General features: G+C 56.8%; 62 protein-coding genes and 3 tRNA genes (1 of these 65 cut by a window edge). 53 read left to right on the top strand and 12 right to left on the bottom strand.

Annotated features, from left to right (window positions below; translation table 11 throughout):
• The 46 genes from HV782_RS26295 to bfr all read left to right on the top strand — a co-directional run.
• Nucleotides 1-31 (top strand) — tRNA-Gly (locus HV782_RS26295); it begins 43 nt to the left of the window's first position.
• Nucleotides 32-57: 26 nt separating this feature from the next.
• A tRNA-Thr gene (locus HV782_RS26290) sits at nt 58-133 on the top strand.
• Nucleotides 134-218: 85 nt separating this feature from the next.
• The gene (gene tuf / locus HV782_RS26285) at nt 219-1412 is read left to right on the top strand and encodes an elongation factor Tu (protein ID WP_186746080.1); all 1194 of its coding nucleotides are present in this window, start codon (nt 219-221) and stop codon (nt 1410-1412) included.
• A 53-nt stretch (nt 1413-1465) separates the two neighbouring features.
• Nucleotides 1466-1541 (top strand) — tRNA-Trp (locus tag HV782_RS26280).
• Nucleotides 1542-1586: 45 nt separating this feature from the next.
• Complete coding sequence (gene secE / locus HV782_RS26275) at nt 1587-1955, top strand: preprotein translocase subunit SecE (protein ID WP_064589465.1); 369 nt, start codon at nt 1587-1589, stop codon at nt 1953-1955.
• Nucleotides 1956-1964: 9 nt separating this feature from the next.
• On the top strand, nt 1965-2498 hold the full coding sequence (gene nusG, locus HV782_RS26270) for a transcription termination/antitermination protein NusG (RefSeq protein ID WP_007957598.1): 534 nt from the start codon (nt 1965-1967) through the stop codon (nt 2496-2498).
• A 117-nt stretch (nt 2499-2615) separates the two neighbouring features.
• The gene (gene rplK / locus HV782_RS26265) at nt 2616-3047 is read left to right on the top strand and encodes a 50S ribosomal protein L11 (protein WP_003228756.1); all 432 of its coding nucleotides are present in this window, start codon (nt 2616-2618) and stop codon (nt 3045-3047) included.
• Nucleotides 3047-3742: a 50S ribosomal protein L1 gene (rplA, locus tag HV782_RS26260; protein WP_024014523.1), complete on the top strand. Its 696-nt coding sequence runs from the start codon at nt 3047-3049 to the stop codon at nt 3740-3742. The genes rplK and rplA overlap by 1 nt, the downstream gene beginning before the upstream one ends.
• 199 nt (nt 3743-3941) lie before the next feature.
• Nucleotides 3942-4442 (top strand): 50S ribosomal protein L10, encoded by a 501-nt coding sequence (gene rplJ, locus HV782_RS26255; RefSeq protein WP_003228752.1) that lies wholly within the window; start codon nt 3942-3944, stop codon nt 4440-4442.
• 74 nt (nt 4443-4516) lie between these two features.
• A complete protein-coding gene (rplL, locus tag HV782_RS26250; RefSeq protein ID WP_007962228.1) occupies nt 4517-4882 on the top strand; it encodes a 50S ribosomal protein L7/L12 in 366 nt (121 codons plus the stop codon).
• Nucleotides 4883-5103: 221 nt separating this feature from the next.
• Nucleotides 5104-9177, top strand: a complete 4074-nt coding sequence (rpoB, locus tag HV782_RS26245; protein WP_123467463.1) for a DNA-directed RNA polymerase subunit beta — start codon at nt 5104-5106, stop codon at nt 9175-9177.
• Between the two features lie 64 nt (nt 9178-9241).
• The gene (rpoC, locus tag HV782_RS26240) at nt 9242-13441 is read left to right on the top strand and encodes a DNA-directed RNA polymerase subunit beta' (RefSeq protein WP_007962225.1); all 4200 of its coding nucleotides are present in this window, start codon (nt 9242-9244) and stop codon (nt 13439-13441) included.
• A gap of 215 nt (nt 13442-13656) precedes the next feature.
• A complete protein-coding gene (gene rpsL / locus HV782_RS26235) occupies nt 13657-14028 on the top strand; it encodes a 30S ribosomal protein S12 (protein WP_003186084.1) in 372 nt (123 codons plus the stop codon).
• A 107-nt stretch (nt 14029-14135) separates the two neighbouring features.
• Nucleotides 14136-14609 (top strand): 30S ribosomal protein S7, encoded by a 474-nt coding sequence (gene rpsG / locus HV782_RS26230; RefSeq protein ID WP_016772941.1) that lies wholly within the window; start codon nt 14136-14138, stop codon nt 14607-14609.
• A 30-nt stretch (nt 14610-14639) separates the two neighbouring features.
• Complete coding sequence (gene fusA / locus HV782_RS26225; RefSeq protein WP_064589462.1) at nt 14640-16745, top strand: elongation factor G; 2106 nt, start codon at nt 14640-14642, stop codon at nt 16743-16745.
• Between the two features lie 31 nt (nt 16746-16776).
• A complete protein-coding gene (tuf, locus tag HV782_RS26220; protein ID WP_024164425.1) occupies nt 16777-17970 on the top strand; it encodes an elongation factor Tu in 1194 nt (397 codons plus the stop codon).
• Nucleotides 17971-18127: 157 nt separating this feature from the next.
• On the top strand, nt 18128-18439 hold the full coding sequence (rpsJ, locus tag HV782_RS26215) for a 30S ribosomal protein S10 (RefSeq protein WP_003186070.1): 312 nt from the start codon (nt 18128-18130) through the stop codon (nt 18437-18439).
• Nucleotides 18440-18519: 80 nt separating this feature from the next.
• Entirely contained in the window at nt 18520-19155 is a 636-nt protein-coding gene (rplC, locus tag HV782_RS26210) for a 50S ribosomal protein L3 (RefSeq protein ID WP_003228738.1), read from the top strand.
• Between the two features lie 12 nt (nt 19156-19167).
• Nucleotides 19168-19770, top strand: a complete 603-nt coding sequence (rplD, locus tag HV782_RS26205) for a 50S ribosomal protein L4 (protein ID WP_003228735.1) — start codon at nt 19168-19170, stop codon at nt 19768-19770.
• The gene (rplW, locus tag HV782_RS26200; RefSeq protein ID WP_002555488.1) at nt 19767-20066 is read left to right on the top strand and encodes a 50S ribosomal protein L23; all 300 of its coding nucleotides are present in this window, start codon (nt 19767-19769) and stop codon (nt 20064-20066) included. The genes rplD and rplW overlap by 4 nt, the downstream gene beginning before the upstream one ends.
• A gap of 14 nt (nt 20067-20080) precedes the next feature.
• Entirely contained in the window at nt 20081-20905 is an 825-nt protein-coding gene (rplB, locus tag HV782_RS26195; protein WP_003228734.1) for a 50S ribosomal protein L2, read from the top strand.
• A 16-nt stretch (nt 20906-20921) separates the two neighbouring features.
• Complete coding sequence (rpsS, locus tag HV782_RS26190) at nt 20922-21197, top strand: 30S ribosomal protein S19 (RefSeq protein ID WP_011336172.1); 276 nt, start codon at nt 20922-20924, stop codon at nt 21195-21197.
• An 11-nt stretch (nt 21198-21208) separates the two neighbouring features.
• On the top strand, nt 21209-21541 hold the full coding sequence (rplV, locus tag HV782_RS26185; protein ID WP_003103908.1) for a 50S ribosomal protein L22: 333 nt from the start codon (nt 21209-21211) through the stop codon (nt 21539-21541).
• 13 nt (nt 21542-21554) lie between these two features.
• Nucleotides 21555-22241 carry a 30S ribosomal protein S3 gene (rpsC, locus tag HV782_RS26180; RefSeq protein WP_003176422.1) on the top strand — a complete coding sequence of 229 codons (687 nt, stop codon included), beginning with the start codon at nt 21555-21557 and terminating at the stop codon, nt 22239-22241.
• Nucleotides 22242-22253: 12 nt separating this feature from the next.
• Nucleotides 22254-22667: a 50S ribosomal protein L16 gene (gene rplP, locus HV782_RS26175; RefSeq protein ID WP_003228729.1), complete on the top strand. Its 414-nt coding sequence runs from the start codon at nt 22254-22256 to the stop codon at nt 22665-22667.
• Nucleotides 22667-22858 carry a 50S ribosomal protein L29 gene (rpmC, locus tag HV782_RS26170; protein WP_002555481.1) on the top strand — a complete coding sequence of 64 codons (192 nt, stop codon included), beginning with the start codon at nt 22667-22669 and terminating at the stop codon, nt 22856-22858. The genes rplP and rpmC overlap by 1 nt, the downstream gene beginning before the upstream one ends.
• Before the next feature lie 2 nt (nt 22859-22860).
• On the top strand, nt 22861-23127 hold the full coding sequence (rpsQ, locus tag HV782_RS26165; protein WP_003194644.1) for a 30S ribosomal protein S17: 267 nt from the start codon (nt 22861-22863) through the stop codon (nt 23125-23127).
• A 23-nt stretch (nt 23128-23150) separates the two neighbouring features.
• Nucleotides 23151-23519 carry a 50S ribosomal protein L14 gene (gene rplN / locus HV782_RS26160; protein ID WP_002555479.1) on the top strand — a complete coding sequence of 123 codons (369 nt, stop codon included), beginning with the start codon at nt 23151-23153 and terminating at the stop codon, nt 23517-23519.
• 11 nt (nt 23520-23530) lie between these two features.
• Entirely contained in the window at nt 23531-23845 is a 315-nt protein-coding gene (gene rplX, locus HV782_RS26155) for a 50S ribosomal protein L24 (protein ID WP_003186046.1), read from the top strand.
• A 20-nt stretch (nt 23846-23865) separates the two neighbouring features.
• On the top strand, nt 23866-24405 hold the full coding sequence (gene rplE / locus HV782_RS26150) for a 50S ribosomal protein L5 (RefSeq protein ID WP_003210069.1): 540 nt from the start codon (nt 23866-23868) through the stop codon (nt 24403-24405).
• Between the two features lie 13 nt (nt 24406-24418).
• On the top strand, nt 24419-24724 hold the full coding sequence (gene rpsN / locus HV782_RS26145; RefSeq protein ID WP_003228726.1) for a 30S ribosomal protein S14: 306 nt from the start codon (nt 24419-24421) through the stop codon (nt 24722-24724).
• 209 nt (nt 24725-24933) lie between these two features.
• Complete coding sequence (rpsH, locus tag HV782_RS26140; protein ID WP_007918458.1) at nt 24934-25326, top strand: 30S ribosomal protein S8; 393 nt, start codon at nt 24934-24936, stop codon at nt 25324-25326.
• A gap of 12 nt (nt 25327-25338) precedes the next feature.
• Entirely contained in the window at nt 25339-25872 is a 534-nt protein-coding gene (gene rplF, locus HV782_RS26135) for a 50S ribosomal protein L6 (protein ID WP_003176412.1), read from the top strand.
• Between the two features lie 10 nt (nt 25873-25882).
• Nucleotides 25883-26233 carry a 50S ribosomal protein L18 gene (rplR, locus tag HV782_RS26130; protein WP_003186037.1) on the top strand — a complete coding sequence of 117 codons (351 nt, stop codon included), beginning with the start codon at nt 25883-25885 and terminating at the stop codon, nt 26231-26233.
• A 3-nt stretch (nt 26234-26236) separates the two neighbouring features.
• Nucleotides 26237-26737 (top strand): 30S ribosomal protein S5, encoded by a 501-nt coding sequence (gene rpsE / locus HV782_RS26125; RefSeq protein ID WP_003186035.1) that lies wholly within the window; start codon nt 26237-26239, stop codon nt 26735-26737.
• Between the two features lie 2 nt (nt 26738-26739).
• Complete coding sequence (rpmD, locus tag HV782_RS26120; RefSeq protein WP_003176408.1) at nt 26740-26916, top strand: 50S ribosomal protein L30; 177 nt, start codon at nt 26740-26742, stop codon at nt 26914-26916.
• Nucleotides 26917-26919: 3 nt separating this feature from the next.
• Nucleotides 26920-27357 carry a 50S ribosomal protein L15 gene (gene rplO, locus HV782_RS26115; protein ID WP_003228720.1) on the top strand — a complete coding sequence of 146 codons (438 nt, stop codon included), beginning with the start codon at nt 26920-26922 and terminating at the stop codon, nt 27355-27357.
• On the top strand, nt 27358-28686 hold the full coding sequence (secY, locus tag HV782_RS26110) for a preprotein translocase subunit SecY (protein ID WP_003228718.1): 1329 nt from the start codon (nt 27358-27360) through the stop codon (nt 28684-28686).
• A 27-nt stretch (nt 28687-28713) separates the two neighbouring features.
• Entirely contained in the window at nt 28714-28830 is a 117-nt protein-coding gene (gene rpmJ / locus HV782_RS26105) for a 50S ribosomal protein L36 (protein ID WP_002555468.1), read from the top strand.
• Nucleotides 28831-28960: 130 nt separating this feature from the next.
• A complete protein-coding gene (rpsM, locus tag HV782_RS26100) occupies nt 28961-29317 on the top strand; it encodes a 30S ribosomal protein S13 (protein ID WP_003186020.1) in 357 nt (118 codons plus the stop codon).
• Between the two features lie 30 nt (nt 29318-29347).
• Nucleotides 29348-29737, top strand: coding sequence for a 30S ribosomal protein S11 (gene rpsK / locus HV782_RS26095; protein ID WP_002555466.1), 390 nt, complete (start codon nt 29348-29350; stop codon nt 29735-29737).
• A gap of 18 nt (nt 29738-29755) precedes the next feature.
• Nucleotides 29756-30376 (top strand): 30S ribosomal protein S4, encoded by a 621-nt coding sequence (gene rpsD / locus HV782_RS26090; protein WP_003176404.1) that lies wholly within the window; start codon nt 29756-29758, stop codon nt 30374-30376.
• Between the two features lie 22 nt (nt 30377-30398).
• Nucleotides 30399-31400, top strand: coding sequence for a DNA-directed RNA polymerase subunit alpha (locus tag HV782_RS26085; RefSeq protein ID WP_003186012.1), 1002 nt, complete (start codon nt 30399-30401; stop codon nt 31398-31400).
• Nucleotides 31401-31442: 42 nt separating this feature from the next.
• Nucleotides 31443-31829, top strand: a complete 387-nt coding sequence (rplQ, locus tag HV782_RS26080; protein ID WP_003176402.1) for a 50S ribosomal protein L17 — start codon at nt 31443-31445, stop codon at nt 31827-31829.
• A gap of 240 nt (nt 31830-32069) precedes the next feature.
• Nucleotides 32070-33524: a catalase gene (locus tag HV782_RS26075; RefSeq protein WP_123463695.1), complete on the top strand. Its 1455-nt coding sequence runs from the start codon at nt 32070-32072 to the stop codon at nt 33522-33524.
• 151 nt (nt 33525-33675) lie between these two features.
• Entirely contained in the window at nt 33676-34140 is a 465-nt protein-coding gene (bfr, locus tag HV782_RS26070; protein WP_123463697.1) for a bacterioferritin, read from the top strand.
• Between the two features lie 64 nt (nt 34141-34204).
• Here the strand turns inward: bfr and uvrA are convergent, their stop codons facing one another.
• Nucleotides 34205-37039, bottom strand: coding sequence for an excinuclease ABC subunit UvrA (gene uvrA, locus HV782_RS26065; protein WP_123463699.1), 2835 nt, complete (start codon nt 37037-37039; stop codon nt 34205-34207).
• 191 nt (nt 37040-37230) lie between these two features.
• Between uvrA and HV782_RS26060 the strand changes: the two genes are divergently transcribed.
• Both HV782_RS26060 and HV782_RS26055 read left to right on the top strand, forming a co-directional pair.
• Entirely contained in the window at nt 37231-38628 is a 1398-nt protein-coding gene (locus HV782_RS26060; RefSeq protein ID WP_123463701.1) for an MFS transporter, read from the top strand.
• Nucleotides 38629-38637: 9 nt separating this feature from the next.
• On the top strand, nt 38638-39156 hold the full coding sequence (locus tag HV782_RS26055; protein WP_007966163.1) for a single-stranded DNA-binding protein: 519 nt from the start codon (nt 38638-38640) through the stop codon (nt 39154-39156).
• 157 nt (nt 39157-39313) lie between these two features.
• Here HV782_RS26055 and HV782_RS26050 read toward each other — a convergent pair whose 3' ends face one another.
• The 6 genes from HV782_RS26050 to HV782_RS26025 form a co-directional block, all read right to left on the bottom strand.
• Nucleotides 39314-40471: a glutathionylspermidine synthase family protein gene (locus HV782_RS26050; RefSeq protein WP_186746082.1), complete on the bottom strand. Its 1158-nt coding sequence runs from the start codon at nt 40469-40471 to the stop codon at nt 39314-39316.
• Nucleotides 40472-40473: 2 nt separating this feature from the next.
• Nucleotides 40474-41160, bottom strand: a complete 687-nt coding sequence (locus HV782_RS26045; protein WP_128614740.1) for a DUF1190 domain-containing protein — start codon at nt 41158-41160, stop codon at nt 40474-40476.
• 17 nt (nt 41161-41177) lie between these two features.
• Nucleotides 41178-41603, bottom strand: a complete 426-nt coding sequence (locus tag HV782_RS26040) for a DUF350 domain-containing protein (protein ID WP_123463706.1) — start codon at nt 41601-41603, stop codon at nt 41178-41180.
• Between the two features lie 15 nt (nt 41604-41618).
• Complete coding sequence (locus HV782_RS26035; RefSeq protein ID WP_123463708.1) at nt 41619-42269, bottom strand: DUF2491 family protein; 651 nt, start codon at nt 42267-42269, stop codon at nt 41619-41621.
• 209 nt (nt 42270-42478) lie between these two features.
• Nucleotides 42479-43177 carry a PspA/IM30 family protein gene (locus HV782_RS26030; RefSeq protein ID WP_123463710.1) on the bottom strand — a complete coding sequence of 233 codons (699 nt, stop codon included), beginning with the start codon at nt 43175-43177 and terminating at the stop codon, nt 42479-42481.
• 17 nt (nt 43178-43194) lie between these two features.
• The gene (locus HV782_RS26025) at nt 43195-43863 is read right to left on the bottom strand and encodes a YjfI family protein (RefSeq protein WP_123463712.1); all 669 of its coding nucleotides are present in this window, start codon (nt 43861-43863) and stop codon (nt 43195-43197) included.
• Between the two features lie 568 nt (nt 43864-44431).
• Here HV782_RS26025 and HV782_RS26020 point away from each other — a divergent pair.
• The 5 genes from HV782_RS26020 (at nt 44432) to HV782_RS26000 (ending at nt 49629) form a co-directional block, all read left to right on the top strand.
• Entirely contained in the window at nt 44432-45565 is a 1134-nt protein-coding gene (locus HV782_RS26020) for a HesA/MoeB/ThiF family protein (protein ID WP_186746084.1), read from the top strand.
• Nucleotides 45566-46759, top strand: coding sequence for an MFS transporter (locus HV782_RS26015; protein WP_128614742.1), 1194 nt, complete (start codon nt 45566-45568; stop codon nt 46757-46759).
• A gap of 97 nt (nt 46760-46856) precedes the next feature.
• Entirely contained in the window at nt 46857-47594 is a 738-nt protein-coding gene (locus HV782_RS26010; protein ID WP_186746086.1) for an iron-containing redox enzyme family protein, read from the top strand.
• Between the two features lie 177 nt (nt 47595-47771).
• Complete coding sequence (locus HV782_RS26005; protein WP_186746089.1) at nt 47772-48881, top strand: DUF3182 family protein; 1110 nt, start codon at nt 47772-47774, stop codon at nt 48879-48881.
• Complete coding sequence (locus HV782_RS26000; RefSeq protein ID WP_128614745.1) at nt 48871-49629, top strand: alpha/beta hydrolase family protein; 759 nt, start codon at nt 48871-48873, stop codon at nt 49627-49629. The genes HV782_RS26005 and HV782_RS26000 overlap by 11 nt, the downstream gene beginning before the upstream one ends.
• 25 nt (nt 49630-49654) lie before the next feature.
• On the opposite strand, the gene HV782_RS25995 is transcribed toward HV782_RS26000, so the two are convergent.
• From HV782_RS25995 to HV782_RS25975, 5 genes are all read right to left on the bottom strand, one after another.
• Nucleotides 49655-50641, bottom strand: a complete 987-nt coding sequence (locus HV782_RS25995) for a lysylphosphatidylglycerol synthase domain-containing protein (RefSeq protein ID WP_186746092.1) — start codon at nt 50639-50641, stop codon at nt 49655-49657.
• Nucleotides 50638-51912 carry a cardiolipin synthase ClsB gene (clsB, locus tag HV782_RS25990; protein ID WP_186746094.1) on the bottom strand — a complete coding sequence of 425 codons (1275 nt, stop codon included), beginning with the start codon at nt 51910-51912 and terminating at the stop codon, nt 50638-50640. The genes HV782_RS25995 and clsB overlap by 4 nt, the downstream gene beginning before the upstream one ends.
• A complete protein-coding gene (locus HV782_RS25985; protein WP_123463726.1) occupies nt 51909-52706 on the bottom strand; it encodes an endonuclease/exonuclease/phosphatase family protein in 798 nt (265 codons plus the stop codon). Before HV782_RS25985 ends, clsB begins: the two co-directional genes overlap by 4 nt.
• The gene (locus HV782_RS25980; RefSeq protein ID WP_186746096.1) at nt 52703-53629 is read right to left on the bottom strand and encodes a DUF72 domain-containing protein; all 927 of its coding nucleotides are present in this window, start codon (nt 53627-53629) and stop codon (nt 52703-52705) included. The genes HV782_RS25985 and HV782_RS25980 overlap by 4 nt, the downstream gene beginning before the upstream one ends.
• A gap of 239 nt (nt 53630-53868) precedes the next feature.
• Nucleotides 53869-55071 (bottom strand): MFS transporter, encoded by a 1203-nt coding sequence (locus HV782_RS25975; protein ID WP_128615432.1) that lies wholly within the window; start codon nt 55069-55071, stop codon nt 53869-53871.
• Nucleotides 55072-55204: the final 133 nt, after the last annotated feature.

Raw genomic sequence — 55204 nt, 5'->3', positions numbered from 1 at the left:
GATGCGGGTTCGATTCCCGCTACCCGCTCCAAGTTTGCAGGTTGTGCAAAGTGTTTCGCTCTTGTAGCTCAGTTGGTAGAGCACACCCTTGGTAAGGGTGAGGTCAGCGGTTCAAATCCGCTCAAGAGCTCCATATAACAAGGCAGATATGAAAATATCTGCCTTTGTTTTAATGGTAGATATTGTTTGTCTAATTCTTCTGTTTGAGGGTGTTATCGATGGCTAAGGAAAAATTTGATCGTTCCCTGCCCCACGTCAACGTAGGGACCATTGGTCACGTTGACCACGGTAAAACCACTCTGACCGCTGCTCTGACTCGCGTCTGCTCCGAAGTTTTCGGTTCGGCCGTAGTTGAATTCGACAAGATCGACAGCGCTCCAGAAGAAAAAGCTCGCGGTATCACCATCAACACCGCGCACGTTGAGTACAACTCGCTGATCCGTCACTACGCTCACGTTGACTGCCCAGGTCACGCTGACTATGTGAAGAACATGATCACCGGTGCTGCTCAAATGGACGGCGCTATCCTGGTTTGCTCGGCCGCTGATGGTCCGATGCCACAAACCCGTGAGCACATCCTGCTGTCCCGTCAGGTAGGCGTTCCGTACATCGTGGTTTTCCTGAACAAGGCTGACCTGGTAGACGACGCTGAGCTGCTGGAGCTGGTTGAGATGGAAGTTCGCGACCTGCTGTCCACCTACGACTTCCCGGGCGATGACACTCCAATCATCATCGGTTCGGCTCGTATGGCGCTGGAAGGCAAAGACGACAACGAAATGGGCACCACTGCCGTCAAGAGGCTGGTTGAAACTCTGGACAGCTACATCCCAGAACCAGTTCGTATGATCGACAAGCCATTCCTGATGCCAATCGAAGACGTATTCTCGATCTCGGGTCGCGGTACTGTTGTGACTGGTCGTATCGAGCGCGGTATCGTTCGCGTTCAAGATGCACTGGAAATCGTTGGTCTGCGTGACACCACCACCACCACCTGCACCGGTGTTGAGATGTTCCGCAAGCTGCTCGACGAAGGTCGTGCTGGCGAGAACTGCGGCGTTCTGCTGCGTGGTACCAAGCGTGATGACGTTGAGCGTGGTCAGGTTCTGGTTAAGCCAGGTTCGGTTAAGCCGCACACCAAGTTCACCGCAGAAGTTTACGTTCTGAGCAAGGAAGAAGGCGGTCGTCACACTCCGTTCTTCAAAGGCTACCGTCCACAGTTCTACTTCCGTACTACTGACGTGACTGGTAACTGCGAGCTGCCAGAAGGCGTTGAAATGGTAATGCCAGGTGACAACATTCAGATGACTGTTACCCTGATCAAAACCATCGCGATGGAAGACGGTCTGCGTTTCGCTATCCGTGAAGGCGGTCGTACCGTCGGCGCTGGCGTCGTAGCCAAAATCATCGAATAAACGGTTGTAATGTATTTTTCGGGCCGGCATAATGGTCGGCCTGATTTTGTTTTAGGTCAGTAGCTCAATTGGCAGAGCGACGGTCTCCAAAACCGTAGGTTGGGGGTTCGATTCCCTCCTGACCTGCCAGATTCACTCGGTGTGTCTGGCTTTCTTTTCACAGGATCTTCATAGATGACTCCTAAGGCTGAAGCTCAAGGCTCTCGCTTCGATCTGCTCAAGTGGCTTGTAGTAGTCGCTTTGGTGGTTGTTGGCGTTGTTGGCAATCAGTATTACGCTGCTTCGCCGATCCTGTACCGTGTACTTGCTTTGCTTGTCATTGCTGCTGTAGCTGCCTTTGTAGGCCTGCAGACTGCTAAGGGCAAGTCTTTCTTTGTACTGGTTAAGGAAGCTCGCACCGAGATTCGTAAAGTCGTGTGGCCAACTCGCCAAGAAACCACGCAGACCACGCTGATTGTCGTGGCTGTTGTTCTGGTTATGGCGTTGCTGTTGTGGGGGCTTGATTCCCTGCTCGGTTGGCTTGTTTCCTTGATTGTCGGCTAAGGGTGTCCCGTGGCTAAGCGTTGGTATGTTGTGCATGCTTACTCGGGTTACGAGAAGCATGTGATGCGCTCGCTGATCGAGCGCGTAAAGCTGGCTGGCATGGAAGATGGCTTCGGCGAGATTCTGGTTCCCACTGAAGAAGTGGTTGAGATGCGCAATGGCCAGAAGCGCAAAAGCGAGCGAAAGTTCTTTCCAGGCTACGTGCTGGTTCAGATGGATATGAATGAGGGTACTTGGCACTTGGTCAAGGACACTCCTCGCGTGATGGGTTTTATCGGCGGTACTGCTGATAAGCCAGCGCCTATTACGGATAAAGAGGCAGAAGCAATTCTGCGTCGCGTTGCTGATGGTAGCGACAAGCCTAAGCCGAAGACGTTGTTCGAGCCAGGTGAGACGGTACGTGTCAACGACGGTCCATTCGCCGATTTCAACGGCGTCGTTGAAGAAGTTAACTACGAAAAGAGCCGGATCCAAGTGGCGGTGCTCATTTTCGGTCGCTCTACTCCGGTGGAGCTGGAGTTCAGTCAGGTCGAAAAGGTCTAACTGGGCAAGCATCCCAACCCCACAGCCCAAGGCTGTGGGGTTTTGTCGTCACTGGGATAAACGCGCAAGTAACCGGGGAGCCTTTCGAGGCGTTCGAACCCGTAATTGGAGTGCCTCATGGCCAAGAAGATTACCGCTTACATCAAGCTGCAAGTGAAGGCCGCTCAGGCTAACCCAAGTCCACCTGTTGGTCCTGCTCTGGGTCAGCACGGCGTGAACATCATGGAATTCTGCAAGGCCTTCAACGCCCGTACTCAGGGTCTTGAAGCAGGTCTGCCGACTCCAGTGATCATCACTGTCTACAGCGACCGTAGCTTCACTTTCGAAACCAAATCCACCCCTGCTTCGGTTCTGCTGAAGAAGGCGGCCGGTCTGACCAGCGGTTCCGCTCGTCCGAACACCGTTAAGGTCGGCACTGTTACCCGTGCTCAGCTGGAAGAAATCGCGAAAACCAAAAACGCGGATCTGACTGCAGCTGATATGGATGCAGCCGTGCGTACTATCGCCGGTTCTGCTCGTAGCATGGGCCTTAACGTGGAGGGTGTGTAATGGCTAAGCTGACCAAGCGTCAAAAGGCTATCGCCGGCAAAATCGAAGCAGGCAAGGCCTACAACATTGTAGACGCTGCTGCTCTGCTGGCTGAGCTGTCGACTGTCAAGTTCAGCGAGTCGTTCGACGTTGCTGTAAACCTGGGTGTAGACCCACGTAAATCCGACCAGGTTGTTCGTAGCGCTACTGTGCTGCCACACGGCACTGGCAAGACCGTTCGCGTAGCCGTGTTCACCCAGGGTCCAGCTGCCGAGGCCGCTCTGGCTGCCGGCGCTGACCGTGTAGGTATGGACGATCTGGCTGCCGAAATGAAAGGCGGCGACCTGAACTATGACGTAGTGATTGCATCCCCGGATGCCATGCGCGTTGTAGGTCAACTGGGTCAGATCCTCGGTCCACGTGGCCTGATGCCTAACCCGAAAGTCGGCACCGTAACTCCAGACGTGGCTAACGCGGTTAAAAACGCCAAGGCTGGTCAGGTTCGTTATCGCACCGACAAAAACGGCATCATCCACACTTCCGTTGGCAAGATCGGCTTCGATGCCGTCAAGCTGAAGGAAAACGTTGAAGCCCTGATCGCTGATCTGAAGCGTATCAAGCCAGCTTCCTCGAAAGGCATTTACGTCAAGCGCGTTACCCTGAGCACCACCATGGGCCCAGGTCTGGTTATCGACCAAAGCTCGCTCGACGCGTAAGACAAAAATTGGCGCGATTTGATCGCGCCAGTTGAAAGATTGGGGTCCCTGCCTGGCGGGGGCTATCCAAGACCGTAGGCGGCGCAAGCCTTAAACCACAAGCCTACGCAGATGGTGCTCCCGGTTCCTTACCGAATCAGACACCAAAACGACATTCGGTTTCGACCGAGTGAAACGGTAACAAGCAGGAGTTAAACCCGTGGCAATTAATCTCGAAGACAAGAAGGCCATCGTCGCTGAAGTCAACGAGGCTGCCAAAGTCGCTCTGTCCGCTGTCGTGGTTGATGCCCGTGGCGTAACAGTAGGCGCAATGACCGGACTCCGTAAAGAGGCTCGTGAAGCTGGCGTTTACGTACGTGTTGTACGTAACACCCTGCTCAAGCGCGCTGTTGCTGACACTGAATACAGTGTCCTCAACGACGTGTTCACCGGCCCGACCCTGATTGCATTCTCGAACGAACATCCGGGCGCTGCTGCCCGTATCTTCAAAGAGTTTGCCAAGGGTCAGGACAAGTTCGAGATCAAGGCAGCTGCGTTCGAGGGCAAGTTCCTCGCAGCTAATCAGATCGACGTACTGGCAACTCTGCCGACCCGTGACGAAGCAATTTCTCAGCTGATGAGCGTGATTCAAGGCGCTACCAGCAAATTGGCTCGTACTCTGGCGGCAATTCGCGACCAGAAAGAAGCTGCCGCAGCCTAAGGCTCGTCAACTTCTCGCGTTTTTTGTTTATTTCGATGGTCGCGTAGGCCGTCCCCCAATTCAGGAATTGAGTCATGTCTCTGACTAACGAACAAATCATCGAAGCAATCGGCCAGAAATCCGTAGTGGAAATCGTTGAGCTGATCAAAGCGATGGAAGAAACCTTCGGTGTTACCGCTGCTGCTGCTTCGGCTGGCCCAGCTGTAGCTGCTGCTGCTGTTGAAGAGCAAACCGAGTTCAACGTTGTTCTGCTGGAAGCTGGCGAGAAGAAGGTTAACGTGATCAAGGCAGTTCGTGAACTGACCGGTCTGGGCCTGAAAGAAGCCAAAGAGAAAGTAGACGGCGCTCCTCAGGTTGTAGCTGAAGGCGTTTCGAAAGAAGCTGCTGAAGACGCTAAGAAGAAGCTGGAAGAAGCAGGCGCTAAAGTCGAACTGAAATAAGTATCGACTTTGCTCCTCCAGCCCGAGCGTCAAGCGACAGGCTGATGGCTGGTGGCTCTTGCCACCGGCCTTTTTCCGTTATTGGCAGCCGACTGGGTCGGTGCTGATAAAGGCGCTGTAACCACCCGATGCGGTGGCGCAAACCATGGGGTTTGCACGATTTTCTGGCTGCTCCCGTCGGGAGGGGCCAAACAAGCAGGTGACCAAGCTGGGGAACGCTGATGGCTTACTCATATACTGAGAAAAAACGTATCCGCAAGGACTTTAGCAAGTTGCCGGACGTCATGGATGTGCCGTACCTCCTGGCCATCCAGCTGGATTCGTATCGTGAATTCTTGCAAGCGGGAGCGACTAAAGATCAGTTCCGCGACGTGGGCCTGCATGCGGCCTTCAAATCCGTTTTCCCGATCATCAGCTACTCCGGCAATGCTGCGCTGGAGTACGTCGGTTATCGCCTGGGCGAACCGGCATTTGATGTCAAAGAATGCGTATTGCGCGGTGTAACTTTCGCCGTACCTTTGCGGGTAAAAGTGCGCCTGATCATTTTCGACAAAGAATCGTCGAACAAAGCGATCAAGGACATCAAAGAGCAAGAAGTCTACATGGGCGAAATCCCATTGATGACTGAGAACGGTACCTTCGTAATCAACGGTACCGAGCGTGTTATCGTTTCCCAGCTGCACCGTTCCCCGGGCGTGTTCTTCGACCACGACCGCGGCAAGACGCACAGCTCCGGCAAACTGTTGTACTCCGCTCGCATCATTCCTTACCGCGGTTCGTGGCTGGACTTCGAGTTCGACCCGAAAGACTGCGTGTTCGTGCGTATCGACCGTCGTCGCAAGCTGCCGGCCTCGGTACTGCTGCGCGCGCTCGGTTACACCACCGAAGAAGTGCTGGACGCGTTCTACACCACCAACGTATTCCACGTTAAAGGCGAAGGCCTGAGCCTGGAACTGGTGCCTCAGCGCCTGCGCGGTGAAGTCGCTGTCCTCGACATTCAGGACGACAAAGGCAAGGTGATTGTTGAGCAGGGCCGTCGTATTACTGCCCGCCACATCAACCAGCTGGAAAAAGCCGGGATCAAAGAGCTGGATGTGCCTCTGGACTACGTCCTGGGTCGCACGACCGCCAAGGTCATCGTGCATCCGGCTACCGGCGAAATCCTGGCAGAGTGCAACACCGAGCTGTCGACCGAAGTCCTGGCGAAAATTGCCAAGGCGGGTGTCGTTCGCATCGAAACTCTGTACACCAACGACATCGACTGCGGTCCGTTCGTCTCCGACACGCTGAAGATCGACTCCACCAGCAACCAATTGGAAGCGCTGGTCGAGATCTATCGCATGATGCGTCCAGGCGAGCCGCCAACCAAGGACGCTGCCGAAACCCTGTTCAACAACCTGTTCTTCAGCCCTGAGCGCTATGACCTGTCTGCGGTCGGCCGGATGAAGTTCAACCGTCGTATCGGTCGCACCGAGATCGAAGGTTCGGGCGTGCTGTGCAAGGAAGACATCGTCGCGGTACTGAAGACTCTGGTCGACATCCGTAACGGTAAAGGCATCGTCGACGACATCGATCACCTGGGTAACCGTCGCGTTCGTTGCGTCGGCGAGATGGCCGAGAACCAGTTCCGCGTTGGCCTGGTGCGTGTTGAGCGTGCGGTCAAAGAGCGTCTGTCGATGGCAGAAAGCGAAGGCCTGATGCCGCAAGACCTGATCAACGCCAAGCCAGTGGCTGCGGCGGTGAAAGAGTTCTTCGGTTCCAGCCAGCTGTCGCAGTTCATGGACCAGAACAACCCGCTGTCCGAGATCACCCACAAGCGTCGTGTTTCTGCACTCGGCCCTGGTGGTCTGACTCGTGAGCGCGCAGGCTTTGAAGTTCGTGACGTACACCCGACTCACTACGGCCGTGTATGCCCGATCGAAACGCCGGAAGGTCCGAACATCGGTCTGATCAACTCCCTGGCGGCTTACGCTCGCACCAACCAGTACGGCTTCCTGGAAAGCCCGTACCGCGTGGTGAAAGAGGGTGTGGTCACCGACGAGATCGTGTTCCTGTCCGCCATTGAAGAAGCCGATCACGTGATCGCGCAGGCTTCGGCGACCATGAACGACCAGAAAGTCCTGATCGACGAACTGGTAGCCGTACGTCACCTGAACGAATTCACCGTCAAGGCGCCGGAAGACGTCACTTTGATGGACGTTTCGCCGAAGCAGGTAGTTTCGGTCGCAGCGTCGCTGATTCCGTTCCTCGAGCACGACGACGCCAACCGTGCGTTGATGGGTTCGAACATGCAGCGTCAAGCTGTACCAACCCTGCGCGCTGACAAGCCGCTGGTAGGTACCGGCATGGAGCGTAACGTAGCCCGTGACTCCGGCGTTTGCGTCGTGGCTCGTCGTGGCGGCGTGATCGATTCCGTCGACGCCAGCCGTATCGTGGTTCGTGTTGCTGATGACGAAGTCGAAACCGGTGAAGCGGGTGTCGACATCTACAACCTGACCAAATACACCCGCTCGAACCAGAACACCTGCATCAACCAGCGTCCGCTGGTGAGCAAGGGTGATCGCGTTCAGCGTAGCGACATCATGGCCGACGGCCCGTCCACCGACATGGGTGAACTGGCGCTGGGTCAGAACATGCGCATCGCGTTCATGGCATGGAACGGCTTCAACTTCGAAGACTCCATCTGCCTGTCCGAGCGTGTTGTTCAGGAGGACCGTTTCACCACGATCCACATTCAGGAACTGACCTGTGTGGCCCGTGACACCAAGCTTGGCCCAGAGGAAATCACTGCGGACATCCCGAACGTGGGTGAAGCTGCACTGAACAAGCTGGACGAAGCCGGTATCGTTTACGTAGGTGCTGAAGTAGGCGCAGGCGACATCCTGGTGGGCAAGGTCACTCCGAAAGGCGAGACCCAGCTGACTCCGGAAGAAAAACTGCTGCGTGCGATCTTCGGTGAAAAAGCCAGCGACGTTAAAGACACCTCCCTGCGCGTGCCTACCGGCACCAAAGGTACTGTCATCGACGTACAGGTCTTCACCCGTGACGGCGTTGAGCGTGATGCTCGTGCACTGTCGATCGAGAAGTCCCAGCTGGACGAGATCCGCAAGGATCTGAACGAAGAGTTCCGTATCGTTGAAGGCGCGACCTTCGAACGTCTGCGCTCCGCTCTGGTAGGCCACAAGGCTGAAGGCGGCGCCGGTCTGAAGAAGGGTCAGGACATCACCGACGAAGTACTCGACGGTCTTGAGCATGGTCAGTGGTTCAAACTGCGCATGGCTGAAGATGCTCTGAACGAGCAGCTCGAGAAGGCTCAGGCCTACATCGTTGATCGCCGCCGTCTGCTCGACGACAAGTTCGAAGACAAGAAGCGCAAACTGCAGCAGGGCGATGACCTGGCTCCAGGCGTGCTGAAAATCGTCAAGGTTTACCTGGCAATCCGTCGTCGCATCCAGCCGGGCGACAAGATGGCCGGTCGTCACGGTAACAAAGGTGTGGTCTCCGTGATCATGCCGGTTGAAGACATGCCGCACGATGCCAATGGCACCCCGGTCGACGTCGTCCTCAACCCGCTGGGCGTACCTTCGCGTATGAACGTTGGTCAGATCCTTGAAACCCACCTGGGCCTCGCAGCCAAAGGTCTGGGCGAGAAGATCAACCGGATGGTCGAAGAGCAGCGTAAAGTCGCTGAGCTGCGTACCTTCCTGGACGAGATCTACAACCAGATCGGCGGTCGTAACGAAGATCTGGACAGCTTCTCCGATCAGGAAATCCTGGATCTGGCGAAGAACCTGCGTGGCGGTGTTCCAATGGCCACCCCAGTGTTCGACGGCGCCAAGGAAAGCGAAATCAAGGCCATGCTGAAACTGGCAGACCTGCCGGAAAGCGGCCAGATGCAGCTGACTGACGGCCGTACCGGCAACAAGTTTGAGCGTCCAGTTACCGTTGGCTACATGTACATGCTGAAGCTGAACCACTTGGTAGACGACAAGATGCACGCGCGTTCTACCGGTTCGTACAGCCTGGTTACCCAGCAGCCGCTGGGTGGTAAGGCGCAGTTCGGTGGTCAGCGTTTCGGGGAGATGGAGGTCTGGGCACTGGAAGCATACGGTGCTGCTTACACTCTGCAAGAAATGCTCACAGTGAAGTCGGACGATGTGAACGGCCGTACCAAGATGTACAAAAACATCGTGGATGGCGATCACCGTATGGAGCCGGGCATGCCCGAGTCCTTCAACGTGTTGATCAAGGAAATTCGTTCCCTCGGCATCGATATCGATCTGGAAACCGAATAACACGTGACGCGAATCGAGAGCGGGGCAGGATTGCCCGCTCTCTGCTCCGCCAGGAGGAAAGGCCTTGAAAGACCTACTGAATTTGCTGAAAAACCAGGGTCAAGTCGAAGAGTTCGACGCCATCCGTATCGGATTGGCCTCGCCTGAGATGATCCGCTCGTGGTCGTTCGGTGAAGTTAAAAAGCCGGAAACCATCAACTACCGTACGTTCAAACCAGAGCGTGACGGTCTGTTCTGCGCCAAGATCTTTGGCCCGGTAAAGGATTACGAGTGCCTGTGCGGTAAGTACAAGCGCTTGAAGCACCGTGGTGTGATCTGCGAGAAGTGCGGCGTTGAAGTTGCACTGGCCAAGGTTCGTCGTGAGCGCATGGCGCACATCGAACTGGCTTCGCCGGTAGCCCACATCTGGTTCCTGAAATCGCTGCCGTCCCGTATCGGCCTGCTGATGGACATGACCCTGCGTGATATCGAACGCGTTCTCTACTTCGAGAGCTATGTCGTTATCGATCCAGGCATGACCACCCTTGAAAAAGGTCAGCTGCTGAACGACGAGCAGTACTTCGAAGCGCTGGAAGAGTTCGGTGATGACTTCGACGCCCGCATGGGTGCTGAAGCTGTCCGTGAACTGTTGCACGCTATCGACCTGGAACACGAGATTGGCCGTCTGCGTGAAGAAATTCCGCAAACCAACTCCGAAACCAAGATCAAGAAGCTGTCCAAGCGTCTGAAGTTGATGGAAGCCTTCCAGGGTTCCGGCAACCTGCCAGAGTGGATGGTGCTGACCGTTCTGCCGGTTCTGCCGCCAGATCTGCGTCCACTGGTCCCGCTGGATGGCGGTCGCTTCGCGACTTCCGACCTCAACGATCTGTATCGTCGAGTGATCAACCGTAACAACCGTTTGAAGCGCCTGCTGGATCTGTCCGCTCCGGACATCATCGTGCGCAACGAAAAGCGTATGTTGCAGGAAGCTGTCGATGCTCTGCTCGACAACGGTCGTCGTGGCCGCGCTATCACCGGTTCGAACAAGCGTCCTCTGAAATCCCTGGCTGACATGATCAAGGGTAAGCAAGGTCGTTTCCGTCAGAACTTGCTCGGTAAGCGTGTTGACTACTCCGGTCGTTCGGTAATTACCGTAGGCCCGACCCTGCGTCTGCACCAGTGCGGTCTGCCGAAGAAGATGGCTCTCGAGCTGTTCAAACCGTTCATTTTCGGCAAGCTGGAAATGCGTGGTCTGGCGACCACCATCAAAGCAGCCAAGAAAATGGTCGAGCGCGAACTGCCAGAGGTTTGGGACGTTCTCGCTGAAGTGATTCGCGAACACCCGGTTCTTCTCAACCGTGCACCGACCCTTCACCGTCTGGGTATCCAGGCGTTTGAACCGGTACTGATCGAAGGTAAGGCTATCCAGCTGCACCCTCTGGTCTGCGCCGCGTACAACGCCGACTTCGACGGCGACCAAATGGCCGTGCACGTACCGCTGACGCTGGAAGCCCAGCTCGAAGCGCGTGCGTTGATGATGTCGACCAACAACATTCTGTCGCCAGCCAACGGTGAGCCAATCATCGTTCCGTCGCAGGACGTTGTATTGGGTCTGTACTACATGACTCGTGAAGCGATCAACGCCAAGGGCGAAGGTCGTGTATTTGCGGATCTGCAGGAAGTTGACCGTGTGTTCCGTGCCGGCGAAGCCGCACTGCACGCCAAGGTTAAGGTTCGTATCAACGAAACCGTCAACGACCGTGACGGCAACAGCGTAAGCGGCACCCGTATCGTCGACACCACTGTCGGCCGTGCGCTGCTGTTCCAGGTTGTGCCAAAAGGTCTGTCGTACGACGTCGTCAACCTGCCGATGAAGAAAAAGGCGATCTCCAAGCTGATCAACCAGTGCTACCGCGTGGTTGGTCTGAAAGAGACCGTGATCTTCGCTGACCAGTTGATGTACACCGGTTTCGCTTACTCGACCATCTCCGGCGTTTCCATCGGTGTTAACGACTTCGTTATCCCTGACGAGAAAGCCCGCATCATCGGTGCTGCCACCGACGAAGTGAAAGAGATCGAGAGCCAGTACGCCTCCGGCCTGGTAACCCAGGGCGAGAAGTACAACAAAGTGATCGACCTTTGGTCGAAAGCGAACGATGAAGTTTCCAAGGCGATGATGGCCAACCTCTCGAAAGAGAAAGTCATCGACCGCCACGGCGACGAAGTCGACCAAGAGTCTTTCAACTCGATGTACATGATGGCCGACTCCGGTGCGCGGGGTTCCGCAGCACAGATTCGTCAGCTGGCCGGTATGCGTGGTCTGATGGCCAAGCCGGACGGTTCCATCATCGAAACGCCGATTACTGCGAACTTCCGTGAAGGTTTGAGCGTACTTCAGTACTTCATCTCCACTCACGGTGCTCGTAAAGGTCTGGCGGATACCGCGTTGAAAACTGCGAACTCCGGTTACCTGACTCGTCGTCTGGTAGACGTGGCGCAGGATCTGGTTGTAACCGAGATCGATTGCGGCACCGAACACGGTCTGCTGATGACTCCGCACATTGAAGGCGGTGACGTTGTAGAGCCGTTGGGTGAGCGCGTATTGGGTCGTGTTATTGCCCGTGACGTATTCAAGCCAGGCACCGAGGACGTTATCGTTCCGGCCGGTACTCTGGTAGACGAGAAGTGGGTCGAGTTCATCGAGCTGAACAGCATCGACGAAGTGATCGTGCGTTCGCCGATCAGCTGCGAAACCCGCTATGGCATTTGCGCCAAGTGCTACGGTCGTGATCTGGCTCGTGGTCACCAGGTAAACATCGGTGAAGCGGTCGGCGTTATCGCTGCCCAGTCCATCGGTGAGCCGGGTACCCAGCTGACGATGCGTACGTTCCACATCGGTGGTGCGGCAAGCCGTACTTCCGCAGCCGACAGCGTTCAGGTGAAGAATGGCGGTACTGTCCGTCTGCACAACCTGAAACACGTTGAGCGTGTGGATGGCCACCTGGTTGCTGTGTCCCGTTCCGGTGAGCTGGCAATCGCTGATGACTTCGGTCGTGAGCGCGAGCGTTACAAGCTGCCGTACGGTGCCGTGATTTCGGTTAAAGAAGGTGACAAGGTCGACGCTGGCGCAATCGTGGCCAAGTGGGATCCGCACACTCACCCGATCGTTACCGAAATGAAAGGTACCGTGACCTACGTGGGCATGGAAGAAGGCATCACGATCAAGCGTCAGACTGACGAATTGACCGGTATGACCAACATTGAAGTACTCGACGCGAAAGATCGTCCAGCTGCGGGCAAAGAAATCCGTCCAGCAGTGAAGATGGTCGACGACAACGGCAAGGATCTGTTGCTGCCAGGCACTGACGTTATCGCTCAGTACTTCCTGCCAGCCAACGCCCTGGTCGGTGTGGCTGACGGTGCGAAGATTGCGATCGGTGATGTTATCGCTCGTATCCCGCAAGAAACTTCGAAGACCCGTGACATCACCGGTGGTCTGCCGCGTGTTGCCGACCTGTTCGAAGCTCGTCGTCCGAAAGAAGCGTCGATTCTGGCTGAAGTCAGCGGTACCATCGCGTTCGGTAAAGAGACCAAAGGCAAGCGCCGTCTGGTTATCACCCCGAACGACGGTAGCGATCCGTATGAAGAGCTGATTCCGAAGTGGCGTCACCTGAACGTGTTCGAAGGCGAACAGGTAAACCGCGGCGAAGTTATCTCCGACGGTCCGAGCGATCCGCACGACATCCTGCGTCTGCTGGGTGTGAGCGCGCTGGCCAAGTACATTGTTAACGAGATCCAGGACGTTTATCGTCTGCAAGGCGTGAAGATCAACGACAAGCACATCGAGACCATTCTGCGTCAGATGCTGCGTAAAGTTGAGATCTCCGAGTCCGGCGATTCCAGCTTCATCAAGGGCGACCAGATGGAACTGACTCACGTACTGGTAGAGAACGAGCGTCTGAACGCGGAAGACAAGTTTGTCTCCAAGTTCACTCGCGTTCTGCTGGGTATTACCAAGGCGTCGTTGTCGACCGAATCGTTCATCTCCGCGGCTTCCTTCCAGGAAACCACCCGCGTACTGACCGAAGCGGCAGTCACCGGCAAGCGCGATTATCTGCGCGGCCTGAAAGAAAACGTGGTCGTGGGTCGTCTGATCCCGGCCGGTACCGGTCTGGCTTATCACAGCGAGCGCAAACGCCGCCGTGATGCTGACAAACCGTTGCGCGTAAGCGCCAGTGAAGTGGAAGCTGCACTGACCGAAGCGCTGAACTCGAGCGGTAACTGAGTTCTGCGATAAATGAGCTGAGGCCCTGATCGCTCCGTTCGTCGAATCGAGACAAATTGTCAAGGTTCGACGGGCGGGGAGGTCGGGGCCTTGCCTTGACTGGGGGCAAGATCCTCTTTAGACTCTTGATCCCCTAAATTTGGCGGGAATTCGTTCCTGCCATTTTGCTTTTCTTGCAAGACAATAGCGTCGCAAGACAACAGTGGAGCTAGTAGATGGCAACTATCAACCAGCTGGTACGTCAGCCGCGTAAGCGTATCGTCGAGAAATCCGACGTACCTGCGCTGCAGAACTGCCCGCAACGTCGTGGCGTGTGCACCCGTGTGTACACCACTACGCCGAAAAAACCTAACTCGGCACTGCGTAAAGTATGCCGTGTGCGTCTGACCAACGGTTTCGAGGTTTCCTCGTACATCGGTGGTGAAGGCCACAACCTGCAAGAGCACAGCGTGGTACTGATCCGCGGCGGTCGTGTAAAAGACTTGCCAGGTGTTCGTTACCACACCGTTCGCGGCTCCTTGGATACTTCCGGCGTTAAAGGCCGTAACCAGGGTCGTTCGAAGTACGGTACCAAGCGTCCGAAGTAATCGGTCGTTTTGCAGATTTTTATTTTATTGAGTCGATAAGAGTAAGGTCGGGCACGCATCCATCGGATCTGTCCCGAGCTAACCTGAAGACCGCTTGAGGGCTTATCATGCCAAGACGTCGCGTAGCAGCAAAGCGTGAGATTCTGGACGATCCGAAATACGGAAGCCAGATCCTCGCCAAATTCATGAACCACGTTATGGAAAGCGGCAAGAAAGCCGTTGCCGAGCGTATCGTTTATGGTGCCCTGGAAACCGTTGCGGCTCGTAAGGCCGGCACCGATCCCCTGGAACTCTTCGAAAAAGCACTCGACGCCATCGCTCCGCTGGTCGAAGTGAAGTCGCGCCGCGTTGGTGGTGCTACTTACCAGGTTCCGGTCGAGGTTCGTCCTTCCCGTCGTAACGCTCTGGCAATGCGCTGGTTGGTAGACTTCGCCCGTAAGCGCGGCGAGAAGTCTATGGCTCTGCGCTTGGCTGGCGAGCTGCTGGATGCTGCTGAAGGTAAAGGTGCTGCTGTTAAGAAGCGTGAAGACGTGCACCGTATGGCCGAAGCTAACAAAGCTTTCTCGCACTACCGCTTCTAATTTTAGCTTCACTAATTTTGCGAGGGCTTTATGGCTCGTACTACTCCGATTAGCCGCTACCGTAACATCGGTATCGTCGCTCACGTGGATGCTGGTAAAACCACCACCACCGAGCGCGTTCTGTTTTACACCGGCAAAAGTCACAAAATGGGCGAGGTGCATGACGGCGCCGCGACCACAGACTGGATGGTTCAGGAGCAGGAGCGTGGTATTACCATTACTTCTGCTGCTATTACCGCCTTCTGGAAAGGTTCCGAGAAGCAGTACCCGCACGAGCATCGCTTCAACGTAATCGATACCCCGGGCCACGTAGACTTCACTATTGAAGTAGAGCGTTCCCTGCGCGTACTCGACGGCGCTGTCGTTGTGTTCTGCGGTACTTCGGGTGTTGAGCCTCAGTCGGAAACCGTATGGCGTCAAGCCAACAAGTACGGCGTTCCACGTCTTGTTTACGTAAACAAGATGGACCGTGCTGGCGCTAACTTCCTGCGCGTGATCGGTCAGATCAAGCAGCGTCTGGGTCACACTCCGGTGCCAATCCAGTTGGCAATCGGCTCCGAAGACAACTTCCAGGGTCAGATCGATCTGATCAACATGCAAGCTGTCTACTGGAATGACTCCGACAAGGGTATGGTCCCTGTTCGCAAGGACATTCCTGCCGAGCTGCAAGAGCTGGCTGAAGAGTGGCGCAACAACATGGTTGAAGCTGCTGCCGAAGCCAACGAAGAGCTGATGAACAAGTACCTGGAAGGCGAAGAGCTGTCGATCGAAGAGATCAAAGCTGCTTTGCGTCAGCGTACTATCGCCGGCGAAATCGTTCTGGCTGTTTGCGGTTCTTCGTTCAAGAACAAGGGCGTTCCCCTGGTTCTCGACGCCGTTATCGACTTCCTGCCTGCTCCTACCGATATTCCTGCTATCAAGGGTTCCAACCCTGATAACGAGGAAGAGGAAATGGAGCGTCACGCAAGTGATGACGAGCCGTTTGCTGCTCTGGCGTTCAAAATCGCTACCGACCCATTCGTGGGTACCTTGACCTTCGTCCGTGTTTACTCGGGCGTGTTGAACTCCGGCGACGGCGTAATCAACTCGGTTAAAGGCAAGAAAGAGCGCGTGGGTCGTATGGTGCAAATGCACGCAAACGCCCGTGAAGAGATCAAGGAAGTACGCGCTGGCGACATCGCGGCCCTGATCGGCATGAAGGACGTCACCACTGGTGAAACCCTCTGCAACGCTGACAAGCCAATCATCCTGGTTCGCATGGACTTCCCGGAGCCGGTTATTTCGGTTGCCGTAGAGCCTAAGACCAAGGATGACCAGGAAAAAATGGGTATCGCTCTGGGCAAACTTGCTCAGGAAGACCCGTCTTTCCGCGTTAAGACTGATGAAGAGACTGGTCAAACGATCATCTCCGGCATGGGCGAGCTGCACCTGGACATCCTGGTTGACCGGATGCGCCGTGAGTTCAACGTCGAAGCCAACATCGGCAAGCCTCAGGTTTCGTATCGTGAGCGCATCACGAAGAACTGTGAAATCGAAGGCAAGTTCGTTCGTCAATCCGGCGGTCGTGGTCAGTTCGGTCACTGCTGGATCCGTTTTGCTCCTGCTGACGAAGGTCAGGAAGGTCTGCAATTCGTGAACGAAGTAGTAGGTGGTGTGGTTCCTAAGGAATACATCCCGGCTATCCAGAAGGGTATCGAAGAGCAGATGAAGAACGGCGTTGTTGCCGGCTATCCGCTGATCGGCCTGAAGGCTACCGTGTTCGATGGTTCTTACCACGACGTCGACTCCAACGAGATGGCGTTTAAGGTGGCTGCTTCCATGGCGACCAAGCAACTGGCCCAGAAGGGCGGTGGTGAGTTGCTTGAGCCGATCATGGCGGTAGAGGTTGTTACGCCTGAAGACTATATGGGTGATGTGATGGGCGACCTTAACCGTCGTCGCGGCATGATCCAGGGTATGGAAGACACAGTGTCCGGCAAGGTTATCCGTGCCGAGGTTCCGCTGGGTGAGATGTTCGGTTATGCGACCGACGTTCGTTCCATGTCTCAGGGTCGCGCAAGCTACTCTATGGAATTCAAAAAATACGATACGGCTCCGTCGCACATCGTCGAATCCGTAACCAAAAAACAAGGCTGATTCAGCCCCTTTAGGCTAGGAGTTAATTGTCGTGGCTAAAGAAAAATTTGATCGTTCCCTACCGCACGTCAACGTTGGCACCATCGGTCACGTTGACCACGGTAAAACCACTCTGACCGCTGCTCTGACTCGCGTCTGCTCCGAAGTTTTCGGTTCGGCCGTAGTTGAATTCGACAAGATCGACAGCGCTCCAGAAGAAAAAGCTCGCGGTATCACCATCAACACCGCGCACGTTGAGTACAACTCGCTGATCCGTCACTACGCTCACGTTGACTGCCCAGGTCACGCTGACTATGTGAAGAACATGATCACCGGTGCTGCTCAAATGGACGGCGCTATCCTGGTTTGCTCGGCCGCTGATGGTCCGATGCCACAAACCCGTGAGCACATCCTGCTGTCCCGTCAGGTAGGCGTTCCGTACATCGTGGTTTTCCTGAACAAGGCTGACCTGGTAGACGACGCTGAGCTGCTGGAACTGGTTGAGATGGAAGTTCGCGACCTGCTGTCCACCTACGACTTCCCGGGCGATGACACTCCAATCATCATCGGTTCGGCTCGTATGGCGCTGGAAGGCAAAGACGACAACGAGATGGGCACCACTGCCGTCAAGAAGCTGGTTGAAACTCTGGACAGCTACATCCCAGAACCAGTTCGTATGATCGACAAGCCATTCCTGATGCCAATCGAAGACGTATTCTCGATCTCGGGTCGCGGTACTGTTGTGACTGGTCGTATCGAGCGCGGTATCGTTCGCGTTCAAGATGCACTGGAAATCGTTGGTCTGCGTGACACCACCACCACCACCTGCACCGGTGTTGAGATGTTCCGCAAGCTGCTCGACGAAGGTCGTGCTGGCGAGAACTGCGGCGTTCTGCTGCGTGGTACCAAGCGTGACGACGTTGAGCGTGGTCAGGTTCTGGTTAAGCCAGGTTCGGTTAAGCCGCACACCAAGTTCACCGCAGAAGTTTACGTTCTGAGCAAGGAAGAAGGCGGTCGTCACACTCCGTTCTTCAAAGGCTACCGTCCACAGTTCTACTTCCGTACTACTGACGTGACTGGTAACTGCGAGCTGCCAGAAGGCGTTGAAATGGTAATGCCAGGTGACAACATTCAGATGACTGTTACCCTGATCAAAACCATCGCGATGGAAGACGGTCTGCGTTTCGCTATCCGTGAAGGCGGTCGTACCGTCGGCGCTGGCGTCGTAGCCAAAATCATCGAGTAATCTCTTTTATAGAGTCTGCTTGATGGATTGAAAAAGCCCCCGCTCAGCGGGGGCTTTTTTATTGGGTTGACACCTATCTGGGGCGTCTATAGAATTGCGCCTCCTTTTAACGGGCGTATTGCGCCCGGTGGGAATAGCAGCCGGAGTCTGAAATCCAATGCAAAATCAGCAAATCCGTATCAGGTTGAAGGCTTTCGACCATCGCCTGATCGACCAATCAACCCAGGAAATCGTGGAAACCGCGAAACGTACTGGTGCTCAAGTGCGTGGTCCAATTCCACTGCCTACCCGTAAAGAGCGGTTCACCGTTCTGGTTTCCCCGCACGTCAACAAAGACGCGCGTGACCAGTACGAAATCCGCACTCATAAGCGCGTTCTGGACATCGTCCAGCCAACGGATAAAACCGTTGATGCTCTTATGAAGCTTGATCTTGCGGCCGGTGTGGAAGTGCAGATCAGCCTCGGCTAAGACTCGGTCTTAGTCGTGTAACGCTCTGAAATGGGCGGCCATAGCGGGTGAAAGCCCCGTACACTCATGAGGTTTACAACATGACTATTGGTGTAGTCGGTCGTAAATGCGGTATGACCCGTATTTTCACCGAAGAAGGTGTCTCCATTCCGGTCACGGTCATTGAGATCGAGCCGAATCGCGTCACCCAGTTCAAAACTGAAGAGACCGATGGCTATCGTGCAGTGCAAGTCACTGTCGGCGAGCGTCGCGCTTCGCGTGTAACAGCAGCTCAGGCTGGTCACTTCGCTAAGGCGAACGTTGCCGCTGGTCGCACCACCATGGAATTCCGTCTTGAAGAAGGCGAGTACCAGGCTGGCGATCTGATCAACGCTGAAATCTTCGCCGCTGGTCAACTGGTTGATGTAACCGGTCAGTCCAAGGGTAAAGGCTTCCAGGGTACGATCAAGCGTTGGAATTTCCGCGGGCAAGATAACACCCACGGTAACTCCGTATCCCACCGCGTCCCAGGCTCTATCGGCCAGTGCCAGACTCCTGGTCGTGTATTCAAGGGCAAAAAAATGTCCGGTCATATGGGCGCTGAGCGCGTGACCGTGCAGTCCCTGGAAGTAGTGCGCGTGGACGCTGAACGCAATCTGTTGTTGGTCAAGGGCGCTGTTCCTGGCGCTACTGGCGGCAACCTGGTTGTACGTCCAGCAGCCAAGGCTCGCGGTTAAGGGGAAGCTGACATGCAATTAAATGTAAATGACGCTCAAGCGATCGAAGTTTCCGAACTGACATTTGGCGGCGAATTCAACGAGACGCTGGTTCACCAAGCAGTCGTGGCCTACATGGCCGGCGGCCGTCAAGGTAGCAAGCAGCAGAAGACCCGTTCCGACGTTCGTGGTGGCGGCAAGCGCCCATGGCGTCAGAAAGGTACTGGCCGTGCTCGTGCCGGTACTATCCGTAGCCCAATCTGGCGTGGCGGCGGTACCACTTTCGCAGCTCGTCCTCAGGATCACTCCCAGAAGCTGAACAAGAAGATGTATCGCGCAGCAATGCGTTCCATCCTTGCTGAGCTGGTGCGTACTGATCGTCTGGTCGTGGTTCAGGATTTCGCTGTTGAAACTCCGAAAACCAAAGATCTGCTGGGCAAGCTGAACAACATGAGCCTGACCGATGTTCTCATCGTGTCGGACGCTGTTGATCAGAACCTGTACCTGGCTGCTCGTAACCTGCCGCACGTAGATGTACGTGACGTTCAAGGTTCCGATCCAGTTAGTCTGATCGCATACGACAAGGTGTTGATCACCGTGTCGGCCGTGAAGAAATTCGAGGAGCTGCTGGGATGAACCAGGAACGCGTATTTAAAGTTCTGCTTGGCCCGCACGTTTCCGAGAAGGCTACGGTTCTGGCAGACAAGAAAGGCCAGTTCGTTTTCAAGGTTGCTACTGACGCAACCAAGCTGGAAATCAAGAAGGCCGTCGAAAGCCTGTTCAGCGTGAAAGTAGAGCGCGTCACTACCCTGAATGTTCTGGGTAAGAGCAAGCGCACTGCTCGCGGTCTGGGCAAGCGTAATGACTGGAAGAAGGCAGTTATCTCCCTTCAGCCAGGCCAAGATCTCGATTTCAGCAGCAGTGCTGAGTAAGGAAGGGGTGCATCATGGCAATCGTTAAATGCAAACCGACTTCCCCTGGCCGCCGTTTTGTGGTCAAGGTGGTCAACCAGGAGCTGCATAAAGGCGCTCCTCACGCACCGCTGCTCGAGAAAAAATCGAAGACTGGTGGTCGTAACAACAATGGCCGTATTACCACTCGTCACATCGGTGGTGGTCATAAGCAGCATTATCGTATGGTCGATTTCCGTCGCAACGACAAAGATGGCATCGTCGCCACTGTCGAGCGTATCGAATACGATCCAAACCGTACTGCTCACATCGCACTGCTCTGCTACGCAGACGGCGAGCGCCGCTACATCATCGCCCCTAAAGGCGTGAGTGCTGGCGACCAGCTGATCGCGGGCGCTCTGGCTCCAATCAAGCCAGGCAACGCTCTGCAACTGCGCAACATTCCAGTCGGTTCTACCGTACACGGCATCGAACTGAAGCCAGGTAAAGGTGCACAGATCGCTCGTTCCGCTGGTGCTTCGGCTCAGCTGATCGCTCGTGAAGGTGTCTACGTGACCCTGCGTCTGCGTTCCGGTGAAATGCGTAAAGTCCTGGCTGAATGCCGTGCGACCCTGGGCGAAGTCTCGAACTCCGAGCACAGCCTGCGTTCGCTGGGTAAAGCTGGTGCCAAACGCTGGCGTGGCGTTCGCCCAACCGTTCGTGGTGTTGCCATGAACCCGGTTGACCACCCACATGGTGGTGGTGAAGGTCGTACCTCTGGTGGTCGTCATCCGGTATCGCCATGGGGCTTCCCGACTAAGGGCGCGAAGACTCGTGGTAATAAGCGTACCGACAAAATGATCGTCCGTCGTCGCAAGTAAATAGAGGGATACGACAGTGCCACGTTCTCTGAAAAAAGGTCCTTTTATTGATCTTCACCTACTGAAGAAGATCGAAGTGGCGGCGGAAAAGAACGATCGCAAACCAATTAAAACCTGGTCGCGTCGTTCGATGATCCTGCCACAAATGGTCGGTCTGACCATCGCAGTACACAACGGTCGTCAGCACGTCCCAGTTCTCGTTAACGAAGACATGGTCGGCCACAAACTGGGCGAGTTCGCCGGTACCCGCAACTATCGCGGGCACGTGGCTGACAAGAAAGCCAAGCGTTAAGGGGTAAGGAAATGGAAGTAGCCGCTAAGTTGTCGGGCGCTCGAATCTCCGCCCAGAAAGCCCGCTTGGTCGCCGACCAGATCCGCGGGAAGAAGGTGGGCGAAGCGCTCAACCTGTTGGCTTTCAGCAGTAAGAAAGCCGCCGAGATCATGAAGAAAGTGCTGGAGTCGGCCGTAGCCAACGCCGAGCATAACGAAGGCGCAGACGTTGATGACCTGAAGGTCAGCACCGTTTTCGTCAACGAAGGGCGTTCGCTGAAGCGCATCATGCCACGTGCCAAAGGCCGTGCTGATCGCATCGTCAAGCGGTCTTGCCATATCACTGTCAAGGTTGCTGACAAGTAACGGAGTCGAAGAGATGGGTCAGAAAGTACATCCCATTGGCATTCGCCTGGGAATCGTCAAGGAGCACACCTCCGTCTGGTACGCAGACGGTCGGACTTATGCGGACTACTTGTTCGCAGATCTGAAAGTGCGTGAGTATCTCCAAGACAAACTAAAAAGCGCGTCCGTAAGCCGTATCGATATCCATCGTCCGGCTCAAACTGCACGCATCACCATCCACACCGCTCGTCCAGGTATCGTTATCGGGAAGAAAGGTGAAGATGTTGAGAAACTGCGTCAGGACCTGACCAAGCAAATGGGTGTGCCTGTGCACATCAATATCGAAGAGATCCGCAAGCCGGAGCTCGACGGTATGCTGGTTGCGCAGAGCGTAGCTCAGCAGCTGGAGCGTCGCGTAATGTTCCGTCGCGCTATGAAGCGCGCAGTACAGAACGCCATGCGCATTGGTGCCAAAGGCATCAAAATCCAAGTGAGCGGTCGTCTCGGCGGTGCTGAAATCGCACGTACTGAATGGTATCGCGAAGGTCGTGTGCCATTGCACACCCTGCGTGCCGACATCGACTATGCCAACTACGAAGCTCACACCACTTACGGTGTGATCGGTGTAAAGGTTTGGATCTTCAAAGGCGAAGTTATTGGTGGTCGCCAAGAAGAACTGAAACCACAAGCACCAGCGCCTCGTAAAAAAGCTGCTAAGTAAGGGGTACGCCAAATGTTGCAACCAAAGCGTACGAAGTTCCGCAAGCAGATGACCGGCCACAACCGTGGTCTGGCACTGCGCGGTAGCAAAGTCAGCTTCGGCGAGTTCGCGCTGAAGTCTGTTGCTCGTGGTCGTCTCACCGCTCGTCAGATCGAGTCAGCGCGTCGTGCTCTGACCCGTCACGTTAAACGTGGCGGCAAGATCTGGATCCGTGTATTCCCGGACAAGCCGATCTCCAAAAAACCTCTCGAGGTTCGTATGGGTAAAGGTAAGGGTAACGTGGAGTACTGGGTTGCCCAGATTCAGCCAGGCAAAGTCCTGTATGAAATCGAGGGTGTTTCTGAAGAGCTGGCGCGTGAGGCTTTCGCCCTGGCTGCTGCAAAGCTGCCGCTCGCCACCTCCTTTGTTAAACGGACGGTGATGTGATGAAAGCGAATGAACTTCGTGAAAAATCCGCACAGCAGCTGAACGAGCAACTGCTCGGCTTGCTGCGCGACCAGTTCAATCTGCGCATGCAGAAAGCAACTGGCCAGTTGGGGCAGTCTCATCTGCTCTCGCAAGTTAAGCGTGACATCGCTCGCGTGAAGACTGTGCTCAACCAGCAGGCAGGTAAGTGATCATGGCTGAAGCCGAAAAAACTGTCCGTACGCTGACTGGCCGTGTTGTCAGCGACAAGATGGACAAAACCATCACCGTTCTGATCGAGCGTCGCGTTAAGCACCCGATCTACGGTAAATACGTTAAGCGTTCGACTAAGCTGCACGCGCACGACGAAACCAATCAGTGCCACATCGGCGACAAAGTCACTATTCGTGAAACTCGTCCGATGGCCAAGACCAAGTCTTGGGCGCTGGTTGATGTTCTCGAACGCGCTGTGGAAGTCTAAGGGCTAGGGGTCGGAGAAATTATATGATTCAGACTCAATCCATGCTCGATGTGGCCGATAACAGCGGCGCTCGCCGTGTTATGTGCATCAAGGTGCTGGGTGGCTCCCATCGTCGTTACGCTGGTATCGGTGACATCATCAAAGTTACCGTGAAGGAAGCAATTCCTCGCGGTAAAGTGAAAAAAGGCCAAGTGATGACTGCTGTTGTAGTCCGCACTCGTCACGGCGTACGTCGTGCTGATGGCTCCATTATCCGCTTTGATGGCAACGCTGCTGTTCTTCTGAACAACAAGCAAGAGCCGATCGGCACCCGTATCTTTGGGCCAGTGACCCGTGAACTTCGTACTGAGAAGTTCATGAAGATCGTCTCGCTCGCCCCAGAAGTGCTGTAAGGAGATCCGACATGCAAAAGATTCGTCGTGACGACGAGATCATCGTGATCGCCGGCAAAGACAAAGGTAAGCGCGGTAAGGTGCTGAAGGTTCTTGCTGACAACCGTCTGGTTGTTGGCGGTCTGAACCTGGTCAAGCGTCATACCAAGCCTAACCCGATGTCGGGCGTACAGGGCGGTATCGTCGAGAAAGAAGCGCCACTGCACGCTTCCAACGTCGCCATCTTCAACGGCGAAACCAACAAGGCTGACCGCGTTGGTTTCAAAGTAGAAGACGGTAAGAAAATTCGTGTCTTCAAGTCGACCCAAAAAGCGGTTGATGCTTGAACACTGCTAGGTAGAAGACCATGGCACGACTAAAAGAGATTTACCGGAAGGAAATCGCTCCGAAACTTAAGGAAGAACTTAAGCTTTCGAACGTGATGGAAGTTCCGCGCGTTACCAAAATCACCCTGAACATGGGTCTGGGCGAAGCGATCGGCGACAAAAAAGTCATCGAGCACGCTGTTGCTGACCTGGAAAAGATCACCGGCCAGAAAGTCGTTGTGACCTACGCTCGTAAATCCATCGCTGGCTTTAAAGTCCGCGAAGGATGGCCGATCGGTGTCAAAGTGACCCTGCGCCGTGAGCGTATGTACGAGTTCCTGGATCGTCTGCTGTCGATCTCCCTGCCTCGGGTTCGCGACTTCCGCGGCCTGAATGCCAAGTCCTTCGATGGTCGTGGTAACTACAGCATGGGCGTGAAAGAGCAGATCATTTTCCCGGAAATCGACTACGACAAGATCGATGCTCTCCGCGGTCTGGACATTACCCTGACCACCACTGCCAAGAACGATGATGAAGGCCGCGCTCTGCTGCGTGCTTTCAAATTCCCGTTCCGCAACTGATTGGAGTAGGAAAATGGCCAAGAAGAGCATGAAAAACCGTGAGCTGAAGCGTCAGCTCACCGTTGCCAAGTACGCCACCAAGCGTGCAGCGCTGAAAGCTATCATCGTCGATCTGAACGCAAGTCCAGAAGCGCGTTGGGAAGCTACCGTAGCTCTGCAGAAGCAACCACGTGACGCAAGCGCTTCGCGCATGCGTAACCGTTGCCGCCTGACTGGTCGTCCGCACGGCGTTTACCGCAAGTTCGGCCTTGGCCGTAACAAACTGCGTGAAGCTGCAATGCGTGGTGACGTTCCAGGTCTGGTTAAAGCCAGCTGGTAATCGTTGTCAAAGCCTTGATGGTCGGGTTTGCAAGAACCTGACCATCGGTGGCCTTGAATCTGAATCAAGCCCCTTTTGGGGCTTGATTCATTTCTGGGGTGTGTCTAGAATGACCGGCTCGCCTGAGCCCGTGTTTTTCATGCCCGGAAGTTCTCGGCGACAAGTAGTAGCCGCAAGGCTAATTTTTCTGTATTAGGAGCGTCTAGCCCATGAGTATGCAGGACCCGTTAGCGGACATGCTAACTCGAATCCGTAATGCCCAGATGGCTGAAAAGTCTGTCGTAAGCATGCCGTCTTCCACGCTGAAGGTGGCTGTAGCAAAAGTCCTGAAGGACGAAGGTTACATCGCGGATTTTCAGATCACCACCGACGCTAAGCCGTCGTTGTCCATCGAGCTGAAGTACTTCGAAGGCCGTCCGGTTATCGAAGAAGTGAAGCGCGTTAGTCGTCCAGGCCTGCGTCAGTACAAGTCCGTTGAAGATCTGCCGAAAGTTCGTGGCGGTCTTGGCGTGTCTATCGTCTCCACCAACAAAGGTGTGATGACGGATCGTGCTGCGCGCGCTGCCGGTGTCGGCGGCGAAGTTCTTTGCACTGTGTTCTAAGGGGGGATAAGCATGTCTCGCGTCGCTAAGAACCCCGTTAAGCTGCCAGCCGGTGTCGAAGTAAAATTCGCAGGCCAACAGCTTTCGGTGAAGGGTGCCAAGGGTACTCTTGAACTGAACATCCATTCGTCCGTTGAGATCGTTGAAGAAGCTGGTGAGCTGCGTTTCGCTGCTCGCAATGGCGATCAACAAACTCGCGCAATGGCCGGTACCACGCGTGCGTTGGTAAACAACATGGTCCAAGGCGTAAGCCAAGGCTTCGAGCGCAAGCTCCAGCTGGTCGGTGTTGGTTACAAGGCGCAAGCAAAAGGCACGGTTCTGAACCTGGCCCTTGGCTTCTCGCACCCAGTGGATTACGAACTGCCGGAAGGCATCACCGCTGAGACTCCTAGCCAGACCGATATCCTGATCAAGGGCATCGACAAGCAGCTGGTAGGTCAAGTGGCCGCTGAGATCCGCGACTTCCGTCCACCAGAGCCGTACAAAGGCAAAGGTGTGCGCTACGCGGACGAAGTCGTCCGTCGTAAAGAAGCCAAGAAGAAGTAGGGCATAGCAAATGACCGACAAAAAAGTTACTCGACTGCGTCGCGCTCGCAAAGCACGCCTGAAAATGCACGAACTCGAAGTCGTGCGTCTCTGCGTGTTCCGCTCGTCGCAGCACATCTACGCCCAGGTCATCTCGGCCGACGGCAACAAAGTCCTGGCAAGCGCCTCGACTTTGGATAAAGAACTGCGTGATGGCGCCACTGGCAACATCGACGCGGCCACAAAGGTTGGCCAGCTGGTCGCTACGCGTGCTAAGGCCGCTGGCGTCTCGCAAGTGGCTTTCGACCGCTCTGGCTTCAAGTACCACGGCCGCGTTAAAGCGCTGGCTGATGCTGCTCGTGAAGCTGGGCTGGAGTTCTAAGTTATGTCAAATAACGACCAAAAGCGCGACGAAGGCTACATTGAGAAGCTGGTTCAAGTTAACCGCGTAGCCAAAACCGTTAAAGGCGGCCGTATCTTCACTTTCACCGCGTTGACCGTGGTAGGTGATGGTAAAGGGCGTGTTGGCTTCGGCCGTGGCAAGTCGCGTGAAGTGCCTGCTGCGATCCAGAAGGCAATGGAAGCTGCTCGCCGCAACATGATCCAAGTTGATCTGAACGGCACCACTCTGCAGTACGCAATGAAGTCCGCTCACGGCGCTTCGAAGGTGTACATGCAGCCTGCTTCTGAAGGTACCGGTATCATCGCTGGCGGCGCTATGCGTGCTGTCCTCGAAGTTGCTGGCGTTCAGAACGTTCTGGCCAAGTGCTACGGCTCGACTAACCCGGTAAACGTGGTTCACGCCACTTTCAAAGGTTTGAAAGCTATGCAGTCTCCTGAATCCATTGCCGCCAAGCGTGGCAAAAGCGTCAAGGAGATCTTCTGATCATGGCTACCGTTAAAGTAACGCTGATCAAAAGCATGACCGGCCGCATCCCTAACCACAAACTGTGCGTTAAGGGTCTGGGTCTGCGTCGCATCGGTCACACTGTAGAAGTCCAGGATACTCCCGAGAATCGCGGGATGATCAACAAGGCTTACTACATGCTGCGTGTCGAGGGTTAATCGATGAAACTCAATGATCTGAGTCCAGCGCCGGGTTCCCGTCGCGAAAAGCATCGTCCGGGCCGTGGTATCGGTAGCGGTTTGGGTAAGACTGGTGGCCGTGGTCACAAAGGTCAGACCTCCCGCTCCGGTGGCACCATTGCTCCAGGCTTTGAAGGCGGTCAACAGCCGCTGCATCGTCGCCTGCCGAAGTTCGGTTTCGTTTCCCTGAAAGCCATGGACCGCGCAGAAGTGCGTCTGTCCGAGCTGGCTAAAGTGGAAGGCGACATCGTCACCGTGCAGTCCCTGAAAGATGCCAACGTGATCAACGTCAACGTACAGCGTGTGAAAATCATGCTGTCCGGTGAAGTGACTCGCGCTGTCACTATCGGCAAGGGAATCGGCGCCACCAAAGGTGCGCGTGCGGCTATCGAAGCAGCTGGCGGCAAGTTCGAGGAATAAATGGCTAAGCAAGGTGCTCTCTCTGCGCTCGGCAAAGGCGGTATGTCTGAACTCTGGGCTCGTCTGCGTTTTCTGTTCCTGGCGATTATCGTCTACCGAATAGGCGCACACATCCCGGTTCCAGGTATCAACCCGGACCGACTCGCAGACCTGTTTCGACAGAATGAGGGGACCATTCTTAGCTTGTTCAACATGTTCTCCGGCGGTGCGCTGGAACGGATGAGCATCTTTGCACTGGGGATCATGCCGTACATTTCGGCATCGATCATCATGCAACTGATGACAGCCGTCAGCCCGCAGCTGGAGCAGTTGAAGAAGGAAGGTGAAGCTGGCCGTCGCAAGATCAGCCAGTACACCCGCTACGGCACCGTCGTCCTTGCTCTGGTTCAGGCTATTGGCATGTCCATTGGTCTGGCCGGGCAGGGCGTTGCGTTCACTGGTGACTTTGGCTTCCATTTCGTCGCGGTATCCACGTTTGTGGCTGGTGCGATGTTCATGATGTGGCTGGGTGAGCAGATTACTGAGCGTGGTGTAGGTAACGGTATCTCGATGTTGATTTTTTCGGGTATCGTCGCCGGTCTTCCGAGAGCAATCGGGCAGTCTTTCGAGTCTGCACGTCAGGGTGATATCAATATCTTCGCCTTGGTTGCCATCGGTTTGCTGGCAGTAGCGATTATCGGTTTCGTGGTGTTCATTGAGCGTGGTCAGCGTCGTATTGCTGTTCACTACGCCAAGCGTCAGCAGGGCCGTAAGGTTTTTGCTGCGCAGACTAGCCACTTGCCGCTGAAAGTGAACATGGCCGGTGTTATTCCGGCTATTTTCGCGAGCAGCATTTTGCTGTTTCCGGCTTCGTTGGGTGCCTGGTTCGGTCAGTCTGAAGGTATGGGCTGGTTGCAGGACATCTCGCAGTCGATCGCTCCTGGTCAGCCGTTGAATATTCTGCTGTTTAGTGCAGGGATTATTTTCTTCTGCTTCTTCTATACGGCGTTGATGTTCAATCCGAAAGACGTAGCGGAAAACCTGAAGAAGTCCGGTGCCTTTATTCCGGGCATCCGTCCAGGTGAGCAGTCTGCGCGCTACATTGATGGCGTTCTGACTCGCTTGACCATGTTCGGTGCTCTATACATGACGGCCGTGTGCCTGTTGCCCCAGTTCCTGGTGGTTGCAGCAAACGTTCCGTTCTACCTTGGCGGGACCTCGTTGCTGATCGTGGTCGTGGTTGTGATGGACTTCATGTCCCAAGTACAATCGCACCTCGTTTCGCACCAGTACGAATCCCTGATGAAGAAAGCCAACCTGAAGGGTTACGGCAGCGGCATGTTGCGCTGAGTACCCATAAGGTTCGAGGAGTTGGTGATGAAAGTTCGTGCATCGGTGAAAAAGCTGTGCCGTAACTGCAAGATTATTCGCCGCGAAGGTGTTGTTCGAGTAATTTGCAGCGCGGAACCGCGTCACAAACAGCGCCAAGGCTGAGTGTGATTGTGCTTCAAGCCCGGTAGCTAGTGCGCTACCGGGTTGATTATTTGTTATTACAGCGATATTATCTCGCGCCCTATTTCTTGGCTTCCGGGGCGTAGGTAGCTGTCAATTGGAGTCCCACTGAATGGCCCGTATTGCAGGCGTTAACATTCCAGATAACAAGCATACTGTTATCTCGCTGACCTACATCTATGGTGTTGGTCGCACTACTGCGCAGAAGATCTGTGCAGTGACTGGGGTAAACCCAGCAGCAAAGATCAAAGATCTGAGCGACGAGCAAATTGAACAGCTGCGTGGCGAAGTGGCGAAGTTCACCACTGAAGGTGACCTGCGTCGCGAAATCAACATGAAAATCAAGCGCTTGATGGACCTCGGTTGCTATCGCGGTCTGCGTCATCGTCGTGGTCTTCCAGTACGCGGTCAGCGTACCAAGACCAACGCGCGTACCCGTAAAGGTCCGCGTAAGCCGATCCGCAAGTAATCGCCCCAGCGAATCGACAGGAATTTAATCATGGCAAAACCTGCTGCTCGTCCTCGTAAAAAAGTTAAAAAGACAGTGGTTGATGGCATCGCCCACATCCATGCATCTTTTAACAACACCATCGTGACCATTACCGACCGTCAAGGTAACGCTCTTTCCTGGGCTACCTCCGGTGGTTCGGGTTTCCGCGGTTCCCGCAAGTCCACCCCGTTCGCTGCTCAAGTAGCTGCTGAGCGTGCTGGTCAAGCTGCGCTGGAATATGGCCTGAAAAACCTCGACGTTAACGTCAAGGGTCCAGGTCCAGGTCGTGAATCCGCAGTCCGCGCTTTGAACGGCTGTGGCTACAAGATCGCCAGCATCACCGACGTGACGCCAATCCCGCACAACGGGTGCCGTCCGCCGAAGAAGCGCCGCGTGTAATCCAGGAGATTGTAAAGAATGGCTCGTTACATTGGTCCAAAATGCAAACTCGCTCGTCGCGAAGGCACCGATCTCTTCCTGAAGAGCGGCGTGCGCGCGATCGAATCGAAGTGCAACATTGAAGCAGCACCTGGTATCCACGGCCAACGCCGCGGTCGCCAGTCCGATTACGGCACCCAACTGCGTGAAAAGCAGAAGGTCCGTCGTATCTACGGCGTTCTCGAGCGTCAGTTCAGCGGCTACTACAAAGAAGCTGCTGGCAAGAAAGGTGCAACCGGTGAAAACCTGCTGCAACTGCTCGAATGCCGTCTGGACAACGTCGTATACCGTATGGGCTTTGGTTCGACTCGTGCCGAATCCCGCCAGCTGGTATCGCACAAGTCGATCAGCGTTAACGGTCAGACCGTAAACGTTCCGTCGTATCAGGTTCGTGCTGGTGACGTGGTTGCAGTTCGCGAGAAAGCAAAAAACCAACTTCGCATTGTCCAAGCTCTCGATCTGTGTGCCCAACGTGGCCGCGTAGAATGGGTAGAAGTAGACACTGAGAAGAAGTCGGGCGTTTTCAAGAACGTTCCTGCTCGCAGTGATCTGTCCGCCGACATCAACGAAAGCCTGATTGTCGAGCTCTACTCCAAGTAAGGGCTAGAAAATAGGTGCATCCATGCAGATTTCGGTAAATGAGTTCCTGACACCCCGCCACATTGATGTGCAGGTTGTCAGTCCAACCCGCGCCAAGATCACTCTCGAGCCTCTCGAGCGTGGTTTTGGCCACACCCTGGGCAACGCGCTGCGCCGCATCCTGTTGTCCTCAATGCCCGGCTGCGCAGTAGTCGAGGCCGAGATTGACGGTGTGCTCCACGAGTACAGCGCCATCGAAGGTGTACAGGAAGACGTAATTGAAATCCTGTTGAACCTTAAAGGTCTGGCCATCAAGCTGCACGGTCGTGACGAAGTTACGCTGACCTTGTCGAAGAAGGGTTCGGGGGTGGTTACCGCTGCCGATATTCAGCTGGATCATGATGTCGAGATCGTTAATCCCGATCACGTAATCGCTAACCTGGCGTCTAACGGCGCCCTGAACATGAAGCTCACCGTAGCTCGTGGTCGTGGTTATGAACCAGCCGACTCGCGTCAGAGCGATGAAGACGAAAGCCGCAGCATCGGTCGCTTGCAGCTCGACTCTTCGTTCAGCCCGGTTCGCCGTATCGCATACGTGGTGGAAAACGCCCGTGTCGAGCAGCGTACCAACCTGGACAAGCTGGTTATTGATCTGGAAACCAACGGTACTCTGGATCCTGAAGAGGCTATCCGCCGCGCTGCAACCATCCTGCAACAGCAGTTGGCTGCGTTCGTCGACCTCAAAGGTGACAGTGAGCCAGTGGTTGTCGAGCAGGAAGACGAGATCGATCCGATCCTGCTTCGCCCGGTTGACGATCTGGAACTGACTGTACGTTCGGCTAACTGCCTTAAGGCGGAAAACATCTACTACATCGGCGACCTGATTCAGCGTACCGAAGTAGAGCTGTTGAAGACTCCGAACCTGGGCAAGAAATCCTTGACTGAAATCAAGGACGTTCTGGCCTCCCGCGGTCTGTCCCTCGGCATGCGCCTCGACAACTGGCCGCCTGCAAGTCTTAAGAAGGACGACAAGGCGACTGCCTGATCGTCGTAATCACCGAACGTAGTGTTTGGTAAGGAATGAACCATGCGTCATCGTAAAAGTGGGCGTCACCTGAGCCGCACCAGCTCGCACCGCAAGGCCATGTTCCAAAACATGGCGGTGTCGCTGTTCGAGCACGAGCTGATCAAAACTACTCTGCCAAAAGCCAAAGAACTGCGCCGCGTTGCCGAGCCGCTGATCACTCTGGCCAAGACAGACAGCCTGGCTAACCGCCGTCTGGCTTTCGACCGTACTCGTTCGAAAGCTATAGTTGGTAAGCTCTTCAACGACCTGGGCAAGCGTTACGCTACCCGTGAGGGTGGCTACCTGCGCATCCTCAAGTGCGGTTTCCGCGCTGGCGACAACGCGCCTATGGCGTACGTCGAGTTGGTTGATCGTGCTACTGCTGGCGAAGCTGTATCCGCCGAGTAAGACGTCAGTCTGAAACGAAGAACCGGGCCTAGTGCCCGGTTTTTTGTGCCTGCAAGAAAATGAGCGGTTCGTACAAGCTTCCGACATTGTTCTGTTGTCACTATGTGCTGGGAAATATAATTAGTAATTATCTATTGATGCCTGCAAGTTAATGAATTTGTGGCTGTCACATGGATGATCAATACTTCCCGCCAAGCCGAGTAGCCGGCAGTTCCAAGACTGACAGAGGAAGAAGACCGTATGAGCCAGAACAAAACGCTTACGACCGCCAGTGGCGCACCTGTCGCTGATAACCAGAATTCTCGCTCCGCCGGCCCTAGAGGCCCGCTGCTGCTCGACGATTTTCATCTGATCGAGAAGCTTGCCCACTTCAACCGTGAAAACATTCCTGAGCGTCGGGTACACGCCAAAGGTTCGGGCGCTTACGGCACGTTCACCGTCACGCGTGACATCACCGAGTACACCAGCGCCAAGTTGTTTGAATCGGTAGGCAAACAAACCCCGACTTTCCTGCGATTCTCGACTGTCGGCGGCGAGCGCGGCTCGGCTGATACCGAGCGCGACCCTCGTGGCTTTGCGCTGAAGTTCTACACCGAAGAAGGCAACTGGGACATCGTCGGCAACAACACGCCGGTATTTTTCATCCGTGATCCGCTGAAATTTCCAGACTTTATCCACACCCAAAAACGTCTGCCGCAGAGCAACCTGAAAAGCGCGCAGATGATGTGGGATTTCTGGTCACATTCCCCGGAGGCGCTGCACCAGGTCACGATTCTGTTCTCTGACCGCGGCATTCCAGACGGTTATCGTCATATGCACGGCTTCGGCAGCCACACGTACAGCCTGATCAACGCTCAAGGCGAGCGTCACTGGGTGAAATGGCACTACAAAACCAAGCAAGGGATCAAGAACCTCGCCCCGGCAGACGCCGCACGCCTGGCCGGTACTGATCCGGACTACGCGCAGCGTGACCTGTTCGAAGCGATCGAGCGCGGCGAGTTCCCGAAATGGCGCGTATGCATCCAGATCATGACCGAGGCGCAGGCTGCAGCGCATTACGAGAACCCGTTCGACGTGACCAAGACCTGGTCGCAGAAGGAGTTCCCGCTGATCGAAGTCGGTGAGCTGGAGTTGAACCGCAACCCGCTCAACTATTTTGCTGAAGTGGAGCAAGCTGCGTTTGGGCCGAGCAATATGGTGCCGGGTGTCGGGCTGTCGCCGGATCGCATGCTGCAAGGCCGTGTCTTCGCCTACGCTGATGCCCATCGCTACCGTGTTGGCACCAATCACCAGCAATTGCCGGTAAACGCGCCACGTAGCCCGGTCAACACTTACCAGCGTGATGGCTCAATGGCCTTTGGCAGCAATGGTGGAGCAGCGCCCAACTATGAGCCGAACAGCTACATCGAATCGCCAAAACAGGCACCACGCTATGCGGAGCCGGCATTGGCTTTGAGTGGTGCTGCCGATCGCTACGATCATCGCGAAGACACCGATTACTACAGCCACGCCGGTGCGTTGTTCCGACTGATGAGTGACGAGCAAAAGGCCTTGTTGGTCAGCAATATCGCCGGCGCCATGAGCGGTGTTACACCCGATGTGGTTGACCGCCAACTGCAGCATTTCTACAAAGCCGATCCAGCGTATGGAGAAGCAATCGCAAAGCTGCTGGATGTACAGCTTAACGAAGTCTAAACGAGAAGCAGAACCGCCCTCATTGAGGGCGGTTTTTGCGTTATTTAGGCTGCTTTTCTCAGAATTTCTTCACTTTTATTGCGCGGAAAGAGTGACCTTCCAGTCGGCTTGGTTCAAACTACAGACCTTTCATGTAGGGAGATGTAGGGCGATGCAAGGCCACCCAGACGTTATCGATTACCTCAACACGTTGCTGACCGGCGAGCTGGCCGCGCGTGACCAATATTTTGTTCACTCGCGCATGTATGAGGACTGGGGTTTCACCAAGCTCTACGAACGAATCAATCACGAGATGGAAGAAGAAGCGGGTCACGCTGACGCGCTGATGCGCCGGATTCTGATGCTCGAAGGCACGCCGCGCATGCGTCCGGATGATCTGGATGTCGGCAGCACCGTGCCGGAGATGCTCGAAGCCGATCTGCGTCTCGAGTACAAAGTCCGTGCCGCACTGTGCAAAGGCATTGAGTTGTGCGAACAGCACAAAGACTACGTCAGCCGCGAGATCCTGCGGGTTCAGCTCAACGATACCGAAGAAGATCACACCTACTGGCTGGAAAAGCAGTTGGGCCTGATCAAGCTGATTGGTCTCGAGAACTACCTGCAATCTCACACCTGATTGCCCTTATACAAAAAAGCCCCTGTCACTGTTGCGGTGACAGGGGCTTTTTCATGCCCGGCGTTTAAGCGCGATCGCGAATCAGCAACGGCTTGAGGTAATGCCCCGTGTGAGATTGTTTCATCTCGGCCACTTGTTCCGGGGTGCCGGTGGCGATGATCTGTCCACCTTTGGAGCCACCCTCCGGCCCGAGGTCGACCAGCCAGTCGGCGGTCTTGATCACGTCGAGGTTGTGTTCGATCACCACGACGGTGTTGCCGTGGTCGCGCAAGCGGTGCAGTACGTCGAGCAATTGCTGGATATCCGCGAAGTGCAGGCCGGTGGTCGGCTCATCGAGGATATACAAGGTCTTGCCGGTATCGCGCTTGGACAGCTCGCGTGACAGCTTGACCCGCTGCGCTTCACCGCCCGACAGCGTTGTCGCCGACTGCCCGAGCTTGATGTACGACAGGCCGACATCCATCAGCGTCTGCAGCTTGCGCGCCAGCGCGGGTACCGCGTCGAAGAATTCCCGAGCTTCCTCGATGGTCATTTCGAGCGTTTCGTGGATGCTCTTGCCCTTGTATTTGATCTCAAGGGTTTCGCGGTTGTAGCGCTTGCTCTTGCACACGTCGCACGGCACGTAGATGTCCGGCAGGAAGTGCATTTCCACCTTGATCAGGCCATCGCCCTGGCACGCTTCACAGCGCCCGCCCTTGACGTTGAACGAGAAACGCCCCGGACCATAGCCACGGGAGCGCGACTCGGGCACGCCGGCGAACAGTTCGCGGATCGGAGTGAACAGGCCGGTGTAGGTTGCCGGGTTGGAACGCGGCGTACGACCGATCGGGCTCTGGTCGATATCGACCACCTTGTCGAGATGTTCCAGGCCTTTGATGCTGTCGTGCGCGGCAGCTTCCAGCGTGGTCGCACCATTGAGTGCTGTGGCGCTCAGCGGGAACAGCGTGTTGTTGATCAGGGTTGATTTGCCCGAGCCGGACACACCGGTCACACACGTCAGCAGACCAATCGGGATTTCCAGGTCGACGTTGCGCAGGTTGTTGCCGCGCGCGCCCTTGAGCGACAGGGTCAGTTTCTTGTTGCGCGGTGTGCGTTTGGCGGGCACTTCGATCTTCACTCGTCCGGACAGGTACTTGCCGGTCAGGGAGTCAGGATGCGCCATGACTTCGGCTGGCGTACCTTCGGCGACGATCTGCCCACCATGCACGCCGGCACCCGGGCCGATATCCACGACATAGTCAGCCAGACGAATGGCGTCTTCGTCGTGCTCGACCACAATCACCGTGTTGCCGATATCGCGCAGGTGCTTGAGGGTGCCGAGCAAGCGATCATTGTCGCGCTGGTGCAGGCCGATGGAAGGCTCGTCGAGGATGTACAGCACCCCGACCAGACCGGCACCGATCTGGCTGGCCAGACGAATCCGCTGTGCCTCACCGCCGGACAGGGTGTCCGCACTGCGATCGAGCGACAGGTAGTCAAGGCCGACGTTGACCAGAAACTGCAGACGCTCGCGAATCTCCTTGAGAATCTTGTCGGCAATTTCGCCGCGGCGGCCGGTCATCTTCAGCTCGCCGAAATACTCGCACGCATCGCCGATCGGCAGATTGGTCACCGCCGGCAGGGTTTTCTCACCTACCCATACGTGCCGCGCCTCACGGCGCAGGCGAGTGCCACGGCAGTCCGGGCAAGCCTGGGTGCTGAGGAACTTGGCCAGTTCTTCACGCACGCTGGCCGACTCGGTCTCGCGGTAGCGGCGCTCGAGGTTCGGCACGATGCCTTCGAACGGGTGCGAGCGTTTGACGATATCGCCGCGGTCGTTCAGGTATTTGAAATCGACGTTTTGCGAACCGCTGCCGTGCAGGATGAATTTCTGCTGGTCGGCCGGCAGTTCGTTGAACGGTACTTCCAGACTGAAGCCATAGTGCGAGGCCAGTGACCCGAGCATCTGGAAGTAATAGACGTTGCGCCGGTCCCAGCCGCGGATCGCCCCTTCGGCCAGTGTCAGGTCGCCGTTGACCAGACGTTTGATGTCGAAGAATTGCTTAACGCCCAGACCGTCACAGGTCGGGCAGGCGCCGGCCGGGTTATTGAAGGAGAACAGCTTGGGTTCCAGTTCGCTGATCGCATGGCCGCAGATCGGGCAGGCAAAGCGTGCGGAGAAGATCATCTCTTCGCCCGGCTCGTCGTCCATCGGCGCGACCAGAGCAATGCCGTCGGCCAGTTTCAGCGCGGTCTCGAATGACTCGGCCAGACGTTGCTGCAGGTCGGCGCGGACCTTGAAGCGGTCGACGATCACGTCGATTGAGTGCTTCTTCTGCTTGTCCAGTTTCGGCAGTTCATCAAGCTCGCAAATGCGGCCGTTGACCCGCGCGCGGACGAAGCCCTGCGCGCGCAATTCCTCGAACACCGACAAGTGCTCGCCCTTGCGTTCGCGGATCACCGGCGCCAGCAACATCAGTTTGCTGCCTTCCGGTTGGGCCAGCACCAGGTCGACCATCTGGCTGACGGTCTGTGCTTCCAGCGGAATATCGTGATCGGGGCAGCGCGGCGTACCGACGCGTGCATACAGCAGACGCAGGTAGTCGTAGATTTCGGTGATGGTGCCGACCGTAGAGCGCGGGTTGTGCGAGGTCGACTTCTGTTCGATGGAGATCGCCGGCGACAGGCCTTCGATGGTATCGACGTCGGGTTTTTCCATCATCGACAGGAACTGACGGGCGTAGGCCGACAGCGATTCGACATAACGGCGCTGACCTTCGGCGTACAGCGTGTCGAAGGCCAGAGACGATTTGCCGGATCCGGACAGGCCGGTGATGACGATCAGTTTGTCCCGTGGCAGGGTCAGGTCGATGTTCTTCAGGTTGTGGGTACGGGCCCCACGTATCAGGATCTTGTCCAAAGTGGCCTCGCTCGGCGGGCGTCGAAAACGTAGGAGTATACGGGCAAATACTGGATGGATGCACACTATCAAGCGAAGCGTTTTTTGCTCTACATGAAGAGAGTTTCATCTATACGTGGCAAAGCGTCGCGATATACCCCGTCTTTCGATGGGACTGGTAGAATCGCCGCCGGTTCACACGAGGTTTTTCCATGCACGATCCCCACAGCGAACGCATGAGTGGTAGCGAGACCCGCGCGGCGAGCGGTCTGGCCCTGGTGTTCGCCTTCCGTATGCTTGGCATGTTCATGGTGTTGCCGGTCCTGGCGACCTATGGCATGGATCTGGCGGGCGCGACCCCGGCCTTGATCGGGCTGGCCATCGGCGCTTACGGCCTGACCCAGGCGATTTTCCAGATTCCGTTCGGGATCATTTCCGACCGTATTGGCCGGCGCCCCGTCATTTACCTGGGCTTGATCGTCTTCGCCCTTGGCAGTGTGCTGGCCTCGCAGGCGGATTCGATCTGGGGCGTGATCGCCGGTCGCATCCTGCAAGGCGCCGGGGCGATTTCCGCGGCGGTCATGGCTTTGCTCTCCGATCTCACTCGCGAACAGCACCGCACCAAGGCGATGGCCATGATCGGCATGACCATCGGTCTGTCGTTTGCCGTGGCCATGGTCGTCGGGCCGTTGTTGACCCGGGCTTTCGGGCTCTCGGGCTTGTTCCTCGCCACCGGGGCGATGGCCCTGATTGGTATCGCCATCATCCTGTTCGTGGTGCCGAAGTCCACCGGGCCATTGCAGCATCGTGAGTCCGGCGTTGCGCGGCAGGCGTTGATGCCGACGCTCAAGCATCCGGATCTGCTGCGCCTGGATCTGGGCATCTTTGTGTTACATGCCATGTTGATGTCGAGCTTCGTGGCCTTGCCGCTGGCGCTGGTGGAAAAGGCCGGTTTGCCCAAGGAACAGCACTGGTGGGTCTACCTCACCGCGTTGTTGATTTCGTTCTTCGCCATGATCCCGTTCATCATCTATGGCGAGAAGAAACGCAAAATGAAACGAGTTTTGCTCGGCGCCGTCATGACGCTGATGCTCACTGAGCTATTCTTCTGGCAGTTCGGTGACAGCTTGCGGGCGCTGGTGATCGGCACGGTGGTGTTTTTCACCGCGTTCAATCTGCTGGAGGCCTCATTGCCGTCGCTGATCAGCAAGGTTTCACCGGCGGGCGGGAAGGGCACGGCGATGGGCGTGTATTCCACCAGCCAATTCCTGGGTTCGGCACTCGGCGGGATACTTGGCGGCTGGCTGTTTCAGCATGGCGGTCTGTCGGTTGTGTTCCTTGGATGTGCCGGTCTGGCTGCCATCTGGCTGGCCTTTGCTGTTACCATGCGCGAACCTCCCTACGTGACGAGTCTGCGCTTGCCGTTGTCGCCCGAGGCGATCCGTGAAGCGGGTCTGGTCGAGCGCCTCAAGGCCCTCGTAGGGGTAACAGATGCAGTGATAGTCGCTGACGAAGCGGCTGTTTACATCAAACTGGACAAAGAATTAGTGGATCGCGACACCCTCGAACGCCTGGTGAACAACCCGGCCGGGGCTGCTTGCGAAGCCTAGGAGAACGTTATGGCCCGTGGGGTTAACAAAGTCATATTGGTCGGCACTTGCGGCCAGGATCCCGAAGTTCGCTACCTGCCTAACGGTAACGCCGTGACCAACCTGAGTCTGGCAACCAGCGAACAGTGGACCGACAAGCAAACCGGTCAGAAGGTCGAGAAGACCGAATGGCACCGTGTGTCGATGTTCGGCAAGGTTGCCGAGATCGCCGGCGAATACCTGCGCAAGGGTTCGCAGGTCTACATCGAAGGCAAGCTGCAGACCCGCGAGTGGGAAAAAGACGGTATCAAGCGTTACACCACCGAAATCGTGGTCGACATGCAAGGCACCATGCAACTGCTCGGCGGCCGTCCACAACAGGGCGACCAACAAGGCGGTGGCAACAACTACCAGCAGCAGGCTCCGCGTCAGCAGGCGCCACGCCCGCAGCAGTCGGCTCCACAACAGCGCCCGGCCCCGGCTCCACAGCAGGCCGCACCGCAACCGGCTCCGGATTTCGACAGCTTTGATGACGATATTCCGTTCTGATTGGTTGCTGCATCCGCGTTAAATAAAAAGGCCCGTCGCAACAAGCGACGGGCCTTTTTTGTGGGAGCGAGCCTGCTCGCGAAGGCGTCGGGTCAGTCAAAACATTTATTGAATGACAGTCGGTTATCGCGAGCAGGCTCGCACAGGTTGTTCGTTTTCAGTCGAGGATCAAGTGGGGCAGAAACCGGCTGGAGTCTTTCGTAATGAGGCTGTTGTCTTCGCGCACTCCAATCCCCGCCGCCTGGTCGCCAATCACCCACGAGCCGATCAGGGTGTAGCTGTCATCGAACTTCGGTAACGGCGCAAACGCCTGCAGGATAAACGGCGCATCGGTGTAAGGCCCGTCCTCTTTGAGGATCAGACCTTCCGCCGTTTGCAGTTCGATGTTGGCGCCTTCGCGGGAGAAGTACGGTTTGCGCACCCAGCCTTTCGGCACCGCACTGGCTGGATTTGGATCAAGGTGCGCCGCGAGCAGGTTCGGGTGCCCCTTATGCAGCTCCCACAGCAATGGCAACGCGCCCTTGTTCGACAGGATCGACTTCCATGCGGGTTCGAAGAACTGCGTGTCGCACTCGGCAATCGCTGGCCCAAACGGTTCGTGGAAGATGAACTCCCAGGCATGGAGCTTGAACAGGTGCGGGATCCAGCGATCCTGCAGATCAACGAAGCGGCCTTCGGCTGTCAGGCCGATGTCTTCGATGTCGATGTGCCGCGACTCGATACCGACTTTTTCTGCAATCAGGCGCAGATAGTCGGTGGTGCCGCGGTCTTCGACGGAATCTTTCATCGAGGCGAAGTAGAACGGCCGCTTGAGCTGCAACTCGGAAAACGCCTGATGCAGTTTGGTATCAATGCTGTTGAACTGGTCGGCATGGCGCGGCAGCATCCCGCGCTCGATGCATTGTTCCAGCCAGCCCCACTGAAACGCCGCCGCTTCATAGAGGCTGGTCGGTGTGTCGTAGTTGAGCTCCAGCAGTTTCGCCGGGCCGTTGCCGCTGTAGGAAAAGTCCATGCGTCCGTACAGATGCGGATGACCTTCCAGCCAGGATGTTCGGATCATGTCGTAGTACGAAACCGGAATACTCAGACGATCCAGCAGTTCTTCGCTGCGCACCACGCGATCGACCAGATCCATGCACATCTCGTGGAGTTCGGTGGTCGGGTCCTCCAGATCGTTTTCGATCTGCGCGAGCGTGAACTGGTAGTAAGCGCTTTCGTCCCAGTACGGCTCGTCGTCGATGGTGTGGAACAGAAAACCGAGCTCTTCGGCGGTCTGTTGCCAGTCGGGGCGCTCGGCGCAGTGGATCTTCTTCATGGTCAGCTGCTCGAACTGCCCCAGCCGCCCCAACCGCTGCGCGCCGAAGACTGACTGCCGAAGCCGCCGCGGGAGGTCGAGGAAGCGACATTTACCGATTTGCTTCGAGTGCTGTCGTAGCTGCTGGTGTCGTTACGACTCGTCGGTGCCGACTCGATTTTGCGGTATTGCGTCGAGGTGGTGTAGGTCTGGCGGTCATCGTCGCGATCTCGATATACCGTACGGTTCGCGTTGTTGCTCATCGCGTTGCCGATCAGCCAGCCACTCAGCCAGCCATTGCCCCCGCCCCCGGAAGAGTGGGACGTGCTTTGCACATGCTGTGCAGCCGCGGCTTCACCCGCGGGCATTTGCGCATTGGCCACAGCGTCGAGATTCTGCGGTGCCTCACCGTTTTGCGGCACCTTGAACCCGCCGAGTTTCGGTACAAAGCGGCCAGCGGAGTTTTTTTGACACCAGTCCGCGGCGAAATCTGCATCGCACTGGGCCTTGTCGTCGTAGGCCGGTGCAATGCGCCGGTGCTCGGTCAGCGCCGCGACGTAGGCGTTGGTGCAGACATCGGCGGCCACTTCGGCGCCGACGCACTCCTCGACAGATTGAAAGCGTTGCGTGTCCTGCGCGGCCACCTCGCCGGAAATCGCCAGCGCCACTGAAGCGGCGAGGGACAGTTGAACGTACTTGCTGCGTTTCATCGAAGGCTTCCTGCCGATCAGTTGGACGGGGTCATGCATGCGGCGTTGAGCATGCCGACGCTGATGGCCACTGCGGCCACGTAGATGCCCGAGGCGATTTCACCGTTGGCGATGCGCTGGGACGTGCCCTTGAGCACCAGACCGGTTGCCAGGAATGCCAGCAGTTGCACCACGGCCGCAATCACCGCCCAGAGTACGAAGTCGAGGACGTTGACCGAGTGGGAGATGATGTTGCTTGCCGGAATCGCGAACCCGATGATTGCACCGGCCAGGGCGATGGCCGCAGCACTGTTGCCGGCGCGAATCAGCTCGAACTCTTTGTGCGGGGTGATGCGGGTGTAGATGAATTGAAACAGCATGAACAGCAGCACGGCGCCGATCAGGTAGACAGCGAAACCGGTCAACGCGGTCTTGTTCAGGGAAACGGCCAGCACTTCCAGCATGAAAAACTTCCTTATTTAAATGGTGCTCAGGTCAGTCGTGTACAGCGAGATGCCCAGTGAGGTGCTCAGGCTGACGGTGCCTTCTTCGTCTTGTTCGACGGAGAACAGCAGCAGTTCGCGGCGATCGGTCAGGCCGGTGTCGCGCGCGTAAAGCATCGAGTGATGGTTGATGGTGTAGCTCTCGTCCGGATTGACCACGTGTTCGGTCATCGGCACCAGTTCGGTCTGGCCTTGTTCGGTGCCCCATTCGCGGAGGTATTCGACACCCTGATGGCTGTAGGCCGGCAGACCGATCAGGCTGTTGGGGCCGGCCAGGCGCTGCAGTTCGGCGTCACTGTTCACGGTCACGTAGCTGAGGTAGTTGAACAGGGTGACCGATTCGACCTGGTCATCACCGGTGACGTGGATCTGTACCCAGAAATCCTCGTCGTTCATGTAATAGCGGTGCAGTTTGTTGGACTGGCCGAGGTCCACCCAGCCTGCGCTCCAGATCGCCTGATCGAAAGGCACCCGAACTGACGTCGAACCGTCGAGCAGCAGCGCCAGGGTCGAATCGAACCGGACGCCTTTGCCCTGAGCCATCCCGAGTGGGCCGCTGGCGGCGGTCGAGGTTGGCGCAGCGGCCTGCCAGTTGCTGGTGCCCAGCAAATCTTTAAACCATCCCATGGGTACGTTCCTTGAGGCGGGTGGAGGTGTTCGTCGTAAAAAGCGCCGCTAGTGTACCGGGCCGGGCGGCGAACGAGCAGTGACATTTGCACTGCACAAACCATGCGGGAGCGGGCTTGCTCGCGAAGAGGGAATGTCATTCAACAGGGATGTCGTTTGACACTGCGTCTTCGCGAGCAAGCCCGCTCCCACCGGTTTTGTTTATGGGTTTACTGAGCGGACTTCTGCTTCAGGCGCTCGAGGATCGCATTGGCGCTGCCTTCGTTCGGCGTGATGCCGGCGTCGCGCAGTTTGCGTTCCAGATCGTTGCCGGTCGAAGCGTCGGCCAGTTCGTCCGCTGCGCTCAACTCGGCCGCGCGTTGCTGCTGCTTGGCTTGCAGGCGGTTCAGGGTGCCGACGGCCGTTTCCAGTTTGCCGTTGGCGCCGCCGCTGGCGATGGATGCGCTGACCTGGGCTTTCTGCACGCTGTCGCGGGCCTTGGCCATGTCCACTTGCTGGCGCAGGCTCTTGATTCGCGCTTCGGCCTTGTTGATGTCCTTGCGCATGTTTTCGGCGTAGGTGCCGAATTCGTCGCTGAGCTTTTTCTCGGCGGTGAGGTCATTGGTCAGGGTCGAAATCGCTTCGGCCACTTCCATGGCGAGGTCTTCACGGCCAGCGTTCAGGGCCGAGACCGCCTTGGCTTCCAGGTCCTTGATCTTGGCGTCGTACTCGCTCACGCGGTCGGCTGCCAGTTTGTGCTTGGCCATGATGGTGACCAGTTCGCGACGGGCGTTGGACAGCGCGGTGTCGGCGTCGCGGATTTCCTGGTCGAGGATGCGCAGGGCCTGTTGATCGACGATCGCTTCGCCGACTTCATTGGCGCCGCCGCGCAGTGCGGTGAACAACTTGCTCCAGATGGACTGAGTCATTGGATATTCCCTGTTGATTACTTGAAGAAGTGTTCGAAGGCTTCGCTCGCGCGCTGCACGTTGTCGACCAGGGTTTTCACCTCGGTGACGACGTTGGTCAGGCTCGAGTCGGCGCTGAGGGCGCCAAACATGTTGTAAACGGTCTGCCCGTTCGGCATCGACTCGATACCGATCGACGACAGCGGGAACATTTCCCGGCTACGCAGCACGGCATCGTTGAAGGCGCGCACGTCAGTGATCGAATCGCTGTCCACCAGCACGGTGTCGACGATGATCTGTGCACCGGCCAGGGCGATGTGAATCGGCAGACCGCCGAATTCGTTCATTTCCAGCTTGATGCTGGGTTCGGAGCTCTGGATCAGAGACAGTGTGATCTCGTGCGAAGCCACCTCATCCAGCGCCTTGAGGGCGTTGAAGAGGCTATCAATGTTCCAGTTGTTGCCTGCGCTCATGTAATTCTCCGACATGAATGAGCCAGCCAGAATCGGTTGGCGTAGCTGTTGCTCCATTTGCTTGAGCAAGCTTCGGTTTTCCGGAAGCACCCAAGTTTCGTGTTTCACATAACCGGCGGCAGCCAGGCCCGCACGCATCTGCTTCATGTAGAAGCTCGACGGCTTTTTCGCGGACGGTTTCGAGCGCTCTCCCTTTGGGCTCTCTGACGCAACAGTGGGGGAGCGGCTTTTCATGGCGATGACTCCGTTATGAACATCTCACGCGTGAGCCACACTACAACCAATTCAAAGTGCCATCAATGGCTCACGCGTGAGATTTTTTCGAAGCATCGAAAAAGTCCTGACGTACCGTGCACGTCAGTGTTTTTGCCGTGCGGAACACATCGCCTGGTGGTATCTGAAATGTTGTGTCAGCTCGTCAAAATTATTTGGGATTTTAGTAATTGTTTTTTGTTGTTTAAATTTTAGTGAATATTCCTACATTGTTTTTTCTGGTTTCTGTAAGAACTAAAACTTGCGTGCAGTAGGAGTGATGGTGTGCATTTTATTTGAGTAACATTAAGAAATAACGCGGGTTCGCAACTCTCGGAAACTTATTCTAGGTTTTGTATGTGCACACCTTCACTCCGGTGGAAAGTTGGTTCGACCACTGGCCCTTTAACTTTTGAGGAAATCATTATGACTTTCGAAAAAGCATCTTCCGCTGGCGATTCTCAGATCGGCTGAGCTAGCCAATGAGAACCGGGGCCTTATGGCCCTGGTTCTTGATGAACTTGTTTTTAACCGTATCTGAGGCTGCTATATGAAACTTTGCCTGAAGCCGACCATCATTCCGTTCAAACTTGAAGGCCAGGTTGTTCTGCGGTTCAACGGGCAATACGCGAAGATCCCCGACCCCCATGGTGCTATCTGGGAATTCGCAACTGCACTGGACGGCAGTGCGCCATTCGAAATGTTGATTAACCAGGTGGCCGAACGTTATCCCGCAGTGGATCAGGAGGATCTGCGCAGCGTGGCGCAGGATTTGATCAGATACCGACTGGTTGAGAGTCCTGATGCGTTCGAGACGACTTCTCTTTCGGACCACGATCGCAACAGATTTTCCCGAAACATCGATTTTTTCGGGTCGATGGCGGCGGTGGGAGAGAACAAGTTTTCCTCTCAGGAGAAACTGCGTGCGGCCAGGGTCTGCGTACTGGGTTGCGGTGGGCTCGGCACCCATATCCTGTTCGATCTGGTAGCGCTGGGTGTACATCATCTGACGATCCTTGATTTTGACAAGATCGAGTTGAGCAACCTGAATCGACAGATCCTTTACAAGGAGAGCGACATCGGGATGCCGAAGGTCGAGACCGCCCGGCGCCGGTTGCTTGAGTTCAACAGTCACCTCGACATCACCGCCCACGAGACGCGCCTCGAATCGGCTCAGGATGTCGCCAGAGTCGTAAGTGGCCACGATATTGTGATTTGCGTTGCCGACAAACCCGCGAACTACATGGCCGACTGGCTGAACGAGGCCTGCGTTCAGGAGGGCGTACCCTTCATATCCGGTGGGCTCGATGTGCGCCGCTCGGTTTTCTATTCGGTGGTACCCGGCAGCTCGGGGTGCGGTGCTTGCTGGCTGACTTCGGCACGCAACAAAAGCAGCCTGGTTAACAGTATTTCGACCATGGCCAAGCAACACGACATAACCTACCGGCACCCAGGCCCGGCACTGGTGACCCTGGTGGCCGTGACCGCGGGCATGATGGTGAGCGAAACCGTCAAGATCCTCACCGGCTGCCAGCCGCCACAATTGACCAACAAGCTCAAGGAATTCACCTTCGACGATCTGGATGTCGGCATTGCCGAAGTCTGGCAGCAGAATCCGGACTGCCCGGTGTGCGGGCATCTCGCCAATTCGCAGCAGCTATCCGTGCAGACGGAGACCGTCTAGATGTTCAAGCTGCTGGCGTCCTATGTCATCACGTCCGTTTGCTCATGGGCCATTGCATTTCTCATCCCGCTTTACGTCTATGAGCAGACAGGCTCCCCTGTCTGGACATCGCTGGCTTTTTTCGCGGCGATGGCGCCTTACATACTGGTCACCCCCTTTGCCGGGGTGTGGAGTGATCGCTACAGCAAACGGCGATTTCTGATCGGTGGCGATCTTATCAACATTGCCATCGGCAGCCTGATGTACGTCGCCGTGAGCACCTTGTCCGGGGACGCCTTGAGCATCACCCTGTTACTGCTGAGCTTCATGCTGGCAAGCGTTGGCGCAACCCATCACCCGGTATTTCAGAGCATCGCTCCTGCGCTGGTCGAGGGGCGAAAACTTCATCGGTTCAATGCGATCGTCAACGCCAGTGACAACATCATTCGCATCGTTGCGCCGATCAGCGTGGCAGCGGTACTGGCTTTCAGCACCAAGGAGCGGATTCTCGTTGTCAGTATTGTCGGCTTTGCGCTCTCTCTGCCGCTTTGCTACTGGCTAAAAGAGCAGGGCAAACCTCAGCCCGCCACCACCCGGGTCTTCACCGAAATCAAAGCCGGGCTGCTCTATGTCCTTCGGCATCGAGAACTGTGTTCATTGGTTGTGCTGTTCTTCTTCTGCAACTTCGGTTTTGCCCTGATCGGTGCCAGCCTCATCTATGTTTTCACCACGCTCCTGGCTGTGCCGTTGAGCGATGTCGGCTACTACTACGGACTCATTGGCGCAGGTGCCGTTGCCGGATCAGCGACAGGTGCAGTTTTTGTGAAGCGCTATCCGGCTGGCGTGCTCATCCGGGGCAGTTGCCTGCTGGCAGGGATCTTCACGTTGGCCGCAGCGCTGGCGAGCGAGCCCTGGACACTCGCGGCGCTTTGGGCGCTTTCCACCTGCTGCCAATCCGTGGTGGTCATCGCTTTTTTCACCTATCGCCAACAAGTGGTTCCGCAAGCCATTCTGGGTCGGACTGTCGGGGTCACCAGGCTCATTGCCTATCTGGCTATTCCGCCCGCGAGCTTGCTCAGTGGATGGCTGTTGCTCCAATTTTCCAGCAGCGCTCTTATTCTTGCGTCAGGTGGTCTGTGTATTATTTTTGCCTCTCTGTGTGCTTATTTTCTCGCCAGGTATGAGCGACAAGTTGTTTGCAGTGATGCGCAGTGATTAAAACACTGCCGTCAGGACTTAAGTGCTTTGGTTAATTTGTCACTGAGTGGTTTGGTCATTGGATGGCCGGGCGAGAGTTAAAAGGAATTTTATGGTGCAAAAAGATAACAAGTTATACGGCGATGATGTAGTGCATGCCATTCAAGCGGTCACCGGTGGTTCCATATGGGATACGTGGCTGGACGCTGGCGCGTTAAATAGACTGGTTCATCATGAACTGTTGGTGGCAATGGGGAGGGGCCATGTTTCTTTGAGTGGCATGCGCTATTTTCTGGTGCAGCATCATTACTACTCTCGAAACTTCACTCGCTTTCTTTGTGCGGTTATCAATCGCCTTGAGTCACTCGACGACATCAAGCTTTTAATGGAAAACCTGCAGGAGGAAATGGGTATTGACGGTGACGATAAAGTCACCCATGCCGATTTGTTCCAACGATCTCTCAAGATTGTGGGCACCCACGCCACGGCGCAGCCGCCTTTGCCCCAGACCATTGAATTTACCCATTCGATCATGAAATTGTGCCGCAGTGAAAATCCGGTTGAGGGGCTCGCGGCGCTATGCCTGGGGGCTGAAGCCATCGTGCCATTGCTCTACAAACCGATTCTGGCGGCGCTGGAGAGGCTGAATATCAGTGAGGAAGGTCTGGAGTTTTTCCGCATACACATCGAAGAAGATGAAGGGCACGCGGTCACCATGCTGAAGATTCTGGGGCGATTGACTCGACACGCACCTGAAGCAAAGGTGATTGCGATGCAAATCGGGCGTCAGGCGATCAACAAGCGATGCGTCATGTTTGACGCTATATGGAGGGACGTTCGAGAGCAAAGGTAGGTCGCGCGATCATGCAAATTGCCGGGGATTACCGGATGTTCGTGCAGATTGAAACAGGCCCGGTGCCATCAATGTTGGCGCAAGCGCTTGATTCATTGTGCATTCTTGTTGCGCGGCGATTGGCCTGATCTCTGCACTTCCAACGACTACATTCATCGAGTCGCTGAAGGGGGACGCATGACCCCAACGCCGAGCAAAAAATTGGTAGTCGCCCATTCAGTTCGTAACGGGGCGCCACAGCACGAAGTGCAGACCAACAAGGCACTGGCACGCTGGCTGGCACACATCATCGGGCTCAAATTCGGTGGTAGCTACGACCCGGAAAAACACCGTGGTCGCGACCTGTACTGGCTGCCGACGCAAACCATTGTTGGCGCCAAACAGGCGCAGCAATTGGGCATCAAAGGTGCGAATGACTTGTGGGGCGGATTCGTCGAACACGATTTCATCTGCACCAAAGCCATCAGCCACGGCCTGCGCAGTCATCTGGCCCACGCGCCCCAGGGCTGGGCGCCTTTGTTCTCCAAGCGTGTGCGCGACGTGGTGCTCGATGGCCTTACCGTGTTTGCCCTGGAAGATGCGCGACCGGCTGCCGAGCATTTGCTGCACAACGGGCCGATCCGCCTGAAGCCGATTCACGCCTGTGCCGGTCGCGGCCAGGAAGTTATCAACAGCCTCGACGCGTTCGACGAGGTACTTGCCCGAGCGGAAGCTGCAGAGTTGTTTCGCGATGGTGTGGTGCTGGAGCAGGACCTGAGTGAAGTGATCACCCATAGCGTCGGCCAGTCATTCATCGGCGGCAAGGTGCTGAGCTACTGCGGTGATCAATACTTGACTCAAGATGCCCATGGCGAAGACGTCTATGGTGGTTCGAATCTGCTGGTGGTGCAGGGTGGTTATCCGCAGTTGCTGGCGCTGGAACTGCCCGACGCTGTACGGCTGGCCATCGAGCAGGCGCAGGTTTTCGACCGAGCGGCGGATGAGGCTTATCCGGGGTTCTACGCTTCGCGCCGCAACTATGACATTGCCCAGGGCCGGGACAGCAATGGCAAACCGCGCAGTGGTGTGCTCGAACAATCCTGGCGCATGGGCGGTGCCAGCAGCGCCGAAGTGGCGGCGCTGCAAAGCTTCGTCAACGATCCGGGCATGCGCGCGATTCGCGTGTCTTCGGTGGAAACCTACGTTGATCAGCCACTGCCGGCGGACGCCATCGAGGTGTATCGCGGGCCGGCCGAGAACAGCGAGTTTCTCCTCAAATACGTAACGGTCAAACCCTATGACGGCTAGAAGCGAAAGCATTCAAATCGACATTGATGATGAACAGATGAGCGGGACGTTTCTCAGTCCCAAATCCAAGGTACCCGGTGTGTTGTTTGTCCACGGCTGGGGCGGTAGCCAGGAGCGCGACCTGGAGCGAGCGAAAGGCATCGCCGGTCTTGGCTGCGTCTGCCTGACCTTCGATCTGCGCGGCCACACCGGTGGCACCGGCATTCCGCTGACCCGGGTCACCCGCGAAGACAACTTGCGCGATCTGCTCGCAGCCTACGACCGCCTGCTCGCGCACCCTGCGCTCGACACCTCGGCGATTGCGGTGGTCGGCACCAGTTATGGCGGTTACCTCGCCTCGATCCTCACTTCGTTGCGTCCGGTGCGCTGGCTGGCGCTGCGGGTGCCGGCGCTGTATCGCGATGAGCAATGGCACACGCCCAAGCGCGATCTGGACAAGGCCGATTTGCGTGATTACCGAAGCACGTTAGTCCGTGCCGACACTAACCGTGCGCTGCATGCCTGTTCGCAATTCACCGGGGATGTGTTGCTGGTGGAATCGCAAACGGATGACTACGTGCCCCACGCAACAATCATGAGTTATCGCGCGGCGTGTCAGCAGACTCATTCGCTGACGCACCGGATTATCGACGGCGCCGATCATGCATTGAGCGAACCGGTGTCGCAGCAGGCGTATACCTCGATTCTGGTGGACTGGATTACCGAGATGGTGGTGGGGGAGCGCTTGAGCATCATTCAGTCGAGATAGCCTTCTCAACTTCAACAAAAAAACCTCAGGAAGGTTTCTTCTCGATCCGCAAGGCCTTCGCCTTGGCCTCCACCAGCAAATACATCACCACCGTAATCAGCAACGGCAACAGAAAATAAATTGCCCGGTATGCCAGCAATCCCGCCACCAGGCTGCCGCGTGATGCTTCATGTTGCAGCAGCGCGACGAACACCGCTTCCAGCACACCCAGCCCCGCCGGTATGTGGGTGATGACCCCGGCAATCGCGCTGATCAACAACACGCCCAGTACCAGCGGATAATCCAGTTTGCTCGGAAGCAGGGTGAAGATCACCGCCGCCATCAGCGACCAGTTCAAGGCACCGAGCAACAGTTGCAGCACGGCCATGCGCAGCGACGGCAGGTTGATTTCCACCCCACGAATCGACCACTCGCGGCGCTTGGAAAACTGACACGCCGCGAGATACCCGGCGCTGATCAGCAGCAATAGGATACCGACGCCCTGCAATGCATCGCTGCTCAGTTTCCATCCCGGCGGCATGCGCACCAGGCCACTGCTGAACACCACACCGGCAATGGTCATGTAGCCGAACCAGTTGGTCGCCAGGCTCAAGCCGAGAATCTTCGCAATGTTGCCTTTGCTCACGCCCAGGCGCGAATACAGCCGATACCGCATGGCGATACCGCCGACCCAGGCGCTGAGATTGAGGTTGAACGCGTAACTGATGATCCCCACGGGCAGGATCTGTTTCCAGGTCAGGTCCTGGCGAATGTAGGTGCGGCCGATCAGGTCGAAACTGGCGTAAGTCAGGAAACTCAGCAAGGTCAGGCCGGCAGCGATGATCAGTGTGCGCACCTTGAAGTCGGCGAGGGTTTGCAGCACTTCGGCCCATTCGATACGGGTGGCGAACAGCGTCAGCAAGACGATCAACGCGAGGAAAAACAACAGCGTCAGTGGGCGTTTCCAGCGGCTCCATTTCGAGTGAGTCGCTGGCGCGGCGTGGCCTGTCGAGTGTGCTTCGGAGTGGCTCATGACTGGCCACCTCGAAACGGCTTGAGCCGTGGTTTGTGCGCCGGCAGCCAACCGGCCATCGCCGGGAAGTGCCGCAGAAAGTGAAACACCAGAAAACCTACGGTCATGTGCCAGATCCGTCCGCGCGGGGACATGTCGGCGTCCATGGCCTTGCAGTGGTTCTGGCTGAGGTCTTCGAGGCGCTCGAACAAATGCTGATTGAATTCCCGATCGCGAATCAGCACGTTGGCTTCCAGATTCAGCGACAGGCTCAGCGGGTCGAGATTGCTCGAGCCGACGGTGCTCCATTCATCGTCCACCAGCGCCACCTTGCCGTGCAGCGGTCGCTGGCAATACTCGTGGATCTGCACGCCGGCCTTGAGCAGGTAGTCGTAGGTCATGCGCGCCGCGAGTTTGGCCACCAGCATGTCGGGCTGACCTTGCAGGATCAGCCGCACATCGACACCACGCCGCGCCGCATTGCGGATCTCGCGCAGCAGACGGTAGCCGGGGAAAAAGTAGGCGTTGGCGATCACCACCCGGTGTTTGGCCCGGCGCAGTGCCTGCAAGTACACGTCCTCGATATCGGTGTGGTGCTGATCGTTGTCGCGAAAGACCAGGCGCACCTGACCGTCGTGGTCGCTGAAGGCCATGTCTGCGCGACGCTGGCGCCGACGCTGCCACCAGAAGCGTGCGCGTCCGGGGCGACCGCTTTGCACCAGAGCAAAGTGATGCAGGTCAGCAACCGCTGGGCCCTGAATCTGCACGGCATAATCCTGTTTGGCTTCGGGGCCGAAGTCGGCCAGGTGATCGCCGGAAAAATTGATCCCGCCAATGAACGCAACCAGGCCGTCGACCACCACGATTTTGCGGTGTAAGCGGCGGAACCAGTTGGTGCGAAAACCCAGGTGCTTGGGCGCCGGATCAAACATCTGCAGGTGCACGCCCGCATCACTCAGGGCCGCGAGATAAGCGGTGGTCAACTCGCCACAGCCAAAGCCGTCGAGGCTGACGGTGGTGCGCACGCCGCGCTGTGCCGCGTCGATCAGGATCTGCTGCAACTCTGCGCCGACCTTGTCTTCGAAAACGATGAAGGTTTCCAGCAGGATTTCACTTTTCGCCGCACGCATGGCGTCGAACACCCGGGGAAAATATTCTTCGCCGTTTTCCAGGAGTTCGACACGGTTATTGCCTTGCCAACTGTACTCGACGTCAACCTGGCCGGGCTCGCGCACGGGCGGGGCGATGCTGATCGGTTCCACGGTGGATTTCTCCAGCGGTGCGCTGTTCATAATTCAATCTCCACCGATAAAGGGGCGTGGTCGGAAAGGTGTGACCAGGGCCGGTTCGCCAGGACTTTTGGCTGGCGGGCCTTGAGGTTGCGTACGTAAATGCGGTCGAGCCGCAGGGTCGGCAGGCGCGCCGGAAAGCTGCGTGCGGGTTTGCCGTGATGCTCGGCGAAGACCTCGCGCAGGCCCCAGGGTGTGAGGAGCGCATCGGCGCGCTGGCGCCAGTCGTTGAAGTCGCCGGCGATGATCACCGGGGCATCGTCCGGCAGTTCCGCAAGGCGTTGGCCGAGCAGCTTCAACTGCGCGTTGCGGTGGCTTTCGCGCAGGCCCAGGTGCACGCAGATCGCATGCACCTCGACCCCGTCACCGGGCAGGCGCAGCACGCAGTGCAGCAGGCCGCGGTTCTCGTGGCCGCTGATCGAGACGTCGAGGTTGTCGTGGCGGATGATCTGGAATTTCGACAACAGCGCATTGCCGTGATCGCCCTCCGGATACACCGCGTTGCGCCCGTAGGCGAACTGCGGCCAAAGGCTGTCGGCGAGAAATTCATACTGCGGCATCGTCGGCCAGTTGCTATAGCGCTTGGGGTGATGTTCGTGGGTGCCGTGGACTTCCTGGAGGAACACCACGTCGGCGGCGACGCTGCGCACCGCTTCGCGCAGTTCCGGCAGGATGAAGCGCCGGTTGAGGGCCGTGAAGCCCTTGTGGGTGTTGACCGTCAGTACAGTGAAAGTGCGCACCGTCGGCGCGACCACCGAACCTTCATCGGTGAAGCCCACCGGTTCAGGAATGCTCATGGCAACACTCCTTCTGCGGCGCTTTCACCGGGGGCGGTGGCGAGGTCGTTATCGAGCCCGAAACGCTGCAGCAGATTACGCGCGTCGTAGGGCGCACGGACTTTGATGTCGTTGTCGAAGTAGCAAAACACTTCCCGGGATTTACGTGCGCGCGGCTTGAGTCGCGGGGCAATCAGATGCGCATCTTGCGGTTGCCGGCCGTGGTGCCAGGCTTCGATACGCTCGGCCCAGCGCTTGAGGGCCGGCGCGGTGTAGCCGCTGGCGTAGAGTTCTTCGGCACCGTGCAGGCGCAGGTAGACGAAGTCGCTGGTGAGGTCTTCGCGGTACGGCCACTTACCGGCGGTGTCGGCGATCACCAGCGCGGTGTTGTGGCGTTTGAGCAGGCGCACGAAGTCCGGGTCGATGAAGCTGTCGTTGCGGATTTCCACGGCATGGCGCAGCGCTTTTTTGCCGTAGGCCTTGAGGCTGGCGTGGCCGTGCAGGTGAGCATCGTGTTGATGGGCGAGGGCGGCGGCAGCTTCAGGGGTGTGGGGCAGTTGAGCGAGAAAGTGTTCGAAGCGCTGCGGCTCGTATTTGAAGTTGGGCGGAAACTGCCAGAGGATCGGGCCGAGTTTTTCCTTGAGTTCAAGCACCCCGGACGCGAAGAAGTTCGCCAGCGGTTTTTCGATGTCGCGCAAGCGGCGAATGTGGGTGATGAAGCGCGGCGCCTTGACGCTGAACACGAAGTCGTCAGGCGTTTCGGCGTGCCACTGCGCGTAGCGTTCGGGCCGTTGCAGGGCGTAGAACGATCCATTGATTTCGATGCTGTTGACCGCCCGCGATGCGAACTGCAATTCACGTTTCTGCGCCAGTCCCTTGGGGTAGAAATCCCCGCGCCACGGAGCGTAGCGCCAGCCGGAAATACCGATGTGAATCGTTGCCATGTCGCCCTCCCGTAGTCAGTCCTCGTACAGCCTGTGTGTGTTGATGACTGTGGGCGGTTCGGGAAAGTTTCGGTGGCGTTACGGACGGTACATTTTTGCGCGCTCCACGAAAAACAATGTGCGAGGGGGCTTGCTCCCGAAGGCGATGGGGCAGTCAGCGTTGATCGCGACTGATACCCCGCATTCGCGAGCAAGCCCCCTCCCACAAGTGCCCCCTCGACAAGGGCACAGGTGTTGAATCAGTGGCCGGTGACGATGCGCGAAGTGCTTTCGGCATAGGTCGGGCCGAGGCGATCCAGTCGACCGCTCCAGGCAGTCAGGGCCAACGCCACCAACACCACCAGACCACCGATCCACGCCGTGTGGATCAGGCCGATGTGTTCAACGATCAAGCCACCGCCCCACGCCCCGCCGGCAATCCCGAGGTTGAACGCAGCAATGTTCAGCCCCGACGCCACATCCACGGCTTGCGGCGTGTGATGTTCAGCCTGACGCACCACATACACTTGCAGCCCCGGCACATTGCCGAACGCTACTGCGCCCCAGACCAATACCGTGGCCAGTGCCAGCCAGGGATTGGCGGCGGTGAAGGTCAGCACGAACAACACGGCCGCGAGCAGGGCGAAGATGATTTTCAGGGCGCTGATCGGCCCGCGTCTGTCCGCCAGCTTGCCGCCCCAGATATTCCCGACCGCTACCGACACGCCATACACCAGCAGCACCAGGCTCACCGTGCTGGCGCTGAAGCCCGAGATGTCCTGAAGGATCGGCGCGAGGAAAGTGAAGGCGATGAACGAGCCGCCGTAGCCGATCGCGGTCATGGCGTACACCAGCAACAGACGCGGTTGTTTGAGCACTTGCAGTTGTTGCAGCAGCGACGCCGGTTTGCTGTGGGCGATGTTGCTCGGCACGTAGATCAGGCTGCCGATAAAGGCAATCACGCCCAGCGCCGACACGGCGAGGAAAGTTTCACGCCAGCCGAAATGCTGGCCGATGAACGTACCCAGCGGCACGCCGGTGACCAATGCCACGGTGAGGCCGGTGAACATGATCGCAATTGCGCTGGCGGCTTTTTCCTTGGACACCAGGCTGGTGGCGATGGTCGAGCCGATGGAGAAGAACACGCCGTGGGCCAGACCGGTGACGATCCGCGCCAGCACCAGCGATTCATAACTTGGCGCCATCCACGCCAGCAGGTTGCCGAGGGTGAACAGCACCATCAGCGACAGCAGCAACAGCTTGCGCGGGACCTTGCCGGTGAGCGCGGTCAACACGGGCGCACCGATGGCCACGCCCAGCGCGTACAGGCTCACCAGCAAACCGGCGGAGGGAAGACTGACGCCGAGATCGGCGCCAATGGTAGGCAGCAGGCCAACGATGACGAACTCGGTCGTCCCGATGGCGAAAGCGCTGAGGGTCAGCGCGAGCAAGGCAATGGGCATCACGGCACTCCAGGATGATTTGATTGGATGGAGCGCAGTGTCGGGGTTTGGCTTGTGCGGAAAAATACGGGTGCGGGCATTTGATATTTGCCGGCAGCGCAAATATCCCTGGATGGGTGTGAACGCTGTGGAT

It is taken from the genome of Pseudomonas monsensis, from assembly GCF_014268495.2.
Classification (GTDB): Bacteria; Pseudomonadota; Gammaproteobacteria; order Pseudomonadales; family Pseudomonadaceae; genus Aquipseudomonas; species Aquipseudomonas monsensis.
This window is presented reverse-complemented; position numbering and strand designations above follow the sequence as displayed.

What these genes read in the sequence shown, in the direction of transcription:
- tuf (WP_186746080.1), top strand. Translation starts at nt 219, where the DNA reads ATGGCTAAGGAAAAATTTGATCGTTCCCTGCCCCACGTCAACGTAGGG.
- secE (WP_064589465.1), top strand. Translation starts at nt 1,587, where the DNA reads ATGACTCCTAAGGCTGAAGCTCAAGGCTCTCGCTTCGATCTGCTCAAG.
- rplK (WP_003228756.1), top strand. Translation starts at nt 2,616, where the DNA reads ATGGCCAAGAAGATTACCGCTTACATCAAGCTGCAAGTGAAGGCCGCT.
- rplA (WP_024014523.1), top strand. Translation starts at nt 3,047, where the DNA reads ATGGCTAAGCTGACCAAGCGTCAAAAGGCTATCGCCGGCAAAATCGAA.
- rplL (WP_007962228.1), top strand. Translation starts at nt 4,517, where the DNA reads ATGTCTCTGACTAACGAACAAATCATCGAAGCAATCGGCCAGAAATCC.
- rpoB (WP_123467463.1), top strand. Translation starts at nt 5,104, where the DNA reads ATGGCTTACTCATATACTGAGAAAAAACGTATCCGCAAGGACTTTAGC.
- rpsL (WP_003186084.1), top strand. Translation starts at nt 13,657, where the DNA reads ATGGCAACTATCAACCAGCTGGTACGTCAGCCGCGTAAGCGTATCGTC.
- rpsG (WP_016772941.1), top strand. Translation starts at nt 14,136, where the DNA reads ATGCCAAGACGTCGCGTAGCAGCAAAGCGTGAGATTCTGGACGATCCG.
- fusA (WP_064589462.1), top strand. Translation starts at nt 14,640, where the DNA reads ATGGCTCGTACTACTCCGATTAGCCGCTACCGTAACATCGGTATCGTC.
- rpsJ (WP_003186070.1), top strand. Translation starts at nt 18,128, where the DNA reads ATGCAAAATCAGCAAATCCGTATCAGGTTGAAGGCTTTCGACCATCGC.
- rplC (WP_003228738.1), top strand. Translation starts at nt 18,520, where the DNA reads ATGACTATTGGTGTAGTCGGTCGTAAATGCGGTATGACCCGTATTTTC.
- rplD (WP_003228735.1), top strand. Translation starts at nt 19,168, where the DNA reads ATGCAATTAAATGTAAATGACGCTCAAGCGATCGAAGTTTCCGAACTG.
- rplW (WP_002555488.1), top strand. Translation starts at nt 19,767, where the DNA reads ATGAACCAGGAACGCGTATTTAAAGTTCTGCTTGGCCCGCACGTTTCC.
- rplB (WP_003228734.1), top strand. Translation starts at nt 20,081, where the DNA reads ATGGCAATCGTTAAATGCAAACCGACTTCCCCTGGCCGCCGTTTTGTG.
- rplV (WP_003103908.1), top strand. Translation starts at nt 21,209, where the DNA reads ATGGAAGTAGCCGCTAAGTTGTCGGGCGCTCGAATCTCCGCCCAGAAA.
- rpsC (WP_003176422.1), top strand. Translation starts at nt 21,555, where the DNA reads ATGGGTCAGAAAGTACATCCCATTGGCATTCGCCTGGGAATCGTCAAG.
- rplP (WP_003228729.1), top strand. Translation starts at nt 22,254, where the DNA reads ATGTTGCAACCAAAGCGTACGAAGTTCCGCAAGCAGATGACCGGCCAC.
- rpmC (WP_002555481.1), top strand. Translation starts at nt 22,667, where the DNA reads ATGAAAGCGAATGAACTTCGTGAAAAATCCGCACAGCAGCTGAACGAG.
- rpsQ (WP_003194644.1), top strand. Translation starts at nt 22,861, where the DNA reads ATGGCTGAAGCCGAAAAAACTGTCCGTACGCTGACTGGCCGTGTTGTC.
- rplN (WP_002555479.1), top strand. Translation starts at nt 23,151, where the DNA reads ATGATTCAGACTCAATCCATGCTCGATGTGGCCGATAACAGCGGCGCT.
- rplX (WP_003186046.1), top strand. Translation starts at nt 23,531, where the DNA reads ATGCAAAAGATTCGTCGTGACGACGAGATCATCGTGATCGCCGGCAAA.
- rplE (WP_003210069.1), top strand. Translation starts at nt 23,866, where the DNA reads ATGGCACGACTAAAAGAGATTTACCGGAAGGAAATCGCTCCGAAACTT.
- rpsN (WP_003228726.1), top strand. Translation starts at nt 24,419, where the DNA reads ATGGCCAAGAAGAGCATGAAAAACCGTGAGCTGAAGCGTCAGCTCACC.
- rpsH (WP_007918458.1), top strand. Translation starts at nt 24,934, where the DNA reads ATGAGTATGCAGGACCCGTTAGCGGACATGCTAACTCGAATCCGTAAT.
- rplF (WP_003176412.1), top strand. Translation starts at nt 25,339, where the DNA reads ATGTCTCGCGTCGCTAAGAACCCCGTTAAGCTGCCAGCCGGTGTCGAA.
- rplR (WP_003186037.1), top strand. Translation starts at nt 25,883, where the DNA reads ATGACCGACAAAAAAGTTACTCGACTGCGTCGCGCTCGCAAAGCACGC.
- rpsE (WP_003186035.1), top strand. Translation starts at nt 26,237, where the DNA reads ATGTCAAATAACGACCAAAAGCGCGACGAAGGCTACATTGAGAAGCTG.
- rpmD (WP_003176408.1), top strand. Translation starts at nt 26,740, where the DNA reads ATGGCTACCGTTAAAGTAACGCTGATCAAAAGCATGACCGGCCGCATC.
- rplO (WP_003228720.1), top strand. Translation starts at nt 26,920, where the DNA reads ATGAAACTCAATGATCTGAGTCCAGCGCCGGGTTCCCGTCGCGAAAAG.
- secY (WP_003228718.1), top strand. Translation starts at nt 27,358, where the DNA reads ATGGCTAAGCAAGGTGCTCTCTCTGCGCTCGGCAAAGGCGGTATGTCT.
- rpmJ (WP_002555468.1), top strand. Translation starts at nt 28,714, where the DNA reads ATGAAAGTTCGTGCATCGGTGAAAAAGCTGTGCCGTAACTGCAAGATT.
- rpsM (WP_003186020.1), top strand. Translation starts at nt 28,961, where the DNA reads ATGGCCCGTATTGCAGGCGTTAACATTCCAGATAACAAGCATACTGTT.
- rpsK (WP_002555466.1), top strand. Translation starts at nt 29,348, where the DNA reads ATGGCAAAACCTGCTGCTCGTCCTCGTAAAAAAGTTAAAAAGACAGTG.
- rpsD (WP_003176404.1), top strand. Translation starts at nt 29,756, where the DNA reads ATGGCTCGTTACATTGGTCCAAAATGCAAACTCGCTCGTCGCGAAGGC.
- HV782_RS26085 (WP_003186012.1), top strand. Translation starts at nt 30,399, where the DNA reads ATGCAGATTTCGGTAAATGAGTTCCTGACACCCCGCCACATTGATGTG.
- rplQ (WP_003176402.1), top strand. Translation starts at nt 31,443, where the DNA reads ATGCGTCATCGTAAAAGTGGGCGTCACCTGAGCCGCACCAGCTCGCAC.
- HV782_RS26075 (WP_123463695.1), top strand. Translation starts at nt 32,070, where the DNA reads ATGAGCCAGAACAAAACGCTTACGACCGCCAGTGGCGCACCTGTCGCT.
- bfr (WP_123463697.1), top strand. Translation starts at nt 33,676, where the DNA reads ATGCAAGGCCACCCAGACGTTATCGATTACCTCAACACGTTGCTGACC.
- HV782_RS26060 (WP_123463701.1), top strand. Translation starts at nt 37,231, where the DNA reads ATGCACGATCCCCACAGCGAACGCATGAGTGGTAGCGAGACCCGCGCG.
- HV782_RS26055 (WP_007966163.1), top strand. Translation starts at nt 38,638, where the DNA reads ATGGCCCGTGGGGTTAACAAAGTCATATTGGTCGGCACTTGCGGCCAG.
- HV782_RS26050 (WP_186746082.1), bottom strand. Translation starts at nt 40,471, where the DNA reads ATGAAGAAGATCCACTGCGCCGAGCGCCCCGACTGGCAACAGACCGCC.
- HV782_RS26045 (WP_128614740.1), bottom strand. Translation starts at nt 41,160, where the DNA reads ATGAAACGCAGCAAGTACGTTCAACTGTCCCTCGCCGCTTCAGTGGCG.
- HV782_RS26040 (WP_123463706.1), bottom strand. Translation starts at nt 41,603, where the DNA reads ATGCTGGAAGTGCTGGCCGTTTCCCTGAACAAGACCGCGTTGACCGGT.
- HV782_RS26035 (WP_123463708.1), bottom strand. Translation starts at nt 42,269, where the DNA reads ATGGGATGGTTTAAAGATTTGCTGGGCACCAGCAACTGGCAGGCCGCT.
- HV782_RS26030 (WP_123463710.1), bottom strand. Translation starts at nt 43,177, where the DNA reads ATGACTCAGTCCATCTGGAGCAAGTTGTTCACCGCACTGCGCGGCGGC.
- HV782_RS26025 (WP_123463712.1), bottom strand. Translation starts at nt 43,863, where the DNA reads ATGAAAAGCCGCTCCCCCACTGTTGCGTCAGAGAGCCCAAAGGGAGAG.
- HV782_RS26020 (WP_186746084.1), top strand. Translation starts at nt 44,432, where the DNA reads ATGAAACTTTGCCTGAAGCCGACCATCATTCCGTTCAAACTTGAAGGC.
- HV782_RS26015 (WP_128614742.1), top strand. Translation starts at nt 45,566, where the DNA reads ATGTTCAAGCTGCTGGCGTCCTATGTCATCACGTCCGTTTGCTCATGG.
- HV782_RS26005 (WP_186746089.1), top strand. Translation starts at nt 47,772, where the DNA reads ATGACCCCAACGCCGAGCAAAAAATTGGTAGTCGCCCATTCAGTTCGT.
- HV782_RS26000 (WP_128614745.1), top strand. Translation starts at nt 48,871, where the DNA reads ATGACGGCTAGAAGCGAAAGCATTCAAATCGACATTGATGATGAACAG.
- HV782_RS25995 (WP_186746092.1), bottom strand. Translation starts at nt 50,641, where the DNA reads ATGAGCCACTCCGAAGCACACTCGACAGGCCACGCCGCGCCAGCGACT.
- clsB (WP_186746094.1), bottom strand. Translation starts at nt 51,912, where the DNA reads ATGAACAGCGCACCGCTGGAGAAATCCACCGTGGAACCGATCAGCATC.
- HV782_RS25985 (WP_123463726.1), bottom strand. Translation starts at nt 52,706, where the DNA reads ATGAGCATTCCTGAACCGGTGGGCTTCACCGATGAAGGTTCGGTGGTC.
- HV782_RS25980 (WP_186746096.1), bottom strand. Translation starts at nt 53,629, where the DNA reads ATGGCAACGATTCACATCGGTATTTCCGGCTGGCGCTACGCTCCGTGG.
- HV782_RS25975 (WP_128615432.1), bottom strand. Translation starts at nt 55,071, where the DNA reads ATGCCCATTGCCTTGCTCGCGCTGACCCTCAGCGCTTTCGCCATCGGG.